The organism is Pseudomonas sp. NFX224 (genome assembly GCF_048565165.1).
Classification (GTDB): domain Bacteria; phylum Pseudomonadota; class Gammaproteobacteria; order Pseudomonadales; family Pseudomonadaceae; genus Aquipseudomonas.
In genome coordinates, this window is record NZ_CP183416.1 from 1204512 (window position 1) to 1262182 (window position 57671).

The 57671-nt window shown below is 56.2% G+C and carries 43 protein-coding genes and 1 pseudogene (1 of these 44 only partly in view); 14 read left to right on the top strand and 30 right to left on the bottom strand.

Annotation, left to right across the window (positions count from 1 at the left end):
- Positions 1–367 precede the first annotated feature (367 nt).
- The 4 genes and pseudogenes from tnpB (ACNYC6_RS05295) to ACNYC6_RS05310 form a co-directional block, all read left to right on the top strand.
- A complete protein-coding gene (tnpB, locus tag ACNYC6_RS05295) occupies positions 368–571 on the top strand; it encodes an IS66 family insertion sequence element accessory protein TnpB (RefSeq protein WP_419711399.1) in 204 nt (67 codons plus the stop codon).
- A complete protein-coding gene (gene tnpB, locus ACNYC6_RS05300) occupies positions 561–1001 on the top strand; it encodes an IS66 family insertion sequence element accessory protein TnpB (protein ID WP_419711400.1) in 441 nt (146 codons plus the stop codon). Before tnpB (ACNYC6_RS05295) ends, tnpB (ACNYC6_RS05300) begins: the two co-directional genes overlap by 11 nt.
- A gap of 18 nt (positions 1002–1019) precedes the next feature.
- Entirely contained in the window at positions 1020–2564 is a 1545-nt protein-coding gene (gene tnpC / locus ACNYC6_RS05305; RefSeq protein ID WP_419711401.1) for an IS66 family transposase, read from the top strand.
- Positions 2565–2701: 137 nt separating this feature from the next.
- Positions 2702–3118: pseudogene (locus ACNYC6_RS05310) on the top strand (integrase core domain-containing protein); the annotation flags it as partial.
- A 165-nt stretch (positions 3119–3283) separates the two neighbouring features.
- Here the strand turns inward: ACNYC6_RS05310 and ACNYC6_RS05315 are convergent.
- From ACNYC6_RS05315 to mtnA, 19 genes are all read right to left on the bottom strand, one after another.
- The gene (locus ACNYC6_RS05315) at positions 3284–4354 is read right to left on the bottom strand and encodes a glycosyltransferase family 4 protein (RefSeq protein WP_419711402.1); all 1071 of its coding nucleotides are present in this window, start codon (positions 4352–4354) and stop codon (positions 3284–3286) included.
- 86 nt (positions 4355–4440) lie between these two features.
- Positions 4441–5376, bottom strand: coding sequence for a glycosyltransferase family 2 protein (locus ACNYC6_RS05320; protein ID WP_419712913.1), 936 nt, complete (start codon positions 5374–5376; stop codon positions 4441–4443).
- Entirely contained in the window at positions 5366–6538 is a 1173-nt protein-coding gene (locus ACNYC6_RS05325; protein ID WP_419711403.1) for a hypothetical protein, read from the bottom strand. Before ACNYC6_RS05325 ends, ACNYC6_RS05320 begins: the two co-directional genes overlap by 11 nt.
- 4 nt (positions 6539–6542) lie before the next feature.
- A complete protein-coding gene (locus ACNYC6_RS05330; protein ID WP_419711404.1) occupies positions 6543–7805 on the bottom strand; it encodes a flippase in 1263 nt (420 codons plus the stop codon).
- A 701-nt stretch (positions 7806–8506) separates the two neighbouring features.
- On the bottom strand, positions 8507–9562 hold the full coding sequence (locus tag ACNYC6_RS05335; RefSeq protein ID WP_419711405.1) for an LPS O-antigen chain length determinant protein WzzB: 1056 nt from the start codon (positions 9560–9562) through the stop codon (positions 8507–8509).
- A gap of 132 nt (positions 9563–9694) precedes the next feature.
- Entirely contained in the window at positions 9695–10585 is an 891-nt protein-coding gene (gene rfbA / locus ACNYC6_RS05340) for a glucose-1-phosphate thymidylyltransferase RfbA (protein ID WP_419711406.1), read from the bottom strand.
- A complete protein-coding gene (rfbD, locus tag ACNYC6_RS05345; RefSeq protein WP_419711407.1) occupies positions 10582–11475 on the bottom strand; it encodes a dTDP-4-dehydrorhamnose reductase in 894 nt (297 codons plus the stop codon). Before rfbD ends, rfbA begins: the two co-directional genes overlap by 4 nt.
- A complete protein-coding gene (rfbB, locus tag ACNYC6_RS05350; RefSeq protein WP_419711408.1) occupies positions 11472–12548 on the bottom strand; it encodes a dTDP-glucose 4,6-dehydratase in 1077 nt (358 codons plus the stop codon). The genes rfbD and rfbB overlap by 4 nt, the downstream gene beginning before the upstream one ends.
- A 225-nt stretch (positions 12549–12773) precedes the next feature.
- On the bottom strand, positions 12774–13013 hold the full coding sequence (locus ACNYC6_RS05355) for a lipopolysaccharide assembly protein LapA domain-containing protein (protein WP_419711409.1): 240 nt from the start codon (positions 13011–13013) through the stop codon (positions 12774–12776).
- A gap of 30 nt (positions 13014–13043) precedes the next feature.
- Positions 13044–13340 carry an integration host factor subunit beta gene (gene ihfB, locus ACNYC6_RS05360; RefSeq protein ID WP_003189779.1) on the bottom strand — a complete coding sequence of 99 codons (297 nt, stop codon included), beginning with the start codon at positions 13338–13340 and terminating at the stop codon, positions 13044–13046.
- Positions 13341–13491: 151 nt separating this feature from the next.
- Positions 13492–13770, bottom strand: a complete 279-nt coding sequence (locus tag ACNYC6_RS05365; protein WP_419711410.1) for a hypothetical protein — start codon at positions 13768–13770, stop codon at positions 13492–13494.
- A gap of 215 nt (positions 13771–13985) precedes the next feature.
- Positions 13986–15680, bottom strand: a complete 1695-nt coding sequence (rpsA, locus tag ACNYC6_RS05370; protein ID WP_419711411.1) for a 30S ribosomal protein S1 — start codon at positions 15678–15680, stop codon at positions 13986–13988.
- A 120-nt stretch (positions 15681–15800) separates the two neighbouring features.
- Positions 15801–16490 (bottom strand): (d)CMP kinase, encoded by a 690-nt coding sequence (gene cmk, locus ACNYC6_RS05375; protein ID WP_419711412.1) that lies wholly within the window; start codon positions 16488–16490, stop codon positions 15801–15803.
- Positions 16487–18694 carry a bifunctional prephenate dehydrogenase/3-phosphoshikimate 1-carboxyvinyltransferase gene (locus tag ACNYC6_RS05380; protein ID WP_419712914.1) on the bottom strand — a complete coding sequence of 736 codons (2208 nt, stop codon included), beginning with the start codon at positions 18692–18694 and terminating at the stop codon, positions 16487–16489. Before ACNYC6_RS05380 ends, cmk begins: the two co-directional genes overlap by 4 nt.
- 28 nt (positions 18695–18722) lie before the next feature.
- On the bottom strand, positions 18723–19835 hold the full coding sequence (hisC, locus tag ACNYC6_RS05385; protein ID WP_419711413.1) for a histidinol-phosphate transaminase: 1113 nt from the start codon (positions 19833–19835) through the stop codon (positions 18723–18725).
- Between the two features lie 13 nt (positions 19836–19848).
- The gene (gene pheA / locus ACNYC6_RS05390) at positions 19849–20943 is read right to left on the bottom strand and encodes a prephenate dehydratase (RefSeq protein WP_027620100.1); all 1095 of its coding nucleotides are present in this window, start codon (positions 20941–20943) and stop codon (positions 19849–19851) included.
- A complete protein-coding gene (serC, locus tag ACNYC6_RS05395) occupies positions 20943–22028 on the bottom strand; it encodes a 3-phosphoserine/phosphohydroxythreonine transaminase (protein WP_419711414.1) in 1086 nt (361 codons plus the stop codon). Before serC ends, pheA begins: the two co-directional genes overlap by 1 nt.
- 248 nt (positions 22029–22276) lie before the next feature.
- Complete coding sequence (gyrA, locus tag ACNYC6_RS05400; RefSeq protein ID WP_419711415.1) at positions 22277–24934, bottom strand: DNA gyrase subunit A; 2658 nt, start codon at positions 24932–24934, stop codon at positions 22277–22279.
- A gap of 412 nt (positions 24935–25346) precedes the next feature.
- Positions 25347–26423 carry an S-methyl-5-thioribose-1-phosphate isomerase gene (gene mtnA / locus ACNYC6_RS05405; protein ID WP_419711416.1) on the bottom strand — a complete coding sequence of 359 codons (1077 nt, stop codon included), beginning with the start codon at positions 26421–26423 and terminating at the stop codon, positions 25347–25349.
- A gap of 108 nt (positions 26424–26531) precedes the next feature.
- On the opposite strand from mtnA, the gene ACNYC6_RS05410 reads away from it, so the two are divergent.
- The 5 genes from ACNYC6_RS05410 (at position 26532) to ACNYC6_RS05430 (ending at position 31360) form a co-directional block, all read left to right on the top strand.
- Entirely contained in the window at positions 26532–27866 is a 1335-nt protein-coding gene (locus ACNYC6_RS05410) for a TRZ/ATZ family hydrolase (protein ID WP_419711417.1), read from the top strand.
- Between the two features lie 58 nt (positions 27867–27924).
- Positions 27925–28623: a bifunctional 2-polyprenyl-6-hydroxyphenol methylase/3-demethylubiquinol 3-O-methyltransferase UbiG gene (gene ubiG, locus ACNYC6_RS05415; protein WP_419711418.1), complete on the top strand. Its 699-nt coding sequence runs from the start codon at positions 27925–27927 to the stop codon at positions 28621–28623.
- 4 nt (positions 28624–28627) lie between these two features.
- Entirely contained in the window at positions 28628–29299 is a 672-nt protein-coding gene (gene mupP, locus ACNYC6_RS05420; RefSeq protein WP_217873267.1) for an N-acetylmuramic acid 6-phosphate phosphatase MupP, read from the top strand.
- Positions 29300–29331: 32 nt separating this feature from the next.
- Entirely contained in the window at positions 29332–30072 is a 741-nt protein-coding gene (locus ACNYC6_RS05425) for a YciK family oxidoreductase (RefSeq protein WP_419711419.1), read from the top strand.
- 361 nt (positions 30073–30433) lie between these two features.
- Positions 30434–31360, top strand: a complete 927-nt coding sequence (locus tag ACNYC6_RS05430) for a GGDEF domain-containing protein (protein WP_419711420.1) — start codon at positions 30434–30436, stop codon at positions 31358–31360.
- 73 nt (positions 31361–31433) lie between these two features.
- On the opposite strand, the gene ACNYC6_RS05435 is transcribed toward ACNYC6_RS05430, so the two are convergent.
- Together ACNYC6_RS05435 and ACNYC6_RS05440 are read right to left on the bottom strand one after the other, a co-directional pair.
- Positions 31434–32195 (bottom strand): TenA family transcriptional regulator, encoded by a 762-nt coding sequence (locus tag ACNYC6_RS05435; RefSeq protein ID WP_419711421.1) that lies wholly within the window; start codon positions 32193–32195, stop codon positions 31434–31436.
- 76 nt (positions 32196–32271) lie between these two features.
- Positions 32272–34728, bottom strand: a complete 2457-nt coding sequence (locus tag ACNYC6_RS05440) for an EAL domain-containing protein (RefSeq protein ID WP_419711422.1) — start codon at positions 34726–34728, stop codon at positions 32272–32274.
- 222 nt (positions 34729–34950) lie between these two features.
- On the opposite strand from ACNYC6_RS05440, the gene ACNYC6_RS05445 reads away from it, so the two are divergent.
- Positions 34951–39642 (top strand): deaminase domain-containing protein, encoded by a 4692-nt coding sequence (locus ACNYC6_RS05445; protein ID WP_419711423.1) that lies wholly within the window; start codon positions 34951–34953, stop codon positions 39640–39642.
- Between the two features lie 57 nt (positions 39643–39699).
- Here the strand turns inward: ACNYC6_RS05445 and ACNYC6_RS05450 are convergent, their stop codons facing one another.
- The 5 genes from ACNYC6_RS05450 to ACNYC6_RS05470 all read right to left on the bottom strand — a co-directional run bounded on the left by ACNYC6_RS05450 (position 39700) and on the right by ACNYC6_RS05470 (position 44032).
- Positions 39700–41517 carry an ABC transporter ATP-binding protein gene (locus ACNYC6_RS05450; protein ID WP_419711424.1) on the bottom strand — a complete coding sequence of 606 codons (1818 nt, stop codon included), beginning with the start codon at positions 41515–41517 and terminating at the stop codon, positions 39700–39702.
- Positions 41510–42112 (bottom strand): DsbA family protein, encoded by a 603-nt coding sequence (locus ACNYC6_RS05455; RefSeq protein WP_419712915.1) that lies wholly within the window; start codon positions 42110–42112, stop codon positions 41510–41512. Before ACNYC6_RS05455 ends, ACNYC6_RS05450 begins: the two co-directional genes overlap by 8 nt.
- Positions 42113–42148: 36 nt before the next feature.
- Positions 42149–43093, bottom strand: coding sequence for a rhodanese-related sulfurtransferase (locus ACNYC6_RS05460; RefSeq protein ID WP_419711425.1), 945 nt, complete (start codon positions 43091–43093; stop codon positions 42149–42151).
- Between the two features lie 102 nt (positions 43094–43195).
- Positions 43196–43495: a BolA family protein gene (locus tag ACNYC6_RS05465; protein ID WP_150704429.1), complete on the bottom strand. Its 300-nt coding sequence runs from the start codon at positions 43493–43495 to the stop codon at positions 43196–43198.
- A gap of 12 nt (positions 43496–43507) precedes the next feature.
- A complete protein-coding gene (locus ACNYC6_RS05470; protein WP_150704430.1) occupies positions 43508–44032 on the bottom strand; it encodes a DUF2059 domain-containing protein in 525 nt (174 codons plus the stop codon).
- Positions 44033–44224: 192 nt separating this feature from the next.
- Between ACNYC6_RS05470 and ACNYC6_RS05475 the strand changes: the two genes are divergently transcribed.
- A complete protein-coding gene (locus ACNYC6_RS05475) occupies positions 44225–45619 on the top strand; it encodes a class II fumarate hydratase (RefSeq protein WP_419711426.1) in 1395 nt (464 codons plus the stop codon).
- A 112-nt stretch (positions 45620–45731) separates the two neighbouring features.
- Here ACNYC6_RS05475 and ACNYC6_RS05480 read toward each other — a convergent pair whose 3' ends face one another.
- Entirely contained in the window at positions 45732–46691 is a 960-nt protein-coding gene (locus ACNYC6_RS05480) for a DMT family transporter (protein ID WP_419711427.1), read from the bottom strand.
- Positions 46692–46900: 209 nt separating this feature from the next.
- Between ACNYC6_RS05480 and ACNYC6_RS05485 the strand changes: the two genes are divergently transcribed.
- Entirely contained in the window at positions 46901–47095 is a 195-nt protein-coding gene (locus ACNYC6_RS05485) for a DUF6316 family protein (RefSeq protein WP_419711428.1), read from the top strand.
- A 109-nt stretch (positions 47096–47204) separates the two neighbouring features.
- On the opposite strand, the gene ACNYC6_RS05490 is transcribed toward ACNYC6_RS05485, so the two are convergent.
- Both ACNYC6_RS05490 and pap read right to left on the bottom strand, forming a co-directional pair.
- The gene (locus ACNYC6_RS05490; protein WP_419711429.1) at positions 47205–48389 is read right to left on the bottom strand and encodes a thiolase family protein; all 1185 of its coding nucleotides are present in this window, start codon (positions 48387–48389) and stop codon (positions 47205–47207) included.
- Between the two features lie 102 nt (positions 48390–48491).
- Complete coding sequence (gene pap, locus ACNYC6_RS05495) at positions 48492–50015, bottom strand: polyphosphate:AMP phosphotransferase (protein WP_419711430.1); 1524 nt, start codon at positions 50013–50015, stop codon at positions 48492–48494.
- A gap of 160 nt (positions 50016–50175) precedes the next feature.
- On the opposite strand from pap, the gene mnmC reads away from it, so the two are divergent.
- Positions 50176–52155, top strand: coding sequence for a bifunctional tRNA (5-methylaminomethyl-2-thiouridine)(34)-methyltransferase MnmD/FAD-dependent 5-carboxymethylaminomethyl-2-thiouridine(34) oxidoreductase MnmC (gene mnmC, locus ACNYC6_RS05500; RefSeq protein ID WP_419711431.1), 1980 nt, complete (start codon positions 50176–50178; stop codon positions 52153–52155).
- Positions 52156–52159: 4 nt separating this feature from the next.
- Here mnmC and ACNYC6_RS05505 read toward each other — a convergent pair whose 3' ends face one another.
- Positions 52160–57079, bottom strand: coding sequence for an NEL-type E3 ubiquitin ligase domain-containing protein (locus ACNYC6_RS05505; RefSeq protein ID WP_419711432.1), 4920 nt, complete (start codon positions 57077–57079; stop codon positions 52160–52162).
- A gap of 205 nt (positions 57080–57284) precedes the next feature.
- On the opposite strand from ACNYC6_RS05505, the gene ACNYC6_RS05510 reads away from it, so the two are divergent.
- On the top strand, positions 57285–57671 hold the start of the coding sequence (locus tag ACNYC6_RS05510; RefSeq protein WP_419711433.1) for an N-acetylglutaminylglutamine amidotransferase. It continues 1386 nt past the right edge of the window; 387 of the gene's 1773 nt are visible here — the first part of the coding sequence; it begins with the start codon at positions 57285–57287; its stop codon lies beyond the right edge, outside the window.

Below are 57671 nucleotides of genomic sequence, written 5' to 3' on the forward strand. Positions count from 1 at the left end.
CCAAGCCACTTCGTATCGCGACATAATATAGTGCTATTGCTGCCAAGGCCTACTCCTATCTCATATACCATTCACAGCTCAGTCCTCTTGGTCGGAGAGGTGAGTGTGCTAAGCACATCAGCCTGGCCTTTGTATCACAGATGGCAGTGTGTCGACTTGGAGCACTAGGGCTGCCCTCCTACTTTTAAAGGCCAGCAGTATGGGGAAGAACAGGCCAATGCCGCCCGACTCAAAGAAATCCAAGATCCCAACGTCACGAAACGTCATCGAACGGAAAAACTTCGTAAGCGCTCCATGAACCCCACATTCCAAGCGCTTATCTGATGCTCGATGCTGTGCTCCCGATTCTCTCAGGAGCCCGTTCGCCATGATGCGACCCGATGCCAAAGTCGAAAAAGTCTATCTCTACCCCAAACCCGTCGACTTCCGAAAATCCATTGACGGCCTGGCGGCGTTGGTCGAGTTTGATATCAAGGTCGCGGTCTTTGACCCAGTGCTTTTTGTTTTCCTCAACAAGCCACGCAACCGCGTGAAGATCTTGTACTGGGAACGCAACGTAAGTGCTCCATGAACACCACATTCAAAGCGCTAAGCTGATCCCCAATGCTGTGCTCCCGATCTCTTTCTGGAGCCAGCCCGGCCATGATGCGACCCGACGCCAAAGTCGAAAAGTCTATCTCTACCCCAAACCTGTCGACTTCCGAAAATCCATCGACGGCCTCGCCGCGTTGGTAGAACTGGACATAAAAGTGGCGGTATTCGATCCGGTGCTTTTCGTCTTTCTCAACAAGTCCCGCAATCGAGTGAAGATCTTGTATTGGGAGCGCAACGGCTTCTGTCTTTGGCTCAAGCGCCTGGAATCCGAGCGTTTCAAAACATCGCCCGATGCTACGGAAGAGGCGATTGTCCTCAGCGTCCAGGAACTTAACTGGCTGCTCGACGGTTTTGACCTATGGCGCAACCGTCCTCATCAGGTTTTGACGCCGCGCTATGTGGCGTGACCCGGTATAATCCGGGCCATGATTTCTCTGCCCGATGACCTTCCTGACGATCCTGTTTTACTCAAGCAATTGCTGCTTGAGGCACTCAATCGTCAGGAACAAACAACCCAGGCTTATCAGACTCACATCGTCGACCTTAAAGAACAGATCAAGCTGTTACGTGACCGTCTGTTTGGGCGCAAGTCCGAGCAAACCGCAGAGCCCAATACGCCGCAACTGGCCTTGTTCAACGAACCTGAAAGCGAGCCGATGCCTTCAGTCGATGACGTTGATGAGGAAGTCGTTGCACCGACAGCGCGGCGTGGCAAACGCAAGCCGTTGTCGGCTGACCTGCCACGTATCGAAGTCATCCACGAACTGCCCGAGCACGAGCTGACCTGTGCCTGCGGTTGCCGTAAACATGCCATCGGCGAAGAGACCAGCGAGCAACTGGACATCGTGCCGATGCAGATCCGCGTCATCAAACATGTCCGCAAGGTCTACGGTTGCCGGGGCTGCGAAGCTGCCCCGGTCACGGCTGACAAGCCCGCGCAACTGATCGAGAAAAGCATGGCCAGCCCAAGCGTGCTGGCCATGCTGCTGACCACCAAGTATGTCGACGGTTTACCGCTGCATCGGTTTGAGACGGTACTCAGCCGCCACGGTATCGATATCCCTCGGCAAACGCTGGCTCGCTGGGTGATCCAGTGCAGCGAGCATTTCCAGCCAATGCTGAACCTGATGCGTGACCGGTTGCTGGAAAGTCCGGTCATCCACTGCGATGAAACCCGTGTCCAGGTGTTGAAAGAACCGGATCGAGACCCGACCAGTCAATCATGGATGTGGGTGCAAGCCAGTGGTCCACCGCATCGAAAAGTTGTGCTGTTTGATTACACGTCCAGCCGTGCGCAGGACGTACCGTTGCGCTTGCTGGAAAGTTACCGTGGCTATGTCATGACGGACGATTACGCCGGCTATAACGCGTTGGCGTTGCAGCCAGGAGTGGAACGCCTGGCGTGCATGGCTCATGCACGACGCAAGTTCGTGGACGCGCAAAAAGTGCAGCCCAAGGGTAAAACCGGGCGGGCTGATATCGCGCTGGCGATGATCAACAAGCTGTATGGCATCGAGCGCGAGCTCAAGGATGTCAGCGATGAACAGCGGTTTACCGGTCGACAGGAGAAAAGCCTGCCGATCCTGGCGCAATTGAAAAGCTGGCTGGATAAAACCCAGTCGCAGGTGACGGCACAAAGTGCGTTGGGCAAGGCTGTGCATTATCTGGCAAATAACTGGAGCAGGCTGGAGCGCTATGTCGAAGCGGGTTACTTGCCCATCGACAACAATGCGGCCGAAAGAGCGATCAAGCCGTTTGTCATAGGGCGCAAGGCCTGGCTGTTCAGCGACACCGTCAACGGCGCCAGTGCCAGCGCGAAGATCTATAGCCTAGTCGAGACCGCCAAGGTCAACGGCCAGGAGCCTTATACGTGGCTGCGCCACGTACTTGAGCGGCTGCCGCATGCCTCGTCAGTAGCAGACTACGAAGCTCTGCTGCCGTGGAACTGCTCGCCAGAGATGCCACGGTAAACCGTTAACCCACTGTTGGGCAGGTGGGTTTTATGGATCGCCTACCATCATGGCGGCCTGGCTCCAGAAAGAAATCGGGAGCACAGCATCGGGGATCAGCTAAGTGCTTTGAATGTGGGCTTCATGGAGCGCTTACGATGAAATCGCTGACGCTGTTGAGCAAAATGCATGATCTGGGCATCACGCCGTCCCGTGGCCGACCGCGAGTGAGCAATGACAACCCGTACTCGGAATCACTGTTCCGGACGTTGAAGTACTGCCCGCAATGGCCGGCAGATGGTTTTGCCAGCCTGGACGCCGCCCGAGCCTGGGTAAGGGATTTTATGTGCTGGTATAACCACGAGCACCGGCACAGCCGAATCCGCTTCGTGACACCGGCCGAACGGCACCGTGGCCAGGATCATCAAATCCTGGCTCGGCGTCATGAGCTGTATGAGCAAGCCCGGGAGAAATGCCCGGAGCGCTGGTCTGGACAGACACGAAACTGGGAGCCGATCGGCACGGTGCTGCTGAACCCGGATCGGGAACAGCAGGTCGAGAAAAGAGCGGCATAGTTAGACGGTTGACGCGACAACTACCTTGAAAAACGCCGGCACCTACCTACTTCAAATGAATGAAGCTCGGCTCGCCCACCTGAAATCCGATCACACCAAAAACCTTGTTACTTAGCCTTGAGAGACCAAATATAAACCTATATATAGGTTTATATTACAGCTATTTTATCCGACTGTGTCGGTAAATATTTTATTCAGAGCCAATACCTGAACGTTAAGAGCGTATCTATTTTCCACAGCCACCCGTCCCGCCCGACCATAGTGCAATCGCTGATCAGCATTGCCTAATAGCTCCCGCAAAGACGACTCCCATTGTGATGAGCTATCGGCTAGCAGCCCACATTGACTTCCATCGACAATCTCAATATTCACACCCACCGGAGAAGCCACTACGGGAACACCGGAAGCCATGTATTGAATCAGTTTATAGCCACACTTGCCCTTCTCCCAAGGGCCATCAACCAACGGCATGATGCCTATATCCATTTGCCTTATGAAGTCGACCTCACTATCCTCTGACCAAGGTTGAACCTCTACGGGTATGCCAGATAGCTCATCAACAATCTCGGGGGTTGCACCGATCAGCATAACGCGAGCGCCAAATTCATCGCAGGCCTTGAGAAGTGCCTGTCGGATTCCGATTACATACTTTTGTGTCGAAGGTGAACCTATCCAACCAATAACGAGCGATTGACCACTAGCGTCCCGCTTGGCCAAATACCGGTTCTTGTCGACGACGGTGGGAACCACAACAACATCTTTGGCTCCCGCCGCGATTGCACGATTGGCAAGATAATTGTTTCCCGCAATCACGCATCGAGCGTTGCGCATTACGACATCGATTTTTCTGCCCAATATTTTGCGAATCAGCAAACTAGAGGAAAGATCATAATTGTGAAATATTGCATCATCATAATCCACAACATAGGGAAAAGCAAAAACCCTCAGAAGCCTCTCTACTGTCGCTGGGAAATAAGGAAACACTTCTTTTTCTATCCAAATAATATCGTATTTCCGAACAGTAAAAAGTGTAAAAAAACGCAGCAAATAGCAGTACGCAGTACGAAAAGCAGAACGCTTGCCTGAGCTGTATAAAAACTTAAGATAGGCGTCATCAAACAAGCACTGAACTACAACCTCTACTCCACCCTTTTCAAGAGCAGGTATATATTGAAGACAGCGAAGACGGCTACTTGCCCCAAGCCGAGAATACTTTGACAATAATAAAATTTTCATAGTTAACTGCATCTCACCTAAAAAAACCAAAGTCCAAACTGTATCATGCCCCGCCCCGTCGAGGTACTTACTGTAACAATTCAGAGTCAGTTCTCTTTCCGCCCCTTAAAAATCCATCCAGGTAGCCAACTAATCAGCAATCCATAGGCGACCCAGGTTTCCCTGACAGACGATAATGAACCTCGCAAGATTGAAATCGCAGTACGAGACAGTGGCTCGAGTAACAACGTGCTTAAAAGGACCGATGTCGCCCCCAAAAACCCAAAATATTTATACGAATAAATAATCTTGCTACGCTGTGAGTAAAATAGTCGTCGTGCCTTAATTTGATCAGAAGTCCCTCCACCTTTATGGAATGCTTGAATATAACTAAGGAACTCTATTCTCCAACCCTTAGCTTTAACTCTTCGCGATAGATCAAGGTCCTCCAAATACACGAAGAACCTTTCATCAAATCCCTGCAACTGGTCGAAAATCTCACGTCGAATAAGATAGAAAGCCCCTATCACATGGTCAACAGAGCGATCACTTGCATGATCCCACTCCCTCATAAAATGACCAAGCTTGGGAAAAAATTGATCGAGACCAACGGTGTGCGCAAGAAAACCTGCCACGGTTGGAAACCTGGTGCAGCTACGTGAAATTTCACCGAGTTCATCTTTCAGCTGTACCCCGCAGACACCAACATCCCGGTTGTCTGGGTGCTCCATATAGTCGAGTACTGATTGTAGCGATGCTGGAAAGACAGCCGCGTCCGGGTTCAGAAAAAGAACATACTCGGCACTTCCGTGCTTTGCACCCAAGTTGCAAGCCTTTCCAAACCCAAGATTTCGACCAGCTTTAATCAACTCAACTTCCGTCAGAGGTAGCAATAGTTTTTCCGAACCATCGGTTGAACCATTATCTACGACTACGATTTTCGCTAGATCGTTGTTATCATCCTGGACTATTGAAGTCACGCACTGCAAAACTTGGTCGCCAGAGTTCCAATTCACAATAACCACATCAATTTTATGACTCACTTTCAACACCCATGTCCTTTCTAGTGCAGCCAAAACCAACCAGCAGGGCTAAAAACACCCAGAAACCAGTAATATACTGCTGAGTAAAGTGCGGATCCTCAACCATCAACGCCATCATAATTATCAAGAATCCAAAGAACACATTTCGGTCACGACGAAATACCGTACGCCCTACGAAAAAAAAGAAGCACAACGAAACCAAAACCGCGGCATAAGACTGTTCGATCAATGAGGTCATCCAAAAGTTATGGGCAGAGAGTTCGAAGTAAAATAGTGATGAATAATAGCCAATTGGCTCAAAAGGGTGACTCGTCAGATAATCAATTTTCTCTACCAGTGTTTGCAATCGTCCATTTCCGGTCGCCAACAGTTCAACATCCGTTCTAGACGACAAAAATGTGTCAAATCCGGATAAATCCCAGCCAACAAATATGACCATGTAGGCGAAAAAAACACCAAGCACAACACCTAAAATAGCACCAACCACAACTAGCTGGCGCAGCCTAAAAACGACAAACAACAACAAAAACAACAACAATATATTTGATCGAGAAAATGTAAGACATATACCCGCTGAAACAAGACAGAACATCAGAAAATCAAACTTCGTTCGTTCTTCCAATATCGTATAAGACACAGCCGATAGAAGCAAAACCTGTGCAATTGTATTACTTGCCCCCCAAGGAAGAGACATAGCCCCCCCAACATACCGCTCCAGCACGACCTGTTGAATACCAACTACCAAAGAGTTCAAGAAGAAGTTGACAATAAAATACGCTGCCAAAACCGCGCCGGAACATATTAAAACCCTAGCAAGCGTCTGGACCGACAATCGCTGGCTTAGCACACTGCAAATCAACCCTAAATAAATGACAAAGCCAATCAAGTTAAAGACAGCCCTTACCGACGACTGAAACTGATTGAATGACAAAACTGTCATGACAATAATCAATAAAATATGGAGGAATGGAAAAAGAAAAAATCTCCAATCCATATCAACCCAATAACGAGAAATAACCGATATGAAGGCAAGTATTGAAGCGATAAAAAAAGGTGTTCCGAAACTCAGCACCCCCCCATCCTCAGGGGATGTGCTAAATCCCAACAAAATCATACCAAAGACGAAACACACGAGGTATTTTGGAAGCCTGATCTTCAACACACCTTCACCGCTTAAATTTAGTAAAGTAAAAGAGACCTAGCGCATCAAAAACAACTCGAAAGGTCCATGCCATTGCCGCACCCACAACACCAAAATGGGTAATTAACATATAGAGCATCCCCACAAAAGCCGGCAACTCAATCAGGTGTAAAATTGCAGTTTCTTTAGATCTGCCAGACGCATGCAAAAACGAATAATACATTGAACCTATAGCGTTAAAAAACACACCAATGCAAAGAACCCTTCCCACACAGGTAGATTCTTCCGAGACATATTTTCCAACCCAAAGATTCAAAATATAGGGCATCAATAGTGCAATGCACCCCATTACGCAGAACATGATGAGCGAAACCCTAACCACCCATCGATTAAAAGTGTGATGGGCTTTATTTATATCCTCTTGTAAAAAACCAGCAATTACCGGAAATGCTACCGTAGTAATTGCCCCAACTAGGATCAGCGCCTGCACCGTTATTTCATAAGGAATCACATAAGCGGTTACCGCTGCGGCAGATATCAGCGTCCCGACAAAAAAACGATCAGCCTGCACTAAGAATGGGCTTACAATACTACTTACCGTTACCCACCCTCCAAAATTCAGGAGTTTATTGGCTTGCATTCTAGTAAACTTACCTTTTTCACCATCGCCATTTGGCAGGCATTGGTAAGCAAACGCTCTGTACATAAACAACGCCGCCGCTCGAGAAACCACCAAAGTTGCGATCAACCAATACAACTGATTAGTGAACTGCGCAACCAGGAATGGAGCACCGAAATTTGCCGCGCCAAGAGCAACACGCAAGAAGCTAATATTTTTAAAATTAAGATAGGCCTCATTAACACCGCGATAAGTTGCACTGATTGCCTGCATCGGTATGGCCATTGCCAGTAGCAGCAAAGAAACAAGAACCTCCATCACACTAACGGTCTGTCTCGGTACGAAATTATACCCACCCAGACAGCTTCCCAATACGATCAGAACGAATCCAATAATACCGATAACCATTGTAATCCGGACTGCGGTACTAATAACATCAGGAATTTCATTTTCACTGTCCCTTCCTCTGAGGGACGCTAGTCTTTGCGTAACCGCACGACCAACCCCCAGATCGAGCGCTCCAGCGTAGCCAATCAATCCCCATGCAAGCGCCAGAAAACCAAATCGCTCAGTGCCTATTACCGAAATCAAGCTTGGAACAGTCAGCGCAGCTATAAGTAGAGGCAAACCGAGGCCTAGCAGATTCCAAATGATATTTTTATAGTGCACTACAACCTCGTGTGGATACATTACGCAACGAGCCCATAGATATTCTGACCATTATCAATTAAGCACCTATGGATAAGAACACATGAACAAAGGACACTCGGAAACTACTAAAATAGTGGATTTAATAGTTAGCAAATCTATTCAACATCAACCAGTGCATAAAATATCCTATGCATAGATTTATCAAGCTCAGCATAGATGTCAAACCCTAGATCATGCCCCAACATTATTTTGTCAAAAAAATGACATCTCCCTTGCGTAACGCACAACCTCACTGCTGGGTTGCCTAATTAATGAGACCTGCGGTATCCGCATGGTTCAATTGGAAACCCACCAACCACGAGATCGACTGCACAATTACCTAGCGCCAAACCCGCAGCGACTCCAATGGAATCACTTGACGACAAAGCAAATGGATGGAAAGAAGTTTGGGAGCTAAATGGAGCCTGTAGCAGTCCGCTCAGTGCTTTTTCACCCCAAAAACCTGGCTCTGTACGTCTGTCACCGCAACGATAGAGAGGCTGACCGATGCGCTCATCCAGCCCAATTATATATAGCAACATGTGCATTCGGGCTTTAAACACACCGATTGAACCTTGGAAAGCACAAAGATGTCGTGCTATTGTATTTAGGTTTGATGGGAGGCAATCGTGACACACAAAAATCACCTCCATCAACTCAAACAACTTATTCTCGAACTTCTAAACCGAGCGCAACTCACAACTGCGACGATACAAAGTTCTGAACAATGCTACGAATATGCCAATAATACCACCCAGCAGGATCGCCACAGCCAATATCAATGCTTTCTTCGGTTTGACTGGCTTCTCTGGCATCTCAATCGGACCATCTACGCGAAAAACCGCTACTTCATCCGGCTTGACGGACAGACTTTTATAAAAGGCATACTTTACTTGCAAAGAACGAAGATTTTTTATGAAAGGGTCGTCCAACTTCCGTTCTTCAAGATTTTTAATTTCAGCTTGGAGCGCCTTGCTACCACGCATATAAGTCAACTCCCCACTCATATTAGCTGATACTTCGCTCGACAAATTTCCGCTTATGATGGGAGGTTTTTCTAAACCAATAGCTTCAGCAATACTGAGCGCCTCACGCAACTGAGAAATAAGATCTTCGCGTACATGCTGACCACTTTCACGCAACGCACTAATCTGCTGAGCAAGATCTCGCGCTCGGACTTCGGCCTCTCTATTGACGTTATCGATCATCTCCCCCACTGCTATGATACGGGCCTTGTCTATATAGGCCTTTGTCCACTCTAACGCCTTGGACGGATCATTGCTTTGCATCGTTAATGAGAAACGATCCGCAGAGTCTTTGCCTGCAAGTGCAATAGTCAAGTCTTTGGAGAAGCGGTCATAGAGCACCTCCTGAGCACCGGAACGCTCAGTTTCGTTAAGGGACGGGAGATAGTACTCTTCAAAAAAATTCCGACGCAGAGACTCGGCTTGAAGATTACGCAAAAAAAACTCATATACGTATTTCACGCTGTAAGGCTCGAGCCCCGACTCTTTGGTACGACCATAGTTAAAGTCGGCGATATCTTTCGGAGTCGGCGGGATTACAAAAGCCTTAGCTTCATAGACAGGCTTACTGAGAAAAGCATAAGTCCCACCAATTAAAGCGAATAACGTAACGACACTTAAGATCAGCCATTTTTGCAGCCATAGTCCTTGAATGACTTCAATAAGGTCAATTTCGTCATTAGGCCTAGCCTCAGCACGGTTGTTGCGCATTTATCGCGGTTCCCTTCTTAGATTTCAATCACGATGTTGGTTGGGAGTGGTCCACTCATTAACTTACGAGTGAGGTTGGCCGTCACCCAGCTTCCCCGCCGGCGTTCAAACGCCGATTCGTTGAGACCATCTTTACTGGGAAGGCGAATCCAGCAGCTTTTCCAGGTACTGGCCGTAGCCAGTCTTCTTCAGCACTTTAGCTTGAGCACTCAATTGTTCAGCAGTAATCCAGCCTCTGTTGTAAGCAATCTCTTCAAGGCAAGCCACTTTCAGCCCCTGACGCTTTTCTATGGTATGCACAAAGTGACTGGCTTCAAGCAGCGAGTCATGAGTACCAGTATCAAGCCAGGCAAAGCCGCGACCGAGCATTTCGACATTGAGCGTCTTACGCTCGAGGTACGCGCGGTTCACATCGGTGATTTCCAACTCGCCACGCTCGGATGGCTTAATGCTCTTGGCGATCTCGACAACATCATTGTCGTAGAAGTAAAGGCCGGTCACTGCATAGTTGGATTTTGGCTTCAGCGGCTTCTCTTCAATACTCAGTGCACGACCGGTTTTATCGAACTCAACGACACCGAAACGCTCTGGATCGGAGACATGGTAGCCGAATACGGTAGCGCCTTGCTGTTGAATGCTGGCGGAATGCAAGTTATCCGAGAAGTGCTGACCATAGAAGATGTTGTCACCCAGAATCAGGCAGCAAGGGTCCTTGCCAATAAACTCTTCACCAATTATGAAGGCCTGTGCCAGGCCATCCGGGCTAGGCTGCTCGGAGTAAGTCAACTTGATGCCATACAAGCTACCGTCGCCCAGCAACTTGCGAAAGCATGGCAAGTCTTCCGGCGTGGAGATAATCAGGATTTCACGCATACCCGCGAGCATCAGCACCGACAAGGGATAAAAGATCATCGGTTTGTCGTAGATCGGCAGCATCTGCTTGGATACACCGAGGGTCAACGGGTGCAGTCGAGTGCCTGAGCCGCCAGCCAGGATGATGCCCTTACGGTTTATAGTGGTCATTTGTTTAGAACTTCCCTAAGCATTCGGGTTACGCCACTTTGCCAATCCGGCAAGTGTAGTGAAAAACTGTCACGCAGCTTCTGCGTATTCAAACGCGAATTCAAAGGCCTACGCGCGGGTGTTGGATAAGCGGTGGTTTCAATCGGATTGATTAATTTTACAGCGAGCTGCTCACCGCTGGATCGAGCGAAGTCGATCACATAGCTGGCATATCCATGCCAGGATACTTCGCCGCTAGCAACCAAGTGATATAAGCCCGCCAACTCCGGACGCAGCATGACTTGCTGTATAGCCAATGCCGTCACATCGGCGATCAGATCCGCCCCCGTGGGCGCCCCAATCTGGTCATTGATGACACTCAGGTTTTCTCGGTCCTTGGCCAAGCGAAGCATGGTTTTTGCGAAATTGTTGCCACGGGCGCCATAGACCCAACTGGTCCGAAAAATCAAATGCTTGCAACCCGACGCCGTAATCGCCTGTTCGCCAGCCAACTTGCTAGCGCCGTAGCGATTCACCGGAGCGACGGGATCATTCTCCAGCCATGGCATCGAACCTTGCCCACTGAAGACATAGTCGGTCGAGTAGTGAATCAACCAAGCACCTAGCGATACCGCTTCCTCAGCAATGAGCTGACTGGCTTGAACATTCACACGATCGGCCAGTTCAGTTTCGGACTCAGCCTTATCGACGCCGGTGTACGCCGCAGCGTTGACAACCACGTCTGGCTTTACCTCACGAATCGTCCTGCGTAAGGCATCGAGGTTCGACAAGTCGCCGCACAGATCATCGACTCCATTACGATCCAAGGCAATCAACTCGCCAAGTGCTGCTAAGGAGCGTTGCAGCTCCCAGCCCACCTGGCCGTTTTTTCCCAGTAGAAGGATTTTCATGCTTTATTCGAACGATCCGCGTAGTTCTGGTCAATCCACTGCTGGTAGCTACCACTCTTCACGTGCGCAACCCATTCAGTATTGCTGAGGTACCACTCGACAGTCTTGCGAATACCAGTTTCGAATGTCTCCTCCGGCGCCCAGCCCAGTTCGCGCTGTATTTTGCTGGCGTCGATAGCGTAACGCTGATCGTGGCCTGGGCGATCCTGAACATAGGTGATAAGGCCGGCATGTGGGCGATGAGCAGAATCTGGACGCAGCTCGTCAAGCAAAGCGCAAAGGGTATGCACCACTTCGATGTTCTGTTTTTCGTTATGGCCGCCGATGTTGTACGTCTCTCCAATAACGCCTTCGCTCACTACTTTGTACAGTGCGCGAGCGTGATCCTCGACGTACAGCCAGTCACGTACCTGACTGCCTTTACCGTAGACCGGCAGTGGCTTGCCTTCCAACGCATTAAGAATGATCAGCGGGATCAACTTCTCAGGGAAGTGGCACGGACCATAATTGTTCGAGCAGTTGGTGACCAAGGTCGGCAGACCGTAGGTACGGCTCCAGGCGCGTACTAAGTGATCCGAACTGGCCTTGGTGGCCGAGTATGGCGAGCTCGGCTGATACGGCGTGGTTTCGGTGAAGAGATCTTCCGGACCTTCGAGGTCTCCGTAAACTTCATCAGTCGAAATATGGTGGAAGCGGAAGTTTGCTTTACGCCTATCGTTCAGTGTTGTCCAATAGTGGCGTACGGCCTCCAACAGAGTGTAGGTACCGATGATGTTGGTCTGAATGAATTCAGACGGCCCAGAAATAGAGCGGTCGACGTGAGACTCTGCGGCCAAGTGCATGATCGCATCTGGTTGGTGCTCACGCAAGACACGGTCGACCTGGTCACGATCACAGATGTCGACGCGTTCGAACACATAACGCGAGCTGTGGCTAACTTCGGCCAACGACTCAAGGTTACCGGCATATGTCAGCTTATCGACGTTTACGACAGAGTCGGTGGTATTGGAGATGATGTGACGGATGACTGCCGAGCCGATAAACCCGGCGCCGCCGGTAACTAGAATTTTCACGCGAAACCATACCCTTGAGCTGCGGACAGTGGCACCAACGAGCACTGTCTAATCCATGAATGCAGAAGCCATCAATCCTGAGGCTTCCGTCAGAGTCAGTCTGAATCGATGTGGGTATAGGCCACTATCGAACAAGGGATGCATTTTACAGCTTAATGAATCTTTTACGAATGGATATAGACAGTCAGAGACGCTAATTCGACAGACGCCCTGCGCTTGTCGCTTTCAGACAAGACGCTTGCGTGCTGATCTGGACGAACGTCCCAGAACCAGGCTAAGTATCGGACCTATAAACATACCGACCAGCAATGCCAGCACCACGACCAGAGACACCGGAAGCTCGGGACCTGCCCAACCCAAAAACAACAACGAAACCGATTGCTGGTTCTCAAGCACAAACGCAAGAATCGCCAACACCAGCAAAAGAATAAAAACGCCAAGAAGTATGCGCTTGAGATTACGCATGAGCATCTCCCTGATAATGAGCAGCGAGGATCAAACCCCCTCCTCCTCTTCCTCATTCACCCGATCACGTAGCTCTTTTCCCGGCTTGAAATGCGGAACGAATTTACCGTCAAGGCTGACAGACTGACCGGTTTTAGGATTGCGACCTACGCGCGGCGCGCGGTAGTGCAAGGAGAAGCTGCCAAAACCACGGATCTCGATGCGATCACCGGTGGCCAGACATTGGGACATTTGCTCAAGCATGGTCTTGATGGCCAGCTCAACATCTTTTGATGAGAGCAGCCCTTGATGGGTGACAATTCGTTCGATCAACTCCGACTTCGTCATATTTTTCCCTTCTTTTTCAAGCAGCTAGGAAAGCGCTCCAAAGGTTTTAGCATGCCTGCATGAATTTGAACAGTCCGAGTTTTGACATCTTCCTATCCATCACACAGTGTCGGATTCAGTCACGCCGCCCCACCCTCCTTGATTCGCGGCCTCACCTGCAAATTACTAGCATGGTGCGTGTCAGGTAGCCGGCAGGATTGAAGCCAAAGGGGAACTCATCCTCTTCTTTTGCATCATCCGACCTGGCAACGACTTTATAGCCCGCCCCCTTACACTCCTTCGCTGCGCGCTTGTGGCACTTTTCCCAACCTGAGCCGAGCCCGGAACAATCGACTTCAATACCGCTGACCCCACGTACCACATGGGTCTTGGCATTCGTGGTACAACCCGCCAGTGTCAGTAATGCTATTGCGACAATGAGCTTGTTCATTCACTTCCTTATGCCAGGCACGATGCCCGAGCGTCGTTCGCTTCAGACTAAGACTAGCCGCAAATAAACGATTGATCTTGTTAAAGAAAGAGACATCCCAGGAAGGGCATATGTTTCACACCATTACAGAAGCCCCAACACAGCCCCCTGAAGTACAAATTCACAGACACAAAAAAGGGCGACCGAAGTCGCCCTTTTTTACAGAAAGCCAGAACTTAGTTCTGTTTTTCCGCTTGTGCAGCACGCAGCAGGTCACCCAGAGTGGTGGCTACTGGAGCGTCACCAGCTACTGGCTTGTCGCGCAGGCTCTGGATAGCTTCTTTCTCGTCTTCAACGTCTTTCGACTTGATCGAGAGCTGGATTACGCGGCTCTTGCGATCAACGCTGATGATCTTGGCTTCTACTTCTTCGCCTTCTTTCAGAACGTTACGAGCGTCTTCAACGCGGTCACGGCTGATTTCGGAGGCTTTCAGAGTCGCTTCGATATCGTCGGCCAGAACGATGATGGCGCCTTTGGCGTCAACTTCTTTCACAGTGCCCTTAACGATGGCGCCTTTGTCGTTAACCGAGACGTACTCGGAGAACGGATCGCTTTCCAGTTGCTTGATGCCCAGGGAGATGCGCTCGCGCTCTGGGTCAACCGACAGGATAACGGTGTCCAGCTCGTCGCCCTTCTTGAAACGGCGTACGGCTTCTTCGCCCACTTCGTTCCAGGAGATGTCGGACAGGTGAACCAGACCGTCGATGCCGCCGTCCAGACCAATGAAGATACCGAAATCGGTGATCGACTTGATGGTGCCGGAGATTTTATCGCCCTTGTTGAACTGGCCAGAGAAATCTTCCCATGGGTTAGATTTGCACTGCTTGATGCCCAGGGAGATACGACGACGCTCTTCGTCGATGTCCAGAACCATAACTTCCACTTCGTCGCCGACTTGTACGACTTTCGAAGGGTGGATGTTCTTGTTGGTCCAGTCCATTTCGGAAACGTGTACCAGACCTTCAACGCCTTCTTCCAGCTCAGCGAAGCAGCCGTAGTCGGTCAGGTTGGTTACACGCGCGGTAACGCGAGTGCTTTCTGGGTAACGGGCTTTGATAGCAACCCATGGATCTTCGCCCAGTTGCTTCAGGCCCAGGGAAACACGATTGCGCTCGCGATCGTACTTCAGAACCTTGACATCGATCTCGTCGCCAACGTTGACGATTTCGGAAGGATGCTTGATACGCTTCCAAGCCATGTCGGTAATGTGCAGCAGGCCATCGACGCCACCCAGATCGACGAATGCGCCGTAATCGGTGAGGTTCTTGACGATACCTTTGACTTGTTGGCCTTCCTGCAAGGATTCCAGCAGAGCTTCGCGCTCGGCGGAGTTCTCGGCTTCCAGGACGCTACGACGGGAAACGACAACGTTGTTGCGCTTCTGGTCCAGCTTGATGACCTTGAATTCCAGCTCTTTGCCTTCCAGGTGCGTGGTGTCGCGCACTGGACGGACGTCAACCAGAGAACCTGGCAGGAACGCACGGATGCCGTTAACGTCGACAGTGAAGCCGCCTTTAACCTTACCGTTGATAACGCCCTTGACCACTTCTTCGGCTGCGAAGGCTGCTTCCAGAACAATCCAGCATTCAGCGCGCTTGGCTTTTTCACGGGACAGCTTGGTTTCACCAAAGCCGTCTTCAACCGAGTCCAGAGCAACGTGAACTTCGTCACCGACGTTGATAGTCAGGTCGCCAGCGTCGTTGTAGAACTGCTCAAGCGGGATGAGTGCTTCAGACTTCAGACCAGCGTGAACGGTTACCCAGCGAGCTTGGTAATCGATATCAACGATAACACCGGTGATGATGGAGCCTGCCTGAAGGTTCAGGGTTTTTAGGCTTTCTTCAAAGAGTTCCGCAAAGCTTTCGCTCATTTTAATTCCTGTTGATAAGGGCGAAGACTACGCCCATCTCCACATCCCAGACGATGTGGGTCAGTTTCATTTAAAAGAAGCCACCGCAGGACTATGACTGGTCCCCTGCGGCCTTCTTGGTCACCCGGCGATATCGCGAATGGCGATCTCGCTCATGATGCGTTGCAGCACCTGATCGATGGACAATTCCGTGGAATCCAGCTGTATGGCGTCAGCCGCCGGTTTGAGCGGGGCTACCGCTCGCTGGGTGTCACGCTCATCGCGTGCACGTATCTCATCTAGCAGACTCGACAGACTAACACCATCGACTTTGCCCTTCAACTGCAAGTATCGACGGCGCGCACGCTCCTCGGCACTGGCGGTGAGGAAAATCTTCAGCGGTGCGGCCGGAAAAACCACCGTGCCCATGTCCCGACCGTCCGCCACCAGACCCGGCGCTTCCTGGAATGCGCGCTGGCGTTGCAGCAGCGCCTCGCGTACCGCGGGCAATGCAGCCACCTGGGAGGCACCGGAGCCGACGCTTTCGGTACGGATCACATCACTGACTTCATCGCCTTCAAGAATGATCCGCTGCAGCTGACCGTCGGTCGCCGCAATGAATTGCACATCCAGATGAGCGGCAAGTTTTTTCAGCAACTCTTCATTGGTCAGGTCGACGCCATGGTTATGCGCAGCAAACGCCAACAGACGGTACAGCGCACCGGAATCCAGCAGATTCCAGCCAAGACGCTTGGCCAGAATCCCGGCTACCGTGCCTTTTCCGGAGCCGCTAGGCCCATCGATAGTGATGACCGGTGCAATGTTGTTCACGACTGAGCCTCTTGGGCAACGCGGATACCGACCTGAGCACACAGCGCGAGGAAGTTCGGGAACGACGTCGCGACGTTGGCGCAATCATGGATGCGGATCGGCGCAGTGGCGCGCAACGAAGCAACGCTAAAAGCCATGGCGATCCTGTGGTCACCGTGACCGTGCACTTCGCCGCCGCCGATCGAGCCGCCATCGATAATGATGCCGTCCGGGGTCGGTTCACATTTGACGCCCAGCGCCAGCAGACCATCGGCCATGACCTGAATTCGGTCCGATTCCTTGACTCGCAACTCTTCGGCACCGGTCAGAACGGTGCGCCCCTCGGCGCAGGCAGCGGCGACGAACAGCACCGGGAATTCATCGATAGCCAGCGGCACTAACGCTTCCGGAATCTGGATACCTTTGAGTTTAGCTGCACGTACGCGCAGGTCCGCTACCGGCTCGCCGCCCACTTCACGCTGGTTTTCCAGGGTGATGTCGGCGCCCATCAGACGCAGGATGTCGATGACGCCGGTACGGGTCGGGTTGATACCGACGTGCTCAAGCACCAGCTCCGAACCTTCGGCGATCGAAGCGGCCACCAGGAAGAACGCGGAAGACGAGATATCGCCCGGCACTTCAATGTGGGTAGCCGTCAGCTTGATGCCGGATTCGACCGAAGCGGTCGCGCCATTGACCGTTACCGGGTAGCCGAAGCCGCGCAGCATGCGCTCGGTATGGTCGCGAGTCGGTGCAGGCTCGGTCACCGTGGTTTTGCCTTCGGCGTACAGACCGGCCAACAGCAGGCAGGATTTAACCTGGGCGCTGGCCATCGGCATGGTGTAGGTCAGGCCTTTGAGCTTGTTGCCACCACGGATCACCATCGGCGGACGGCCTTCAGCGGCGGTTTCGATCACGGCGCCCATTTCACGCAGCGGATTGGCCACGCGATTCATCGGGCGCTTGGACAGCGAAGCATCGCCGGTCAGGGTGCTGTCGAAGTGCTGTGCGGCCAACAGGCCGGACAACAGACGCATCGAAGTACCCGAGTTACCCAGGTAGATCGGGCCCGGCGCAGGCTTCAGGCCATGCAGGCCGACGCCGTGAATGGTCACGCGACCGTGGTGCGGACCTTCAATGACCACGCCCATGTCACGGAACGCCTGCAAGGTCGCCAGGGCGTCTTCGCCCTCGAGGAAGCCTTCGACTTCGGTGACGCCTTCAGCCAGGGAGCCGAGCATGATCGAACGGTGGGAAATCGATTTGTCACCTGGTACGCGAATCCGACCGGACAGGCGGCCACCAGGTTGAGCCAGGAAAATCAGATCGTTGGAATTCATAGCGTCCACATAGGCCCGACGGGCCAGGATTTTACTGAAATGCTCGCGAGCAACCCGGGCGCGAGTGAAAACGCCCAACAATTGGTGCCCATCCCCTGCATCGACCGCGTCGCGCAAGGCGTCGAGGTCGCTGCGAAATGTATCGAGTGTGCGCAGGACAGCTTCGCGGTTGGCGAGGAAGATGTCGTGCCACATGACCGGGTCGCTTCCGGCGATTCTTGTGAAATCGCGGAAACCGCCCGCAGCGTAACGGAAGATCTCAAGGTTTTCATTGCGCTTGGCCAACGAATCGACCAAACCGAACGCCAGCAAGTGCGGCAAATGGCTGGTTGCCGCCAATACTTCGTCGTGACGCTCGACTTGCATGTGTTCGACATCGGCGCCCAATGCGCGCCACAGACGATCAACGATCGCCAAGGCCTGCGGGTCGGTCTGCTCCAGCGGAGTCAGGATCACTTTATGACGACGGAACAGCTCGGCATTGGAGGCTTCCACCCCGCTCTGCTCGGAACCGGCAATCGGATGCCCCGGCACGAAACGCGACGGCATGCCGCCAAACGCTTCAGTGGCTGCGCGCACGACGTTACCCTTGGCGCTGCCGACGTCGGTCAGAACCGCCTGCCCCAGGTCCATGCCCGCCAAACGGCCAAGCATTTTCTCCATGGCGAGGATCGGTATGGCGAGCTGGATCACGTCAGCGCCCTGGCATGCAGCCGCCAGGTCTTCTTCGCAGCGATCCACCACACCCAATTCAACCGCCAGTTTGCGCGATTGCGGATCGAGATCGACCCCGACCACTTCGCGGCACAAGCCACTCTCGCGCAAACCCTTGGCAAACGAACCACCGATCAATCCCAGACCGACCACCACCAGGCGCCCGATCATAGGTTCAGCAGATTGCAGTGCAGTGACATCAACCACGAGCCAGAACCTTGGTCAGCGCCTCGAGGAAGCGGCTGTTTTCCGCGGGCAACCCGATGGTGATGCGCAAGTGGTTCGGCATGCCGTAGTTGGCCACCGGACGCACGATCACGCCTTCGCGCAGCAAGCCCTGGAAGATCGGAGCCGCTTCACGCCCCAGATCAACGCAGATGAAATTGCCCTTGGATGGAATCCAGCCCAACCCCAACTCACGGAAACCCGCTTCCAGTTGCTGCATGCCGGATTCGTTCAAGCGACGGCTTTCAGCCAGGTACGCGTCATCCTTCAACGCGGCGCAAGCAGCGGCCAGGGCCAGGCTGTTGACGTTGAACGGCTGACGTACGCGGTTCAGCACATCGGCAACCACGGCGGTGGACAAGCCGTAGCCGACGCGCAGCGATGCCAGGCCGTAGGCCTTGGAGAACGTACGGGAAACCAGCAGGTTCGGATAAGCCGCGAGGAAATCCAGACCATCCGGCAAGTCGCTGCCTTCGGCGTATTCGATGTAGGCCTCGTCCAGCACGACCAGCACGTGCTCCGGAACATCCTGCAGGAACTCGTCCAGCGCCTCGGCGCCGAACCAGGTGCCGGTCGGGTTGTTCGGGTTGGCAATGAACACCACACGGGTATTGGCATCGATCGCAGCCAGCATTGCAGGCAGGTCATGCCCCCAATCCTTGGCCGGAACCACTTTGGCCTGCGCGCCGACGGCCTGGGTTGCGATTGGATAAACCGCAAAGGCGTGCTCGCTGAACACAGCATTCAGGCCCGGCGCCAGATAAGCACGCGCCACGAGCTCAAGAATATCGTTGGAGCCGTTGCCCAACGTCACTTGGTTCAGTTCGACGCGGCATTGCTCGGCCAACAGGGTCTTGAGTGCAAAACCGTTGCCGTCCGGGTAACGGGTCAGCTCGGCCAGCGCGTCACGGATGGCTGTCAGCGCTTTCGGACTGGCACCCAGCGGGTTTTCGTTGCTTGCCAGTTTGACGATGCTGGCCGGATCCAGATCCAGCTCGCGAGCCAGTTCGTCCACGGGTTTGCCCGGAACGTAAGGCGAAAGTTGTTGCACGCCCGGCTGTGCCAGAGCGAGGAAATTGCCACTCATTTGCTACCGCCCCTTAGAGAACTGCTTTCGGGTAGGAACCCAGCACTTTGAGTGCCACTGCTTCCTGACTGATCTTTTCCAGCACACCTTTTACCAGCGGATCACGGTGGTGGCCGACAAAGTCGATGAAGAACACGTAGGTCCATTTGCCGCTGCGCGACGGACGGGTCTCGATGCGCGTCAGGTCGATGCCGTTGTCGTGGAACGGCACCAGCAACTCGTGCAGCGCGCCCGGCTTGTTGCTCATGGAGACGATGATCGAGGTCTTGTCGTCGCCGGTCGGCGGCACTTCCTGATTACCGATCATGAGGAAGCGCGTGGAGTTGTCCGGACGGTCCTCGATTTTTTCCGCCAGACGCGTCAGCCCGTACAGGCCGGCCGCCATGTCGCCGGCAATCGCCGCCGAGTTCCACTCACCCTTGACCCGCTTGGCCGCTTCGGCGTTGCTGGACACCGCCACGCGCTCGACATTCGGGTAATGCGCGTCCAGCCACTTGCGGCACTGGGCCAGCGACTGGGCATGGGAGTAAATGCGGCTGATGCTGTCGGTCTTGGTGTTTTCACCGACCAACAGGTGGTGGTGAATCCGCAACTCGACTTCGCCACAGATCACCATGTCGTGTTCGAGGAAGCTGTCCAGGGTGTGGTTGACCGCGCCTTCGGTGGAGTTCTCCACCGGGACCACGCCGAAGTTCACCGCACCGGCCGCCACTTCACGGAACACTTCGTCGATCGCCGCCATCGGCTTGCTGATCACGGCGTGGCCGAAGTGCTTCATTGCTGCAGCCTGGGTGAAGGTGCCTTCAGGGCCGAGGTAGGCGACTTTCAGCGGCTGCTCGAGCGCCAGGCACGAGGACATGATTTCGCGGAACAACCGCGCCATTTCTTCGTTGCCCAACGGCCCCTGGTTGCGCTCCATAACACGCTTGAGCACCTGAGCTTCGCGCTCAGGACGATAGAACACCGGCACTTCGCCTTCGGCCAGCGAGGCCATCTTTACCCGCGCGACTTCCTGGGCGCAGCGCGCACGCTCACTGATCAGCTCCAGCACCTTGGTGTCCAGAGCGTCAATGCGAACGCGCAGTGCCTTGAGTTCTTGCTCAGACATTAGCCGTGTTCCTTCTCGAACTCTGCCATGTACGAAATCAGCGCATTGATCGCATTGATGTCGACGGCGTTATAGATAGAGGCGCGCATGCCGCCCACGGAGCGGTGACCTTTCAGGTTCAGCAGGCCACGCTCGTCGGCACCGGCCAGGAACGGCTTGTCCAGACGGTCGTCCGCCAGACGGAACGGCACGTTCATCCACGAACGATCCGACTTGTTGATCGGGTTGCTGTAGAGGCCGCTGGCGTCGATGAAGTCATACAGCGTGCGCTGTTTCACTTCGTTGAGCTTGCCGATGGCCTCGACACCGCCCTGCTCTTTCAGCCATTCGAACACCAGGCCGGACAGGTACCAGGCCAGGGTCGGCGGAGTGTTGTACATCGAGCCGTTATCGGCCGCGACCTTGTAGTCGAGCATGGTCGGGCACAGGGAACGGGCGCGACCCAGCAGGTCTTCGCGCACAATGTTGACCACGATGCCGCTCGGGCCGATGTTTTTCTGCGCGCCGGCGTAGATCATGCCGAAGCGCGAGACATCCACCGGACGCGAGAGAATGTCGGAGGACATGTCGGCCACCAGCGGAACATCGCCGGTTTCGGGAATCCACTGGAATTCCAGACCACCAATGGTTTCGTTCGGCGCGTAGTGAACGTAGGCCGCGTCCTTGGACAGCTTCCACTCGTTCTGGCCGGGAATGGCGAAGTAGTCGTAAGGCTTGGCGGTAGCCGCAACGTTGACGTTGCCGTAACGCGAAGCTTCTTCGATGGCTTTCTGCGACCAGATACCGGTGTCGATATAGTCGGCAGTGCCGTTTTCCGGCAACAGGTTCAGAGGAATCTGAGCAAATTGCTGACTGGCGCCGCCTTGCAGAAACAGCACTTTATAGTTCGAAGGGATATTCAGCAGATCACGCAGATCCTGCTCGGCCTTGGTGGCGATGGACACGAACTCATCACTGCGATGACTCATTTCCATGACCGACAGCCCCTTGCCGTGCCAATCAAGGAGTTCACCCTGGGCGCGCTTCAGGACAGCTTCGGGAAGGGCCGCAGGACCGGCACAGAAGTTATAGGCTCTCTTGCTCACATCCAATCTCGCTCTGATTTGGTGGTATCACGCAATAAATCGCATTATCAGCCGACACCGGGTCCCTGCTGAAACCAGGCTTGTGGGAACCAGCCTGCTGGCGATTGCCTCACCGCAATACATCGGGCGAACTGCGGCGCCTGCATCGCCAGCAGGCTGGCTCCCACAAGGGATCTCCAGAGGTGTCGATAATTCTTTCAGGACAAACAACAAGGGGGCGAATTTTCATCCGCCCCCTGCTTACCCGATTATTCCTGTGGTTCTTCGTCAGCGGCGGCGTCGAGCTGCTGGTCTTCGGTAACGTCGTCGATCACGACCTCACCCTCGAACACTGCACCCTCTTCACCTTCTTCCAGTTCTTCGCCTTCGATTTCCGACGGCTCCTGAACCCGCTCAAGGCCGACCAGGGTTTCATCCTTGGCCAGTTTGATCAGGGTCACGCCCTGGGTATTACGACCGAGACTGGAGACTTCGTCGACACGGGTACGCACCAGCGTGCCCTGGTCGGAAATCAGCATGATTTCCTCGCCGTCGAGTACCTGCACCGCGCCGACCAGACGGCCATTACGCTCGTTGCTGACCATGGCGATAACGCCTTGGCCGCCACGCTTGTACTCAGGGAACTCGGTAATCGCGGTGCGCTTGCCGTAGCCACGCTCCGAAGCGGTGAGGATCTCGCTGCCTTCTTCCGGGATCAGCATGGAAATCAGCTTCTGCCCTTCCGGTAGACGCATGCCGCGCACACCGCGAGCGGTACGGCCCATGGCGCGAACGTCGGACTCCTTGAAACGAGTCACTTTGCCGCCGTCGGAGAACAGCATGACCTCACGCTCGCCATCGGTGATGGCCGCGCTGATCAATACATCGCCTTCATCCAGCTCCAGCGCGATCAGGCCGACGCTGCGTTGACGGCTGAAGGATTCCAGCGGGGTCTTCTTCACGGTGCCGTTGGCGGTCGCCATGAAGATGAAGTGACCTTCGGTGTATTCCTCGACCGGCAGCATGGTGGTGATGTATTCACCGTCATCCAGCGGCAACAGGTTGACCAGCGGACGACCACGGGCAGCGCGGGACGCTTCAGGGATTTCGTAGGTTTTCAGCCAGTACACCTTACCCTTGCTGGAGAACAGCAGCAGCGTGGTGTGGCTGTTGGCAACCAGCAGGTGAGCGATGTAGTCCTCATCCTTGACGCCGGTCGCCGACTTGCCTTTACCGCCACGACGCTGTGCCTGGTACGCAGCCAATGGCTGGGTCTTGGCGTAGCCACCGTGGGAAATGGTCACGACGCGCTCTTCTTCCGGGATCATGTCACCCAGGGTCAGGTCGAGGCGGGCATCGAGGATCTCGGTGCGACGCACGTCGCCGTACTCGGCGCGGATCACTTCCAGCTCTTCGCGGATCACTTCCATCAGGCGTGTGGCGCTGTTGAGGATGCGGATCAGCTCGCCGATCTGGTTGAGGATCTCTTGATACTCGGCCAGCAGCTTTTCGTGCTCCAGACCGGTCAGGCGGTGCAGGCGCAGCTCCAGAATGGCTTGCGCCTGTTCTGGCGACAGGAAGTACTTGCCTTCACGCAGGCCGTATTGCGGATCGAGGTTCTCCGGACGGCACGAATCGGCACCGGCACGCTCAACCATCGCCACCACCGCCGAGGATTCCCAAGGCGTGCTGACCAGCGCTTCCTTGGCTTCCGATGGCGTTGGCGAGGCCTTGATCAGGGCGATGACCGGGTCGATGTTCGACAGGGCAACCGCTTGACCTTCAAGGATGTGACCACGCTCGCGCGCCTTGCGCAGTTCGAACACGGTACGGCGGGTAACGACTTCGCGACGGTGACGAACGAAAGCTTCCAGCAGGTCCTTGAGGTTCAGGATCCGCGGACGGCCGTCGATCAGCGCAACGATGTTGATACCGAACACCGCTTGCAACTGGGTCTGGGCGTAGAGGTTGTTGAGGATCACCTCAGGCACTTCGCCACGACGCAGCTCGATCACAACGCGCATACCGTCCTTGTCGGACTCGTCGCGCAGCTCGGTGATGCCTTCAAGCTTCTTCTCTTTAACCAGCTCGGCGATCTTCTCGATCAGACGCGCCTTGTTCAGCTGGTAAGGGAGTTCGGTGATGACGATCTGCTGACGACCACCGACCTTGTCGATGTCTTCGATCATCGAGCGGGCGCGCATGTAAATGCGGCCGCGACCGGTGCGGTAGGCTTCGATGATGCCGGCACGACCGTTGATGATCGCGGCGGTCGGGAAGTCCGGACCGGGGATGTATTGCATCAGCTCGTCGACAGTCAGCTCGGGGTTGTCGATGAGCGCCAGGCAACCGTCGATGACTTCACCGAGGTTGTGCGGCGGAATGTTGGTCGCCATGCCCACGGCGATACCGCTGGAGCCGTTGACCAACAGGTTGGGAATACGGGTCGGCATGACCGCCGGGATCATTTCGGTGCCGTCGTAGTTCGGCACCCAGTCCACGGTTTCCTTGTGCAGGTCAGCCAGCAGCTCGTGTGCCAGCTTGGTCATGCGCACTTCGGTGTATCGCATGGCCGCGGCGTTGTCGCCGTCCACCGAACCGAAGTTGCCCTGACCATCTACCAGCAGGTAGCGCAGGGAGAATGGCTGCGCCATCCGAACGATGGTGTCGTACACCGCGGTATCACCGTGCGGGTGATACTTACCGATCACGTCACCGACAACACGGGCAGATTTCTTGTACGGCTTGTTGAAGTCGTTGCCCAGCTCGCTCATCGCGAACAGCACACGCCGGTGCACGGGCTTCAAGCCATCGCGCGCATCCGGCAGTGCCCGCCCGACAATTACGCTCATTGCGTAGTCGAGGTAGGACTGCTTCAGCTCGTCTTCGATATTGACCGGGAGGATTTCTTTGGCCAGTTCGCCCATGAGAAGCCTGATTCCTTTTTCTGGTGAAACTTCGTCACATCCATATGGGACCAACGAAGCTCGCCGATACAGGCTGAGTGCCATGCACCGACTTACGACAAATCAACGAGTTATGCCATGGATCTGCGCAGTGAAGGTCACCCCGCGGGGCAACCTTGGAAACCGCCGGATGTTATCACAAGAGCCGCCACGCACCTATCCCCCAGATGCGCATGGAGAGTAGTTAGTTGACCGGTGACAGGCTTGAAGGGGACGAGAGAGGCTTAGAGCTGCTGCGAATGTAGAATTCGGGGCCGGATTACGGATGTTTATTGACTTTCAGACCCTGATCGCCAGCAGGCTGGCTCCCACATTGATCTGTGTCGATCACCAATCCCGCTGGCGATGGCGCCCTTTCGAACGCCACCGCTAATTAATGCAGACGCTTACGGCACATCAACTGCGCCATTTTCGCCGTATCCGGGCGTTCAACGATGCCTTTTTCGGTGACGATGGCATCGATCAGGTCCGCAGGGGTCACGTCGAACACAGGGTTAAAGGCATCGACATCCGCCCCGACCCGCTTGCCGCCAACCTCCAGCAATTCGCGACCGTCACGCTCTTCGATCGGGATGTCGTCGCCACTGGCCAGGTGCATGTCGATGGTCGAGCTCGGCGCCACTACCATGAAGCGCACACCGTGATGCATGGCATTGACCGCCAGTTGATAGGTGCCGATCTTGTTCGCGACGTCGCCGTTGGCGGTGATTCGGTCAGCGCCGACGATGACCCAGGTGATGCCCTTGGTTTTCATGATGTGGGCGGCAGCGGAGTCGGCATTGAGGGTCACCGGAATGCCTTCGTTGGCCAATTCCCAGGCGGTCAGCCGCGAACCTTGCAGCCATGGGCGGGTTTCATCGGCGTAAACGCGTTCGACCATGCCTTCGATGAACGCGCCGCGAATCACCCCCAGCGCCGTGCCGAAGCCACCGGTGGCCAGCGCGCCGGTGTTGCAGTGAGTCAGGATCGCTTGGGCATTGCCCTGATGCTTGCGGATCAGGTCTACACCCAGTTGCGCCATAGTCAGGTTGGCTTCGCGATCACTTTCATGAATGGCGATCGCCTCGGCCTCCAGTGCTACCAGCGGATCGACATTGTCTTTCAGGCGATCGAGCCGATCATGCATCCGGCCCAGCGCCCAGAACAGGTTGACCGCCGTGGGACGGGAATCGGCCAGCAGCGCGAAATCCTCTTCCAGCGCCGCGTACCAGTCGCCACCTTCGGCAATCCGGGCACGGGCCGCCAGCACGATGCCATAAGCGGCACAGATGCCAATGGCCGGCGCGCCCCGCACCACCATCGAGCGAATGGCTTCGGCCACGCCAGCCGCGCTGGTGTAGGCGACCCAGGTTTCTTCGAACGGCAAAATACGCTGATCCAGCAGATAGAGGGCATCATCACGCCAATCGATGGCCTTCACCTTCTCCGCAGCCAACAGTCGATCGCGCATCCCACACCCCGCACTCATGAACAAAAGCCGCCGATTATAGCGATCCCCCCGCGAAGACGCTCGGGTATACTTCGCCATCCTTTACAAAAGCACTGGAACCGTCCCTCGATGCCGAACACTGCCGCTGCGCTCGACCTGTTATTGCTGCCGACCTGGCTGGTACCCGTCGAACCCGCCGGCGTTGTCCTCAAGGATCATGGTCTGGGCATCCGCGACGGGCGCATCGTCTTTATCGGCCCACGCGCTGCCGCACTGAAGCTTAACGCAAGCGAAGTCCGCGAATTGCCGGACATGTTGCTCAGCCCTGGCCTGATCAATGCTCACGGGCACGCGGCGATGACCCTGTTCCGTGGCCTGGCGGATGATCTGCCCTTGATGACCTGGCTGGAAAACCATATCTGGCCTGCCGAGGCCAAATGGGTCGACGAGGATTTCGTGCGCGACGGCACGGACCTGGCCATCGCCGAACAGCTCAAAGGTGGCATCACCTGTTTCTCTGACATGTACTTCTTCCCGAAGGTTGCCAGCGAGCGCGTACACAACAGCGGCATTCGCGCACAAATCGCGATCCCGATCCTTGATTTTCCAATCCCCGGCGCCAGTACGGCGGACGAAGCCATTCGTCAGGGCATCGAATTGTTTGGCGATCTCAAGCACCACGACCGCATCAAAATCACCTTCGGTCCCCATGCACCCTACACCGTGGGCGATGAAAACCTGGAAAAAATCCGCGTGATCGCCGAAGAACTCGATGCGTCGATCCATATGCACGTGCATGAAACCGCCTTCGAAGTGCAGCAAGCGGTCGAACAGCGCGGCGAACGCCCGCTGGCCCGCCTTGCGCGCCTGGGCATGCTGGGGCCGCGTTTTCAGGCGGTTCACATGACTCAGATCAGCGAAGAAGACCTGGCGTTGCTGGTAGAAAGCAACACCCATGTGATTCATTGCCCGGAGTCGAACCTTAAGCTCGCCAGCGGTTTCTGCCCGGTGGAGCGTTTGTGGCAGGCCGGGGTCAATGTCGCCGTGGGCACCGATGGCGCGGCCAGCAACAATGATCTGGACCTGCTGGGAGAAACCCGCACCGCTGCGTTGCTGGCCAAGGCCGTCGCCGGGTCCGCTACGGCACTGGACGCCCATCGCGCCCTGCGCATGGCGACCCTCAATGGCGCCCGCGCCCTGGGGATCGAAACCCAGACCGGCTCGCTGGAAGTCGGCAAAGCCGCCGACATCGTCGCGTTCGATCTCTCTGGCCTGGCCCAGCAACCGGTCTACGACCCGGTGTCGCAGCTTATATACGCCACCGGTCGCGATTGCGTGAAACATGTTTGGGTCGCCGGCAAGCATCTGCTCGACGACCGTCGCCTGACGCGCCTGGATGAACAGCAACTGGTCGCGACGGCCAAGGCCTGGGGCCAGCGCATCAGCGGCCGTACCGAATCGTAAGCCCCCCCGGACTCAAACCGGGGCAACAGAATTTTTCAAGTTTTAGAGGACTTAAACCATGAGCAACGTCGACTACGCCGAAATCGCCAAATTCGAAGCCTTGGCCCATCGCTGGTGGGACCGCGAAAGCGAATTCAAACCGCTGCACGATATCAACCCGCTGCGGGTCAACTGGATTGACGAGCGCGTCAACCTGGCCGGCAAGAAGGTCCTCGACGTCGGTTGCGGCGGCGGTATTCTCAGCGAAGCCATGGCCCAGCGCGGCGCGACCGTCATGGGTATCGACATGGGCGAAGCGCCGCTGGCGGTCGCTCAGTTGCATCAGCTGGAATCCGGCGTGAGCGTCGAGTACCGCCAGATCACCGCCGAAGCCTTGGCCGAAGAAATGCCGGAACAGTTCGACGTGGTCACCTGCCTTGAGATGCTCGAACACGTGCCGGACCCATCCTCGGTGATCCACGCCTGCTTCCGCATGGTCAAGCCTGGCGGTCAGGTATTCTTCTCCACCATCAACCGCAATCCGAAGGCGTACCTGTTCGCCATTGTCGGCGCCGAATACATCATGAAGTTGCTGCCGCGCGGCACCCACGACTTCAAGAAATTCATCCGCCCTTCCGAGCTCGGTGCCTGGAGCCGCATGGCCGGCCTGACCGTCAAGGACATCATCGGCCTGACCTACAACCCGCTGACCAAGCACTACAAACTGGCCTCCGACGTGGACGTCAACTACATGATCCAGACCCTGCGCGAGGAGTAAGCCGATGCGTATCAGAGCAGTTCTTTTCGACATGGATGGCACCCTGCTCGACACCGCGCCGGACTTCATCGCGATCTGTCAGGCGATGCGCGCCGACCGCGGCTTGCCGCCGATCAACGATAAACACATCCGCGACGAGATCTCCGGCGGCGCCAAGGCGATGGTCGCAGTGACCTTCTCCATGGACCCGGAATCACCCGGGTTCGAGGAACTGCGCCTGGAGTTTCTCGAGCGCTACCTCGTCGGTTGCGCGGTGCACAGCAAACTGTTCGACGGCATGGGCGAACTGCTGGCGGACATTGAGAAGGCCAACCTGATCTGGGGTGTGGTCACCAACAAGCCGCTGCGTTTCGCGGAGCCGATCATGCAGCAACTCGGATTGGCAGAGCGCTCGGCATTGCTGATTTGCCCGGACCACGTGAAAAACAGCAAGCCTGATCCAGAGCCGCTGATCCTTGCCTGCAAGATGCTCGACCTGGACCCGGCCAGCGTGTTGTTCGTGGGGGATGACCTGCGCGACATCGAGTCGGGCCGCGATGCTGGCACCAAGACCGCCGCCGTGACTTTCGGCTACATCCACCCGGATGATAATCCGCGGCATTGGGGTGCGGATGTGGTGGTTGATCATCCGCTGGAGTTGCGCAAGGTGCTGGATAGCGCCCTTTGCAGCTGCTGATCTTTTCAGCTTGTTAATGGATTGAGGTTTTTATGTTTGATTACTCCGCCCGCCCCGACTTGCTCAAGGATCGGGTCATTCTGATCACCGGCGCCGGTCGTGGCATCGGTGCCGCCGCTGCAAAAACCTATGCAGCCCACGGCGCAACCGTGCTGCTGCTGGGCAAGACTGAAGCCAACCTGACCCAGGTTTACGACGAGATCGAAGCCGCCGGCCACCCGCAACCGGCGGTGATCCCGTTCAATCTGGAAACCGCCCTGCCTCATCAATACGATGAGCTGGCGGCGATGATCGAAACCGAGTTCGGCCACCTCGACGGTTTGCTGCACAACGCGTCGATCATTGGTCCACGCACTCCGATCGAACAGCTGTCCGGCGAAAACTTCATGCGCGTCATGCAAGTCAACGTCAACGCGATGTTCATGCTCACCAGCACGCTGCTGCCCCTGCTCAAACTGTCGCAGGACGCCTCGGTGGTGTTTACCTCCAGCAGCGTCGGACGCAAAGGCCGCGCGTACTGGGGCGCTTACGGCGTTTCCAAGTTTGCCACCGAAGGCTTGATGCAAACCCTGGCGGACGAAGTCGACACCGTGGCGCCGGTGCGCTCCAACAGCATCAACCCGGGCGCCACCCGCACCAGCATGCGCGCCCAGGCGTATCCGGGCGAAAACCCGCTGAACAACCCGACGCCCGAGGAGATCATGCCGGTCTATCTATACCTGATGGGTCCGGACAGCACGGGTATCAACGGCCAGGCTTTTAACGCCCAGTAATGCCGTACGTCGCTTTTGTGCCGCGCCGACTTTCCGTCGCGGCATGTCGGCAAAGGTGCATTTCAGTCAATTCCATGTCGCAATACTCACCACCCCTTAGGACCCCACACCCAACCATTTGATTTATAACTACTTTATTTAAAACAAACGGAATGGCACGACTTTCGCTCTGCATTTGCTCAAACACGCCATGTGAAAGCGAACGGGGCGAGCCTGGATTCAGCAGGTTCCTAAACTTCTACAAAGCAGATTAAACTTGTACGAAATGTCCTACGGGACTGACGGACCAGTATGACGCGCAGCCCAAAGCCGCTCTCACCCAGCTTGTAAGACAGTCTTACTGCTCAAGGGCGCACGCCATATGAAATCACCTTCCCAGACCAACGCAATTGACTTCGATAGCGCCAAATTGCAACGCCTGGGCTTTGGTCAGCAGCAACCCTCTCTGGAACGGCCCATCAGCCTGGCGAAACTGCGCCAGCAATTGAGCATGCAGCTGCAAACCAGTCTTGAGCCACAACGTATTCTCGGTGTGTTTTTCCGCGAGATTCAGCGCCTCGTCCCCCTTGATGCCTTGAGCTATGAGCACAAGAGCAGCGATCTGCGCCTGGAATTCGGCCAACGTGGCCATCACTCGATCAGTTACAGCCTCAGCCATGAAGGTGAGCACCTGGGTGAATTGGTGTTTCGCCGTAACCAGCGTTTCAGCGAGCAGGAACAAGGCAACCTTGAGTCACTGCTGGCGGCGCTGCTTTACCCGATGCGCAATACATTGCTGTACCGCGCCGCCACTCAAAGTGCGTTGCGCGATCCATTGACCGACACTGGCAACCGCATCGCGATGGATCAGACGCTGCAGCGGGAAATCGAGCTGTCACGGCGTCACCTGCAACCGTTGTCGCTGCTGATGCTGGACATTGACCATTTCAAGCTGATCAACGACACCCATGGTCATAGCACCGGCGATGACGTGCTCAAGGCGGTGGCTGCTTCGATCAAAAGTCAGCTGCGCAATGTCGACATGGTGTTTCGTTTTGGCGGTGAAGAGTTTTTGATCTTGCTGTCGAACACCAGTCGCGAGGCTGCGGCCATGGTCGGTGAGCGCCTGCGGATTGCTGCGCAGACCGAGGAATACCTCGCCGATGGGCGTTCGATCGGGCTGACGGTCAGTCTCGGTTGCTCGACCCTGCTGCCTGGCGAGTCTGCCGAGAGCCTGTTGCGACGGGCTGATAATGCGCTGTACGTCGCCAAGCGCGAGGGGCGCAACCGGCTGGCGATGGCGGGCTGAGCTTGCTGAGCAGCACGAAACAAAGTGGGAGCGAGCACGCTCGCTCCCACCGTTTTATTGCGTGTTGGGTGAATCAGCTCTCAGCCAGTTCCAGCCTTTCACGAACTACCGGTATTTTCTCCGCATGCTCAAGCTGCATGCAGCGCTCCAGGAACAGATACATGTAGTCGTAGCTCTTGCACACCGCCTGACGCAATTCCACTTGCAGGGCTTTGCTCGGGTTCATGCCGGCCAGCGTGCAGATGATTTCCAGCGCTTCCCAAGGATGGGCATCGTCGTACTGGGCATGCATCTTCAGCCACTTCATCGCACGCTTGCGCTCTTCCTCGGGGAACGAGGCAGCGTAAACGCCATTGGAACAGACCACTGCCGACCACTCGCCGGTCGCCCCTTCAATGGCGTAGTTGGTGGCGGCAATGGCGACGATCAGCGAGTCCGCCGAACTGGTGTGCCAGCACCAATGACTCAAGGCGTGAAGTTCCGGGGCAACCTGCTGCGCCTGCAGATCTTCCAGGCTGACACCGTGCGCGCGGCTCCAGTTCACCCAATAATCGGCGTGGTTCAATTCGACACGAATGTTACGCATCAGCCAGCGACGCGCCATATCTTCGCCGGGGTGCCGGGCAAAACGGGTCTTGGTGAGGTTTTGTGCCATGTACAACGCGAACTGTTCGACCACCGGCCAGCCACCTATAAGGTACTGACGCATGGTCTTTGCACTGAGTTTGTTGTCTCGCATGCGCTGATACAGTTCGTGTTCGACAACCCGGCGCTTACTCTCGCTGCAATCCTGAATCAGGCGCTGTGCCCAGGCAGGGTAACTTGCAGCTTCCATGAGTGGTCCGGTTCTGTTGAATGTGTCGATCACTGTCGAGCTCCTTTTGATTGTGATTATTAGATCAGCGAGCGTTTCAACGGAACGTGCCAGGCGCCTTGAACAACAAAGGCTGAGGCCTGGCAGGACGACTTTGGAGGCTATCGCAGGTAAACAGTTGCGGGCGCTCGATGAGATACCCTTGAGCATAATCCACCCCGATCTCCAGCAATGCCTGCTCGATCTGAGGCGTTTCGACAAACTCGGCAATCGTACGCTTACCCATGACATGACCGATGTGATTGATCACCTCGACCATGGCGCGATTAATCGGGTCGTCCAGCATATCCTTAACGAAACTCCCGTCGATCTTCAGGAAGTCTACAGGCAAATGTTTCAGGTACGCGAATGAGGACATACCGGCGCAAAAATCATCCAGCGAAAACAGGCAGCCTAAGCCTTTGAGTTCATTAATGAATCTGATTGCGCTGCCCAAATTGGAAATTGCGCTGGTTTCGGTGATTTCAAAACAAATCATTTCAGCCGGAATCGAATAAGTAACGAACTGTTCACGCAGGAAGTCCAGAAACGCCTCATCTCCGATGGTCGTGCCTGACAGATTGATCGCACACATGGCCAGCGGCCCGTGACGTTTCTCAGCGCGGCATTGAGCAATGATCTTGAACACGTTCTGCACGACCCAGCGGTCGATGGAACTCATCAAGCCATAACGTTCGGCAGCCGGAATAAAGCTGTCGGGCAGAATCATCCGCCCGGACTCATCATGCAGGCGCAACAGGATTTCGATGTGCCCACCGCCCAAATCGATGCCCAGTGGCGCGATTTCCTGCGCGTACAGGCAGAACCTGTCCTCCTCCAGCGCCATGTGCAGGCGCTGCACCCAAGCCATTTCGCCGAACCGCAGGGACAGTTCCGAATCGTCGGGATGATAGACCTGAACCCGATTGCGACCCTTTTCCTTGGCCATATAGCACGCCATGTCGGCAGCACGAAGCGAGGCTTCGAGGGTGGTCGGGTTCTGCGAAACATGGACCAGACCGATACTCACGGTGGTCACGAATGGCCGGCCTTTCCATACGAAGTGCAGGTTCTGCACGGTCAGGCGCAGGCTCTCGGCAATTTTCTCCGCCGCCTCCGGCCCACAGTTTTCCAACAGGATGCCGAACTCGTCGCCGCCCAGTCGGGCCAGAGTGTCGCGTTCGCGCAGACCCGATTGCAGCAACGCGCAGATATGCCGCAGCAACTCGTCACCCGCGGCGTGACCGCAGGTGTCGTTGACCAGTTTGAACTGGTCCAGATCGAGAAACATCAGGGCATGCCGGCCCGACTGCCGTGTCAGACTGTGCAGCGCCTGCTCCAGGCGGTATTCGAATTCGCGGCGATTGGCGAGGCCGGTCAAGGCGTCATGGGTGGCCTGCCAAGACAGGTTGGCAATGTACTGCCGCTCCTGGGTCATGTCGTGCAACACCAGCACAGTACCGCTGACCTTGCCGGCGTTGCTGATGGGTGCGCCGACCAGCGTCACCGACACCGTGCTGCCATCCAGGCGCTGAATCAGTTTTGAATGTTCGCTACCACCGCTGAGTTGCCCGCTCAGAATGTGCTCGATCAAGGTAAAACCATCGGCCTGGGCGTTTTCGTCCAGCAGATTGAACAACGCGGCGAGAGGCAGTCCCGTTGCCTGCTCGGCTTTCCAGTGCGTCAACGCCTCGGCGGCCGGATTCATGTAGGCGATGGCGCCGTCCACGTCCGTAGTAATGACGCCGTCACCGATCGATTGCAGCGTGATCTGTGCCCGGTCTTTTTCCAGTTGCAGGGCATTGGCAAATTCATGACGCTGCTTGAGCAACTTGTGGGTACGCATCAGCGCCAGCGCGATCAAGCCAAGCGCAGTGGCGAAGTTGGTCAGCAACAACAGACGAAGAATAACCCGCGACCCCTCCCCCAACGCATCACTGAACGCTTTGGCCGCCGGAGTGACCTCATCATTGATCGCGAAAATCTGCTCTTTCCAGCGCACGATATCCGCTCGGGAAACCGGGCTGGCGGTGATGTGCTGGTGCATGTCCCGCGCAACGTCATCGAGCTTGACGAGGTACGCGTCACCCACCGTCCACAGGTCGATGGCTTTTTCCAGGTAACTGAAGTGGCGGAAATTGAGGTACAGCCAGATCAGACTGGAGACGTCGTCCGGGTGGTTACCGCCCTTGAGAATGCCCAGCCGCGCCGCTTCGATGTCAGGCGATAGCTGATCCAGCGCCACGCGCAATTCATGCCCGCCCTGCGGCACGGAAACGGCTTGCTGGTACTTGCGAAAAATCGCTTCGTCGCCGCTGTCGGCATAGAGATTGAGATAATAGATGGCATCTTTCTGCCCCTTGGACCACAGGCTTTCGCCGGCAACATAGCCACGAACCGCCGACAGTACATAAAGGCTAACGCCGCCCAACAAGGCTTGAAACAGCACAACGGCAATAAATGGCCAGACGATGCCCAACAACCGTGGCGTTCCGAGAGTCCGCGTTTGATTCATGAGGTCCCTTGCATTAGCACTGCTTGCTCGTCATCCGGACGAAATCGCTACCGCTAGACTAGGGTGCCTTCCAAGTCCCGGCAAGTAATGAACAAAAAACAGATTTCGCCTCCTCGCTATATCTATATACCGCACGGACTCTCTGTCAGGACGTTGTAATCGGTGGTGCTCCCCCTGTGGCATCACAGGGAACCGACGAAACAAGACAAGAGAAACCACATCATGCAAACACCCCCTTCAAATGGTGCTTCAAACGCCCCAGACAATTCGCCCCCGACCACAGTTCAGGCCCATCAGGGCCAACTCCAGGATCTTGAACTGTTGCTATCAGTGTTGCGTGAAGAGACGGGTTCGCTGCCTCATTTTTCTCAAAGCCTGTTCAGACCACGATCTTTTTCTCCCTTGAATCAAGCAAACGAAACCGGACAGGAAGCGTTGCAGCAGTTGCTTGTGGATCCTGACTACCGTGCACTCTGCAAACATAACAATGTTTCCCCGCACTATCTGATCGTCACCTTGAAGGAACGGGCCTTTGTTTATGAGACTTCAGATCGCGAAGGTGCAAACAAGACCGAACTGCCCCTGACAGGAAACGAAAACTGGCAAGCACTTCGAACCCGGATCGAAAAGGCTGCCACCCTGCTGGGCGGACAAATTCGCTATGACCGCCTTATCTCGGCCCCCAGGTTTGCCACGTTTTACGGGTTGCACCCCTGGGATCCGTCCAATATCGATAAACATGAGGCAGCCATTGACGCGCTTGAAGAAAAGATCTCAAGTTTCCAATTGGGGCTCGAAGACGACTTCAACCTGCTGGATCTCAAACCAGCCCTTACAGAAAAAACTCGAACGGTCCCTGCCAACCTGACACCCGAAGCCCAGGATGAATTGCAGGGGCAATTCATTACAGGTGCAATCAAAGGCGTCATCCAGTCATTTCTACCAGAAGGGATTACATCTCCGCTTACCTATCTGTCCACCAACACTCTTGCGTCAGTCACTCCGGAAAAGGTGGGTGCCAAACCAACAGTTTTCCTACAAAAAATACTGCAAAGTCCGGAGGCCGAAAAACTGGCAATCGCCTTACTGAAAGTGATGGATTGGTACGGCGGAAACATTGGCGAAGAAACATCGCCTCACATACGCACCAAAGTGTTAGCCCAAGCGTTGCAAGTCTGGTTCAAATCGCGCTTTATTGAACACCCCGAAACGATCGCCAGCTATGACTTTAAATCAAAACTCAACTGGGGGAAAAGTTACAATGACATATGGACAGAATTCAAAAACCATTTAATCAAATCAAAGCGGGCCGCCTCAGAAAAAAAAGCCATTATTATGGCAAGGTTGTTTCTCCGCGAGTTTCCAACCGAATTCCGTATCAGCGACATCCCGAAAGAGCTATCTTATAGAAATTCAGTTGTTTGGGTAAACTTCGTGAGCGGCGTAAACCTCGTAAACGTTACTGACCCCAACGCGCTTTACAGAAAGACGTTCCAACAACTGGTCGACTTGCCTTTGAAAACAAGCAAGGAAACGAAAAAAGAGCAACTGCTCGCTGTAACCCTCGCAAGACTATTGCCGACGGTCGAGTGGGCGGTAACCCAAAGAATAATTCCTCAAAAACAATACGAAGAATATTCACAGGCTGAAGTAGACTTAGCCTCATCAGAACTGGATGCACACATCAATGCCTTGAGCGACTCGCACATTACACTCAGCAAAGCGGCACCCGACCGCTTGCTCATTGCAAAAACAGTCATTGACCATGATTTTCCTAAAATAATTTATAACGACTCCGTAGTCGATTCCTTTTGGAACGACCATGAACTGACGGAGCCCGTTCGATACATTAACTGGATAACAGGACGTTCGATTGTCGACGTCGTGGCCGACGATAATTTTGACGACAAAAAAACATGGCTTATCATCAAAAAAGACAGTAAAACCACTCTTTTCTCACTTTGGTTAGACGAAAACAGAAAACTAAACACTGCGAACACGTCGTCCAGCAAAGTACACAACACCATCCGCAACGCCAAAGAACTCTTTGAACAACAGTTCAAAGAGCACTTAACCTCACTGACTGACGCTTATAAAACACTGATAAAAAGCTTGTTGGCATCCCTTACGTTCGCTGACCGGCAGGCGCTGGAATTGGGAACGCTCAAGATTTACACCCTCAGAAAGGAAACGCAAACAGTAGAAGCCAGGAACGAAACGCCAGAGAATATATTACCTTTCCGAGCCCGTAATGGTCTGCTGTTACTGACCACATACAAAAGTGTTACGAGCACATTTGAACTGTTGCCGAGAGCCGGAGTTTTACGTCGCATCAATAATCTGGATATAACGTTGTTCGGCGGTTTACTCAAGTCCGAGACCTGGCACATAGGCATGAGTCCTGTCCCCGTCGAAGTCTTGCGCCATAAGACACTAGACTTCGACTGGACAGCTCATGCGACAGGCAGTAAACCACTGAGTCCAGTGCATTGTGAGGCCATTATCGAACAATTGGGCGACGCATTCATGCCCCCCGTCGACGTTATGGAGAATGCCGACGATGTAGCACTGACGATTAACTCAAAACGCAGCGAGGAAATCAGCCACTTCATCGCTACCAAACTGCTGTTCGTTGATCCAAAAGCGCTTCATAAGGCTGCTTACGGTGAAACACAGTTTGATCGCGCCAGGACCACTGAGGAACGCGTCGAAAATCTTGCCAAGTATCTCGTACCCTTCTTGCACCCTATCGAAGACATAATCTCTGACGATGTAGCGCGTAAAGTGGATGGCGCATTCGGCCTGTGGATGGACCTGGTTTCATTTGGCACGCCCATCGGCAAACTGCTCTCCGGCTCTATGAAACTGTGGCGCAATGCAGGCCGCCTGACGGTATCCGTCAGGCTCACAGCATTTGCGGATCTGACTAAAGAAGTGTCGATCTTGACCCTGCAAGCATTGAATCCGGGTGATGGAGTAGGCTCGCTGCTCAAGGCGGCGGCATCCCGGGGAATAAAGCTGGGTAGATCCGGCATTTTCAGAATCAAATCCATGGCGGGAAAGGCCGGCCAATACGATTTTTCTCAGAGCCTGCCACAAATTAGCGATACGGGCCGATGGAGGCCATTGTCGACCGGCGATCGACTGGCTTCAGTCAAAGGCCTGGAAGATGTGCCAGTACGCAATACCGGTTCCACTCTATCGCCAGCTTTCCATGCAGTCGATCCCGTGACAGGCAAACCTTTCGGGCCGCGTTTGTCCGCGCTGGATGTATCAATGGGCCCTTCGACCTATCAGAGCGTAGGTATTGCGGGCAACGAAGAGCTGTATTTAATTGCCGAAACAGCGCATGTGCGAAAGACATTAGATGTAGATGGCAGAACCACTGTGTTTATCGACAACCTGCCATATCGAAATCATGATAATGCTTTGAGGCGTGTCGACAGCCTCGATGCAAGCACGAGTTTAAAGACTGTGCCTTGTCGTTCTCGCAGGGCTCCCGGAGAGATCTGCAAAACCAAGTATGTCATTACCGACAATCCAGCTGAGCGTCCCGTCCCGGGCACTTTTCAGGAAGGGAATAGTTGGGCTCCATGGTTCGGGGATGGCAAATTCACACCCTCTCAACCAACATCAGACCAAGCGCATAAACTACTCGCGTATGAAGGAAAAATTTACGAACTCAAGGACGGCAAACTCATTACTTACAAAGGGAGACCTCAATGGATCGGCCTTCAGCAAAAAACGCCCGTGCCCAAAGAAACCATCAACGCCAGCCTCGAATTTCAGCAGGGAATTTATGGCGGCTTGAAAGTAACCGGCAGTGCTGAAAACATTAACGATGTGCATGAAGTCGGGGCTCTCGTGATTTATAGCAAGGATGAAAGCCATCGGTATGTTTTCGCCAAGCTGCACCTGGATGATTACTACATGGTCAAGCTTTCAGCCAGCGAGAGCATCCAGGGACCGTTGAACCTTAACAAGGTGAATAAACAACAATTTCTGAAGGACTCGGTCGAAAAAGAGCTGTTACGCATCTACACCGGCTCCTTGAATGCTAACAACACGATACGCATTCACGGACAACACAAGGTTCATGAGGCACTCGATAAACTCGATGAGTTCGCGGTAATCATCGGGGCGCCGGCGGACCCTCTCAAGGAATTGAATCATGTAAAGGTGACAGCCTATTCGGCATCATCGCTGCTCTTTGACGGGCCAACGAGGGCAACGGTCAGTACACTTCCAGAGGGGGCAAGTTTATGGGTCAAAAGTACTATGACCCCTCCGCAACTACAGGAGCACGTTGCAAAAAAATTCGACGATCTTTTTTTAAGGGCCGCCAGTGAGACACCCAACAGCACAAAGATTGACAACGCGATGGTGGATCTACAAAAACTGCTTCCAACCTATCATCAGCAAAAGTTGCGTAATATCGCTTTTGCCGAAGTCAAAACTGCTGCGGGAAACATTGAAATTTACGTCAGTGTTTCTGGAGTTGGAGACAACACCAGACACCTCCCTCTGTTCAACTCCAACCCCAATAATCCAGTAGTTATGCACAACGGTTCGGTCTATTTCAACATCGACAAAATGAGAGGTTCAATAGCGCCTGACTCGTTAACATTATCGAGGGACGGGGCGTTGCTATCGATCCCTCACCCGATTTCCGATCCGGCCCGAGCCGACGTTATCCAATGGGCAACATCCGCAGACAGCGAGAGTAAATTGATCGCTTACATCAGCAATAAATACCCAAATGCCGGTGAGATAAACTCGATCAACGTTGTCACTACCCTGCCGCCATGCGACTCGTGCTCAGTTATTCTGAAAGGGTTCGGTTATGACCATGGAGTCGACGCGCTCAACGTGGTGTGGGGCAAACGCCCCAACGTACGCGCAACGCAGTCCTGACAATTTCAGCGGAAAGTTCAGTAGCATTGGCCACTCTTCGAGCAATCCAAACGAGGTTCAATGCTGCTGCAAATGCCCATAAAGTTTGGCGTACAAGCCACCCTCGGCGATCAGTTGCTGGTGGTCGCCGTCTTCGGCAATTTGCCCACCGTCGAACACCAGCACTCGGTCGGCCTGCTTCACGGCTGACAAGCGGTGAGCAATGATCAGTGTCGTGCGGTTGCTGAGGAACCGTGCCAATGCCTGATGCAGGTTGTATTCGGTGGCGGCGTCCAGCGCGGAGGTGGCCTCGTCGAGGATGACCACTTTCGGTTCCGCCAACACCATGCGCGCAATCGCCAGGCGTTGCCGCTGACCACCGGACAAGCGCACGCCGGAGCGGCCGACGATACTGTCCAGGCCACTGGGTAACTCACGGATCGTGGCGTGCAGCTGGGCGATTTCCAGCGCCTGCCAACAGGCTTCGTCGCTGCGTTCGCGGCCCATGGTCAGGTTGGCCCGAACGGTGTCGTTGAACAGCGCCGGATGTTGCAGGACCACGGCGACATTTTCCCGCACGGTTTCCAGGCCGATCTCTTGCTGGGTCGAGCCGCCGAAGCGAATGGTTCCGGCCAGCGGCGTATACAAGCCCAACAGCAATTGCACCAGCGTACTCTTGCCGCCTCCGCTGGCGCCGACGATGGCGACCTTCTCACCGGGGGCGATGGACAGGTTCATCTGGTTCAACACCAGCTCATCGCCGTATCCGAAACTCAAGCCCTGAACCTCGATGCCCACGGTCTCACGCCCGGTGAACGGGTCGACGCCATTGGGGTATTGCGGCTCGTCCGCGCGGGACAACAATTCATTGATTCGCGACAGCGCCCCGCCGGCGGCGTAATAGGCGTATTGCAGGTTCAGCAGTTGCTCCACCGGGCCGATCATGAACCACAAGTAACTGAACACCGCGAGCATCTGGCCGATGGACAGGTCGGAAAACAGCACGGTCAGCATGGCGGCGGCACGGAAAATATCGATGCCGAACTGGAACAGCAAACCGCTGGCCCGGTTCGACGCGTCGGTTTTCCACTGCGAGTTCACTGCATAGTCACGAACATCCCGGGCCCGACGCCCCAAGCGACCGAGGAAAAACCCCTGACGGTTGCCGGCGCGCACTTCCTGGATCGCATCCAGGGTTTCAGTCAGTGCCTGGGTAAAGCGCGAAGTGCTGTCGTTCTCGAGTTTCTTCAGGTGTTTGACCCGCTTGCCCAACTGCACCGTGGCGTAGATCACCAACGGGTTGAACAGCAGTATCAGCAGCGCCAATTGCCAGTGCATCCACATGAGGATCCCGGCGGTGCCGACCAGTGTCAGCATGGCCACGAGGAAACGGCTGAGGGTCTCGCCGACGAATTTGTCCAGTGTGTCGAGGTCGGTAACCAAATGGGTGGTCACCGTGCCGCTGCCCAGGCTTTCGTATTCACCCAGCGAAATGCGCTTGAGCCGTTCGATCAGGCGGATACGAATGCGATAGACGATGTCCTTGGCCAACGCGGCGAACAACTTCGCCTGTACCACGTTGAACAGCAACGCCGCGCAACGCAGGACCAGGGTCACCACCAGCATCAGGCCGATGTAGCCCGCCGCTTTTTGCCAGACCTCAGGGAGTGCGAGGTTCATGATCTTCAGCGCGGCGTCACCGTGGCCTAGCAGCACTTCGTCTACCAGCAACGGCAACAGCAGCGGGATCGGCACACTGCACAGGGTCGCCAGCACGGCCACGCCATTGGCGATCCACAGGGATTTCTTGTGCTGCAGGGCCAGACGACGAATTTCCGCCCAGCTCAGCCGATCGACACGTACCGCGGTTGGGGCATCGTCGGGCAGGTCATGCACAGGCAGCGCGCTCCAGCCAACGGCCGAGCAGCGGAGACAGCACGTTGAGCGGCTGATAGCCATTGGTCAGCAACGCCAATTGACCATTGCGCTCAGCCAGCAAGGTAGGGAAACCGGCAATGCCCAGGTCCTGGACCCAGGTGAAATCGGCAGCCGTCGCGGCGTGCATGTCGGCACGGTCGAACGCGGCGGCGAATTCGATACGCGGCAGACCGGCCTGCTCGGCCAGTTCCACCAGCACGCCGGCGCGGGTGACATCGCGACTTTCGGCGTAAAACGCGTGTTGTATCAGCCCGAGGAGTTTCCACGCACAATCCGGCGCCAGATGACGCGCGGTCACCAGTGCGCGGCAAGCCGGTTCTGTGTCGTAGACGAAACCGTCGGGCAACGCGCCTTCACGCTTGAACGGCTGGCCAGTGGCTTCGGTGACGGCCTGCCAGTGTTCAAGAATGTAGCGTCGAGTGGTCGGTTCCAGCGCCGCGCCACTGCCGGTGCGCAGACCGCCCACCACCAGATGCACGTCCACACCTGCGGCCGCTGCTTGCTCTACCAATGCGTTTGCAACCGGAGCGAAGCCCCAGCACCAGGAACACATCGGGTCCATCACATAGAGCAGGCGTGCAGACATGGTTCAGGCCTCGGTAGATGATGCTTGCTTGTAGTTGTAGCCGATCGGGTGAGGCATGTTGCGGGCCTTGGCCAGTTCGATCTGCTTTTGCCGATCGATGGCGCTGCGACGGGTTTTCTCGCTCAGCGTGTCCCAGCAATGCGGGCAACTGATACCGGCCACGTAGTGCTCGGAGGTGCGATCTTCAACGCTGACCGGCGTGCGGCAGGCATGACATTGATCGTAGTCGCCTTCGCTCAGGTCATGGCGAACGGTCACGCGGTTATCGAACACAAAGCAGTCGCCCTGCCATTTGGTTTCTTCCTGCGGCACCTCTTCGAGGTACTTCAGGATGCCGCCCTTGAGGTGGTAGACCTCACCGTAACCTTCGCTGAGCATGTAGCTCGATGCCTTCTCGCAGCGGATGCCGCCGGTGCAGAACATCGCGACCTTCTTGTGCACGGCCGGATTGAAGTTGGCTTTGATGTAGTCGGGAAATTCGCGAAAACTGGTGGTTTTCGGGTCGATGGCGCCTTCGAAGGTGCCGATTGAGACTTCGTAATCGTTACGGGTATCGATCAACAGCACTTCCGGATCGCTGATCAGCGCATTCCAGTCCTGCGGATCAACGTAGGTGCCGACTTTTTTGTTCGGGTCCACGCCTTCGACGCCGAGGGTGACGATTTCTTTCTTGAGTTTGACTTTGGTGCGGTAGAACGGCTGTTCGTCGCAGTACGACTCTTTATGGTCGATGTCGTCCATGCGCGGGTCGTTCTTGAGCCAGGTCATCAGCCCGTCAATGCCTTCGCGGCTGCCGGACACGGTGCCGTTGATGCCTTCTTCGGCGATCAGCAGCGTGCCTTTGATGCCGTTGTCGACCATCGCTTGCAGCAGTGGCTCGCGCAGGGCGATGTAATCTTCCAGGGTGACGAACTTATACAGTGCCGCCACGACAATCTGTTGTGTCATGGGTATATCTCCAGGTGGCTACCCTCGTAAGGGGTGAACCGGATGCGAAAAAAAACGCGCCGGGTGAGCGGCGCGTTGCGGATTCTAGCAAAAAACGGGGGTTTAGTGCTTGCTGCCGCCAGCACAGGTTGGCGAGGCCGGAGCCGCGTCGATCTGTGCCCACTCCTCAGGCGTGTAGGTATGCAGCGCCAACGCATGGAACTCGCCCATCAGCTCGCCGAGCGTGCCGTAGACTTTCTGGTGGCGCTTGACCCGGTTCAGGCCTTCGAACTGCTCGCTGACCACCACAGCCTTGAAGTGGGTCTGCAACCCGCGACTGTGCATGTGGCTTTCATCCAGCACCTGCAGATGCTGGGGCTGAAGCAGGCCCAGCGTCGATTCGATGCGTTGTTGCATGGTCATACCGAACTCCGCTTAAGGCTTTTTCTTGGCTGGCGCTGCGGCGCCTTTCGGCTCCAGCTCAGCGGTCATGTCAGCCAGCAGTTTGTTGACCACAGGCACCGCGCTTTCCAGCTTGGCCTGGGTCATCTGGGCCGATTGCTGGGTCAGCTGCGGCATTTTTTCCAGGACTTTCTTGCCCAGCGGCGACTGGTAGAACGCAACCAGGTCCTTGAGCTCGGATTCAGTGAAGTTGGTGGTGTAGAGCTTGACCATGTCCGGTTTCAGCTTGTTCCAGCCGATGGCCTGGTCCAGCGCGGCGTTGGCCTTGGCCTGGTAGGTTTCCAGTACGGCTTTTTTCGATTCCGGGGCTTTGGTTTGCTGGAAGCGCTGGGCGAACATCTGCTGAACCTGCATGTACACCGGAGTGCCCAATTTGTCAGCATGCGCCAGGGTCAGGAAAGCCTCGGCACTGGCGTTGTGGCTGGCGGTATCGGCAAAAACCTGGCCGCTGGCACAAACCAATGCAACCGCGGTACAGATGGCACGAAGACGAGTCATCGAGTTTCCTTTTCTAGCAGACGAGGTAAAACCCCAAGGACGTCCATTCTGCGCCTAAAAAAGTGTGTCGCTCAACCCCAACCCTTGTCGCACCTGATTTAGAGGGCTTCAATGGTCAGAATCGAGACTGATGGAACCCCGGCCGGTGATCACGGCCTAAACTGCGCAAACAGACCTACAGGAGTGTGACCGATGAGCCGTATCGAAACCGACAGCCTGGGCCAGGTTGAAGTCCCGGATGACGCCTACTGGGGCGCTCAGACGCAACGCTCGCTGGTCAACTTTGCCATTGGCAACGAACGCATGCCGCTGGCGGTGCTGCATGGCCTGGCGCTGATCAAGAAAGCCGCGGCACGGGTCAACGACCGCAACGGCGATCTGCCGGCCGATATCGCCCGGTTGATCGAACAGGCGGCGGATGAAGTGCTCGACGGCCAACACGACGATCAATTTCCGCTGGTGGTCTGGCAGACTGGCAGCGGCACCCAGAGCAACATGAACGTCAACGAAGTGATTGCCGGCCGCGCCAACGAACTGGCCGGCAACCCGCGCGGTGGCAAGTCGCCGGTGCACCCCAACGATCACGTCAACCGCTCACAGAGTTCCAATGACTGCTTCCCCACCGCCATGCACATCGCCGCTGTCCAGGCGGTGCAGCAGCACTTGCTGCCGGCGATCAGCGAGTTGTCGGGCGGTCTGGCCGAGCTGTCGGCGCGCCACATGAAACTGGTCAAGACCGGCCGCACACACATGATGGACGCCACGCCGATCACCTTCGGCCAGGAGATTTCGGCATTCATCGCGCAACTCGATTACGCCGAGCGGGCAATCCGCAGCGCCCTGCTGGCAGTGTGTGAGCTGGCACAGGGCGGTACGGCGGTCGGCACGGGGTTGAATTCGCCCCATGGTTTCGGTGAAGCGATCGCCGCCGAACTGGCCGCGCTTTCCGGCCTGCCGTTCATCACTGCACCGAACAAGTTCGCCGCCCTGGCCGGGCATGAGCCGCTGACCACGCTGTCCGGCGCGCTGAAAACCCTTGCCGTGACGCTCATGAAAATCGCCAACGACTTGCGCCTGCTGGGTTCCGGGCCGCGTGCCGGTTTCGCCGAAGTGAAACTGCCGGCCAACGAACCCGGCAGTTCGATCATGCCCGGCAAGGTCAACCCGACCCAGTGCGAGGCGCTGTCGATGCTGGCCTGCCAAGTGTTGGGCAATGACGTCGCCATCGGTTTCGCCGCCAGCCAAGGGCATTTGCAACTGAACGTGTTCAAACCGGTAATCATCCACAACCTGCTGCAATCGATCCGACTGCTGGCCGATGGTTGCAGCAACTTCCAGCAGCATTGCATCGCAGGGCTGGAGCCGGACGCCGGGAAAATGGCTGAGCACCTGGAGCAAGGCTTGATGCTGGTGACGGCGTTGAACCCGCACATTGGTTATGACAAATCGGCGGAGATTGCCAAGAAGGCCTACGCCGAAGGGCAGACCTTGCGCGAGGCAGCCCTTCAGTTGGGGTATCTGACTGATGAAGAGTTTGATGCGTGGGTGCGGCCGGAGAATATGCTGGAGGCTGGGGCCAAGGGCTGAGATTTGTAGCGTCTGCCATGCCGCCATCGCGAGCAGGCTCGCGCCCACATTTGACCGCGTACACCGTTCAATGTGGGAGTGAGCCTGCTCGCGATAGCAGCAATGAAGATTTTCAGCCGATCGCCATTCTGGCCTTCCGCGCCTTCAGTCCGGCAATCAACGAAGGCCCCAACGCCACCAGCGCCGACCCCAGCACGACCAATATCGCCCCGCCATACCCCAGGCCATTAATGGTCTCGGCATGCACATACTCGGGCCACCACAAGGCCGCCAGTGCCACGGCGCCAAACGTCACCAACGGTGTGATCGCCAAGGTCGCACTGACTCGCGACGCTTCCCAATGCGCCAGCGCCTCGGCAAACGCACCGTAAGCAATCAGGGTGTTCATGCAGCACGCCAGCAGCAGCCAGCCTTGCAACGGGTTCAATTGCAGCGCTTCCAGCGGATGCACCCACGGCGTCAGCAACAACCCGCAGAACAGGTAGATCACCATCATCACCTGCAACGAGTTCCAGACCGTCAGCAGTTGCTTCTGGCCCAAGGCATAGAACGTCCAGACCGTGGACGCCAACAACACCAGCAACACACCGGCGGTGTAATCGCTCAATGACGTCAGCAACTCAGCCAGGCGCTGATTGAAAAACAGGGCGAAACCGATCAGCAGCACCAGCAAACCAATGCCCTGCCCCAGGCTGAAACGCTCCTTGAACACAAATACGCTGGCGATCAACAGCATGATCGGCCCCATCTGCACCACCAGTTGCGCGGTGCCGGGGCTGAGCAAGTTCAGCCCCATCAAATAAAGCACGTAGTTGCCCACCAGACCGAGCACCGCCATCAGCACCAGCCAGCCACCCCGCGGGCCGAGTACTTTGCGGCTGGGCAGGCGCTTGGTTGCCGCCAGATAAATGAACAGACAGCTACCGGACACCATCAGGCGAAACCAGGTCACCGTCACCGGGTCCATCACTGTCAGCACCTGTTTGAGTTTAATCGGCAAGATTCCCCACAGCAGCGCGGTCAGCAAGGCCAGGAAAAGTCCGTAAACCCAGCGACCCGATGAAATGTGCATGCAAACCCCGAAAACCCGATGACTGGAGCCGCCATTCTAGGCGCACCAGCGTGAAGCACACAGGGACAGTTGGCGTCTGGCCGCGAATGAAACTGTGCAGGTCGCAACGTGAAATTGGCGTAGTGCCGTCGATCGGGTCGCCAGGCGCGGTAAGTGCTTGTTGCCTAATCTGATTGGATCCATCAACAACAATTCCTCAGGAGCCCCCCATGTATGGCATGCGCGCCCAGGACAACGCACCCGCTCTGCATTTTCGCAGTGACCGGTTATGTCGGGTGAACGGGGAGTTGTATTTCAGCACCCGGGAAAACACGCTGGAGGGACCGTTTGCGAATGCCGAGGCGGCTGTGCGGGAGGTTCAGGCTTATATTGAACGGATGCAGGGTTTGGCGGTGAACCGGTAAAACGACGGCGCCTTCATTGCTAGCAGCTAGCTCCCACACTGGATCTGTGTCGCTCATCAGATCCCTGTGGGAACTAGCTATTGAACAGTCATTACAAAATCCGAGGCCGTTACCGCACCGCCTCAAACAACCCGGTCGCTCCCATCCCGCCTCCCACACACATGGTCACGATGCCATAGCGCAGATTGCGCCGCTGCAACTCGCGCACGATGTGCCCGACCTGCCGCGAACCGGTCATTCCGAACGGGTGGCCGATGGAGATCGAGCCGCCGTTGACGTTGTATTTATCGTTGTCGATTTCCAGTCGATTGCGTGCGTACAGGCACTGCGAGGCGAATGCCTCGTTGAGTTCCCACAGATCGATGTCGCTGATCTGCAAACCTTTGGCCTTGAGCAGTTTCGGCACCGAGAACACCGGACCGATGCCCATTTCATCCGGTTCGCAGCCCGCCACGGTGAAACCACGGAAGAACGCCTTGGGCTTCAAACCCAGCGCCAGGGCTTTTTCCAGACTCATCACCAACGTCATGGAAGCGCCGTCAGACAACTGCGACGAATTACCCGCCGTGACCGAACCATCCTCAGCGAACACCGGGTTCAGGCCGGCCAGGCTTTGCAGCGTGGTGTCCGGGCGGTTGCAGTCATCGCGATCGACGATGCCGTCGAGAATCTGCACCTGGCCGGTCGCCTTGTCCTCTACGCGGTACTTCACCGCCATCGGCACGATTTCATCATCGAACAAACCGGCGGCCTGTGCCTGAGCGGTGCGCTGCTGGCTTTGCAGGGCGTACAGGTCCTGCTCTTCGCGGCTGACGTTGTAACGGCGAGCGACGATTTCGGCGGTCTGGCCCATCGGGAAGTAGATGCCCGGCACCTGCTCTTTGAGCAGCGGGTTGATCAGGTTGTCGGTGTTGACGCTTTTCATGGTCAGGCTGATCGACTCGACGCCACCGGCGACGATGATGTCGCTACAACCCGAAGCGATCTGGTTGGCGGCAATGGCGATCGCCTGCAAACCCGACGAGCAGAATCGGTTGAGGGTCATGCCGGCGGTGCCGATGCCCAGACGCGACAACACCGCGACGTTGCGACCGATGTTGTAGCCCTGGGCGCCTTCATTGGAGCCGGCGCCGACGATGCAATCCTCGACACTGGCCGGGTCGATGCCGGTACGCGCCAACAGAGCGTTGACGCAGTGCGCCGCCATGTCGTCCGGACGGGTCTGATTGAACTTGCCGCGAAAGGATTTGGCCAGGCCGGTCCGCACGCTGTCGACGATCACCACTTCACGCATGGCATACCTCATTGTTGTTGTCGGTTGAGAGTGATCCGAGCATAAGCCCACCCAATTACCGACCGCGACAATCATTCACCCCGCGTATGCGCAACCATCGCATCAGTCTTTGCCTTTACTTTCCTTCTTCTCATGCTTGTCCGACTTTTCGAACGCTTCTTCCAACGCCCGGTTGATGGTGCGCAAGACCTTCACCCGCGCCCAGCGCTTGTCGTTGGCTTCGATCAGGGTCCACGGTGAGATTTCAGTGCTGGTGCGGTCGACCATATCGCCGACGGCGGCACGATAATCGTCCCACTTTTCGCGATTGCGCCAATCGTCTTCGGTGATCTTGAAACGCTTGAAGGGAATTTCTTCACGCTCCTGGAAGCGTTCCAGTTGCGTCTGTTTGTCGATGGCCAGCCAGAACTTGACCACGACTACTCCGGCATCGCTGACCTGCTCTTCGAAGTCATTGATTTCACTGTAGGCACGCAGCCAGTCCGCCGGGCTGCAAAAACCTTCGATGCGCTCCACCAGCACGCGGCCATACCAGGAGCGGTCGAACACGGTGAATTTGCCCCGCGCCGGCAAGTGCCGCCAGAAGCGCCACAAGTACGGCTGCGCCCGTTCTTCTTCAGTGGGCGCCGCAATCGGCACGATGCTGTATTGACGCGGGTCGAGCGCCGCCGCCACCCGCCGGATCGCACCGCCCTTGCCCGCCGCGTCATTGCCCTCGAACACCGCCACCAGTGCGTGCCGGCGCATGCGTTTGTCGCGCATCAGCCCGGAAAGCCGTGCCTGCTCAGTGACCAATTGTTCCTCATAATCGCCTTTGCCCAGCTTTAGGGTCAGGTCCAGGCTGTCGAGCAGGTTCACTTGATCGACGCTGGGAAACACGGGCGCGGCGCTGACTTTCTCCGGATGGATCTTCGGCCGCTTCAAGGCACCGTTCAGACTGTCGAGCAAGATCTTGCCCACCACCAGGCTGCGATAGCGCGCGTCCATCCCGGCGATCACATGCCACGGCGCATAGTCACGACTGGTGCGACGCAAGACCCGTTCACCGAACTTCACGAACCTGTCGTAGGTTTGCGACTGCTGCCAGTCCAGCGGGCTGATCCGCCAGCTGTGCAAGGGGTCGTCAGCCAAGGCCTTGAGGCGCGCCTTCATCTGTTTCTTGGACAGGTGGAACCAGAATTTGACGATCAACGCGCCTTCATCGCAGAGCATTTTTTCCAGACGCTCGGCAGCGTTGATCGCTTGATCGAGACGCGGGTCCTTGAACTCGCCGTGCACCCGGCCTTGCAACATCTGGCTGTACCAGTTACCGAAGAAAACCCCCATGCGGCCCTTGGCCGGCAGCATTCGCCAATAACGCCAAGCCGGAGGCCGCGCCAGCTCTTCATCGGTTTGCTGATCGAACGTGCGGACCTCGATCAAGCGTGGGTCCATCCATTCGTTGAGCAATTTGACCGTCTCGCCCTTCCCGGCGCCTTCGATGCCGTTGATCAAAATGATCACCGGAAACCGGCGTTGCTGCTGCAGCTCGAATTGCGCCTCAAGCAAGGCTTCGCGAAGCGCAGGCACTTCGGCGTCGTAGGTTTCTTTGTCGATGGCGTGATCGATTTCGGCGGACTCGAACATGGACGGCTCCCTTCCAGATGTAAGCAAGACTAGCGGATGGACCTCTCCTGCGTCGGAGAAATCCCATTTTCATGTCCGGGCCTGCGACAGACCTTGCCATGGATCAAGCACCCCGCCCGCGATCGGCTAGAATGGCCGTCTTGCCGTTACCGAGCCTGCCATGAAACCTGTATTGCCCCACGCCCTGCTCGATTGGGACGACCAAGGTCGTCCGTATTCGCGCGTGTTCGACGATGTGTATTTCTCCGACAAGTCGGGGCTGGACGAAACCCGCTACGTGTTCATCGAACAGAACCGTTTGGCGGAGCGTTTTGCCGCGTTGCCGCACGGGGGGCGACTGGTCATCGGCGAGACCGGTTTTGGTACGGGACTGAATTTCCTGTGTGCCTGGCAGGTGTTCGAACAACATGCGGCGGCCGGTGCGCGGATGCATTTTGTCAGTGTCGAAAAGTACCCGTTGAGCCCCGCCGACCTGCAACGCGCCCTGGCGCTGTGGCCGGAACTCAAGGTGTTTGCCGATCAACTGCTGGAGCAATACGTCGCGATCCATCAAGGTTTCCAGCGCCTGACGCTGGCCAACGGTCGAGTGACACTGACCCTGATGATCGGTGATGCGCTGGAGCAACTGCCGCAACTGGATGCGCAAATCGACGCCTGGTTTCTTGACGGTTTTGCTCCGGCGAAAAACCCTGACATGTGGACCGCCGAACTGTTCGTCGAACTGGCACGGCTGGCCGCCCCCGGCTCAACCATCAGCACCTTCACCAGCACTGGCTGGGTGCGCCGACTGCTGAATGCCGCAGGCTTCAAAATGAAACGCACCCCGGGCATCGGCCATAAATGGGAAATCCTGCGCGGTGAGTTCCTCGGTTGGCCGCAGGAGGTTCTCGCGCCCACAGCCGCCAAACCGTGGTTCGCCCGCCCGGCACCGCTGACCGGCGAACGCCAGGCGCTGGTGATCGGCGCCGGGCTTGCCGGTTGTGCCAGCGCTGCCAGCCTGGCGGCGCGGGGCTGGCAAGTGACTTTGCTGGAGCGCCACGCCGACGTTGCCCAGGAAGCCTCCGGCAATCCTCAAGGCGTGCTTTACCTGAAGTTATCGGCCCACGGCACCGCACTGTCGCAAATGATCGTCAGCGGATTCGGCTACACCCGACGTCAGCTCGAACATTTGCAACGCGGCACCGATTGGGACGATTGCGGCGTGCTGCAACTGGCGTTCAACACCAAGGAAGCCGAACGTCAGCGGCAATTGGCTGAGGCCTTTCCCGAAGATCTGCTGCAACTGCTGGATCAGCCCCACGCGCAAGAACTAGCGGGCATTGGCCTGGCCCACGGTGGTTTGTACTATCCCGAGGGCGGCTGGGTCCATCCACCAGCGTTGTGCCAATGGCAGGCGGCGCATCAGGACATTCAACTGCTGACGCACCACGATGCAGTGCAATTGCGCAAAGTCGAGGACCAGTGGCAAGCCTGGGACGGCGAGCGCCTGCTCGCCAGCGCACCGGTGGTCGTACTGGCCGGTGCCGCCGAAATCCAGCGCTTTCCCGAAAGCGCTGGGCTACCGCTCAAACGCATTCGCGGGCAAATCACCCGCCTGATGCAAACCCCGCAAAGCCAGGCATTGAGCACGGTGGTCTGCGCCGAAGGCTACGTCGCCCCCGCGCGGCTCGGCGAACATACCCTGGGCGCGAGTTTCGATTTCAAAAGCGACGACCTGACCCCGACCACGGCCGAACACTTAGGCAACCTGGCCATGCTCGAAGAGATTTCCCACGATCTGGTCACCCGTTTGCAAGCCGATACGCTTGCCCCGGAAAGCCTTCAGGGTCGCGCCGCATTCCGCTGCACCAGCCCCGATTATTTACCCATCGTCGGGCCATTGGCCGATGGCCAGGCGTTCAATAACGCCTATGCAGTACTGGGCAAAGACGCCCGACAGGTGCCGGACATCGATTGCCCGTGGCTCGACGGGTTGTATGTCAACAGCGGCCACGGCTCGCGGGGATTGATCACCGCGCCGCTGTCCGGTGAATTACTGGCAGCCTGGCTGGAGAACGAGCCACTGCCGCTGCCACGCACAGTGGCCGAAGCGTGTCACCCCAACCGTTTTGCCCTGCGGCGCTTGATCCGGGGCAGTTGACCGATCAACGCTCAACAATGACGCAGCCATCTCGGTCGAGCAGCTGTATGACATCCCCGGTCAGCGCCTCCAGCAGCCACTGTTCCGCCGCGACTTGTTCGTCCTTGATGGCATCGAGTTGCGTGCGGAAATCGGCGTCTGTGAGTGTGTCTTTCTGATCAAAAACAGTTTGCAGGCGCTCCTGAAAGCTCTCCATTTTTGAAGAGAAGTCACTTGCGAAGTCTCTTTTGAGGTGGTCGATCCAGAACGGTCGACCAGCCAGGAACCTGACCAGTTCGGGTGAGAGTTCGGCGGACTGCACCTGTTTTTTCGCCGATGCCAGATCTTGTGCCGACACGCCGCTGAGGGACGCATAGCGCATATGTCGCGGCTGACCGGGCAACTCAAGCTCATTGATCAGCCCGGTGCGGTAAGCGAGGCCGACCTCCAGAGGGTCGACGCTCGGATTTCTGAAGACGTGCGCCTGGGTAATCCGGTCCAACTGGTCGAGACGAAACAACCCTTTACCCAACTTCAACAGAGAGGCGGCTGCGATCGTTGGGGTACTCAAGGGTCCCGTGATCCTCTCGATCTCCACGGCCACTTCCAGATGACTGAAATTGAGCGCCGCCGAGTCAGTGCAGTTGATTGGGTTGGCCGCCAGGTCAAACACCTGCTCACGCAGCGCGGTGTTGCCTGCGGCGGCGTCCAGCACCGCCCAGACACGCAGGGTCATGTCTTCGCGCACATACTGGCTGTCAGCCGTATTCCCCAGCTCGGCCAACAATCGGAATAGCCCATCGGAACCGGGGTCATCCTTGAATGCCGCCCAGGTCGCTCCGCGCGTCGTGTAGGTCACACTCACCTCTTCCGGCAACCAGAGTGCCTTGGCGCTCTGTTCATCCAGACGCGCAAGATCATCCTCCAGGAACCCCATGCCGATACCGATGCGATCACGATAGGCCTTAAGCTTGACGCGGCTTTGCGTGGCCAGCGGATTCGTGCGCAGGTTGAGCGTTTCACTGAAACGCCTGGGAACCGTGAACAGCCAATCCGGGAGTGTCGCGATATCGTTATCACGCAGATCGACGCGTTCCAGATTGGGCAGTTTCGCCAGCCCTTTCGGCAGCTCGGTGGCCCGGGTGTCGCGCAGCATCAACAAGCGCAGGTCAAACATATTGCTGACGTCTGGAGGCGTGCGCAGAGGATTTTGGCTCAGGTTCAACGTCTCCAGCGTGCGCATGGCGGCCAGTTTCTTCAGGGTCTGCTCGGTCATGAACAGCTTGTTGTCGGCAAGGCTCAAATACTTGAGGTCCTTCATCGAAGCGATCACTTCAGGCAGCAGTGTCAGTCGATTGTTGTCCATCGCCAGAGACTGCAGCCGCTGGAAGTGTTTGATGAAGTACGCCAGATCATTGCCTTGGTCCATGTTTTTAAGCGATAGCAGCTCTATATGACCGAAGTCGACATCCGATGGCAGCGTTGGCAGTTTGCCAACCCGCATGCCATCGAGCGTCAAGCCAGGCACACTGCTCGCCCGCTGTTCGTCTCGCACTACCCCCATTTGCCTCCAGGCGTTTTCAAGCGCATCGGCCACTTGGCGGCGACTCTGCCGATACTCCTCCGGGTCTCCAGGCAGCAGGCGCAATTCGGTGTCGTCCTTGCGCCAGCGCTTGAGCGCATCGCGCAATTTTTGAAGCTGTTTCTGACGCCCCTGAATCGCCTTGGCGCGGCTCAAATGGTCAGTTCCCAAACCGTCAAGCAGCGAACTTATTTGCACGTCGGTTTTGAGCGGATACAGTTTTCTGGCCTTGGACATCAGGCCTGATGCATGGGAAGAAGGTGCTGGCGGGCTAGCTTGTACACAGGACAGCGGGGTTGCCGGTTCACTGAGGATTTCGCCCTCCAGCAAACGAGCGCTGCGGGCACGATCCTCGGCGGCACGAGTGGCCAGTCGGCGGCGCAAGTTTGTGGCTTGTACCGGCTTGGCGCCCAATTCCATGGCGCTGAGCCGGGCTTCGGGCAACGCCTTCACCACGGCCTGATAGAAGGCATCCGGCCCTTCAATGACGCTGCCGAGTAGCGTGGAGTCGCGGTCGAAAATCCGGTAGCCCTGCGTTGACTGGACAATCGTTTGCTTCAGTACGCTGTCTTGTTTGCCGATACGCTGAAGCATTGGGCCGCTCAAGCTTCCCTCTCGCCATTCCAGCACAAGCTCGCTGTCCCAACCCGGCAATTGATCGAGCAGGGAGAACGCCAGATTCCGCGTGTCGGCTTCGGCGAGCTCAGGCAAGTGGAAACCACTGATGGCCCTGTCCAGCCTTACAGCGGCAGACGCTTCACGAGCCCGTTGCGCCAGCCCCATGGGCACACGCCGGTTGCTGCGCAGGCGCAAACGTTCGATGCTGCTGGCTCCATCGATCAGCTCCCAGCCAATCGTGCAGGGCAATGGCGCGAAGGCCTCCCTAAGCAACTGCAGGTCACTGTCCCTGCTGCTGTCATGTTCCTCATACAAGCGCTTGAACAACGGCAATCGTTCATTGTGCATTGAGGCGGCAAGTTTTTTGGCCAAGGCGTCGGTTTGTGTCTGGCTACTGACCTTGCCTCCGAGCAGAGTCGCCATTTCGTCCGGGTAAAGCCCGGCAACGATTCGCTCCAGCAACCGGCCCTGCGTCAGCTCCTCCCGAGTGACATCAACCGCGGGGTCTTGATCGGCAATGAATGCATTTTTCGGGTAGTACTCAGTGAACCACTCGCCCTCGACCACCCGAATGTAACGCCCCGACGGCCAGCCACTCATCGATGGCAAGGCGCTCATCTGCTCCCTGGCATGGATAGCAGACCGCGGGTCGCCAGAGGTCAACGCGGCAATACAGTCACGAAGCCTTTGCTCGAGACGAAAACGCTCGATCGAGTCCTGCAGACGTGCAGGCAGCGGCAGGTTTTCTTCCCCCCAATGCTGCAACTCACTGAGCGAAGTCCCCGTCACCTGGCGTATTGTTTCCAAACGGCTGTCAACGACCGTGGCCAATCGTGGATCGAGGCGCTTCAGTGCATAAGCCCCCTCGGTCCATTGCTGTGCAGACTCGCCAGCGTGGCGCCAGCCGCCCTTCCCGTTGTGTACCAGTGCCGGCGAATAAGCATTTTGCCGCGTCGGATGCCGGATCTTCCAAGTCTCGTCGGCGGCATCGAAATCGACGGCGTAAAAGCGATTGTCGATCCGCACATACTTCTGCTCATTGAATGGGTAGAGCCCTTCGGCATCGACCAACAGGCTTGCGTCACTCGCAAGTGATTGCTCGTAAGGCTTGAAATCGGGCTTCCACAAGCGTGCCGCGCCACCCGGTTTTTCAATCGAAACAAAAGGCGCGAAAAAATCCGGATTTGTGCGGGTCACTTTGCTGGCAAGCGAGCTCACCACTTTCACCCCGGCGGCGAAGGCAGCCATTTGCGCGACGCTTTCGACAACATTCAGCAAATGGGAAAGCGCTTCGGTACGTTCTCCGTGCGCCCATTCCTCTACGCCTTCATACACTTCGCCGACAATTTCGACGACGGCCACCGCCAACATCAATTGGCCGATCACAGGCACGAAAAACGAGGCTGCGTTCAACAGCAGAAGACCTCCTTCGAACAACATCTTGATGGTTTTTTCTCGTTGCAGGTCGTCGACGATTGCCGTCGGCACCGCCAGAATTTGCGCATCCGCCTGGATTTTGTGGACAAAGGCACTGAACAAAAAATCGCCGAGACAGGTATCAGCCGGCGCGGCACTGAGTGTGCCCAACTGTCTGCTCTTGTCGAACCCGGCGAAAAAGTCGGTCTTGGCGTTGCCGCCAAGGTAAAGCTCGGCAAAGCGTTTGCGGTAACGTTGGCTTTGCAGGTGAAGCGTCAGATAGGTCTTGAAATCATCGAGCGAGGCATATTCATAGAAGGGTCGACGCGGCTCATTCGGCATATACACAATGCATCTGGCCGAGGGGTCGATATCAATGGAGACCTTGGTGAACACCAACACACCGCAGATACACGCGTCATGAATTTCCAGGCTTTGCCAGATCACGGGGCCACCATTCATCAGGGTGCCCTTCGATTGTGCCGCCGGGACATCCTGTTCAATGGCACTGAGGAGCATTGTGTAGGCGCTGTGGCTGATGTGCGTTTTCAGGTGGGCCACGTGTGCGGCAACTTGCATGTCCAGCAATTTCAACTGGCGTATGTCGGCGGCTGATGCACCAACATCCCCCATGGCGCGGGCCGGCAGCGCCAGAATCTCGTTCACGTGATGCTGATAGCGTTCGCCAAGGTCGAGATCACGACAGAGTGTGGCGAACTTTGCGGGTGTCATGTCAGGGCCTGTTTGCGGCACTGCGTTGATCTTGATGACCGAGTCGCCGGGCATCCCGTCGGCCTGTGTTTCCCTGGACGTAAAGTTCTCCATGGCGGCGTGCAGCAAACTGCGAGACGCGGTCTTTTTGCCATTCTGCCAACCGATCGGAGCCAATCCAGTCGATGAAGCCAGCGATGTGGTGATGTCCAAAGTGTCTCGCTCGACATCCACCTCAACGGCCCACTTTTCGTTGAGAAAACTGCTCAGTTCCTCCTTGCAGAATTCGTCCATCGGCTTAAGCCTGGCAAGTACTTCCAGGACTCGGATGTAGGAACGCCGGGACTGCTCAATGGCTGAACCGAAGGCCTGGGCCACATTCAGGTCCGTGCTGGCCAGCCACGGGGGAATAGCGTTTTGCAAGGCCTGAGCCTTGTCCAGATCACCGGTGTGTTCCAGCAATACCTCGAGTCGTTGCGCCGATGTCAATGTCACTGCAGGGGGCGTCGTTATAGCGGTAGATAGCATGGGCAATATCCTTATTGCGTTCAGATGCTTTGAGCCTAAGGGGGAAAAACAACAAATAAAAACGCAAAGTTCGAGTCGGTCTGGCCGCATTCCCAACCAGTTTTCCTATGCATCACAGCAATATTTACCGCCCGTTCGATCATCACTCATGGCATGTCCACCATTCGTCCGGCATCAACCGCTTATAACTTATCGGTCTAAAACTCCCACTACCGAGACAGGTCAGTTTCTGAGTACCGGCAATTTTGCACGGTATCGATTGACCCTCCCCAACGGAAAAACCGGTAAGGAATTTATGTGCGGATTAGCTGGCGAGTTACGTTTTGACAATCAACCTGCCGACCTCGCGGCGGTTGAACGAATCACCCATCACCTGGCCCCTCGCGGCCCCGACGCCTGGGGTTTTCACAGCCAGGGGCCGATTGCCCTGGGCCACAGACGCCTGAAAATCATGGACCTGTCGGACGGTTCGGCGCAGCCGATGATCGACAACCAACTGGGCTTGTCCCTGGCCTTCAACGGCGCCATCTACAACTACCCGGAACTGCGTGCCGAACTGGAAGCGCTCGGTTATGCCTTTTATTCCGGCGGCGACACCGAAGTGCTGCTCAAAGGCTTTCACGCCTGGGGTGAAGCGCTGCTGCCGAAACTCAACGGCATGTTTGCATTCGCCATTTGGGAA

Bases quoted from the DNA above. Each gene is read 5' to 3' on its own strand.
- ACNYC6_RS05465 (WP_150704429.1), bottom strand. From the start codon at position 43,495: ATGACCATGCAACAACGCATCGAATCGACGCTGGGCCTGCTTCAGCCC.
- ACNYC6_RS05425 (WP_419711419.1), top strand. From the start codon at position 29,332: ATGTTTGATTACTCCGCCCGCCCCGACTTGCTCAAGGATCGGGTCATT.
- ACNYC6_RS05445 (WP_419711423.1), top strand. From the start codon at position 34,951: ATGCAAACACCCCCTTCAAATGGTGCTTCAAACGCCCCAGACAATTCG.
- rpsA (WP_419711411.1), bottom strand. From the start codon at position 15,680: ATGAGCGAAAGCTTTGCGGAACTCTTTGAAGAAAGCCTAAAAACCCTG.
- ACNYC6_RS05380 (WP_419712914.1), bottom strand. From the start codon at position 18,694: ATGATCGGGCGCCTGGTGGTGGTCGGTCTGGGATTGATCGGTGGTTCG.
- ihfB (WP_003189779.1), bottom strand. From the start codon at position 13,340: ATGACGAAGTCGGAGTTGATCGAACGAATTGTCACCCATCAAGGGCTG.
- ACNYC6_RS05485 (WP_419711428.1), top strand. From the start codon at position 46,901: ATGTATGGCATGCGCGCCCAGGACAACGCACCCGCTCTGCATTTTCGC.
- gyrA (WP_419711415.1), bottom strand. From the start codon at position 24,934: ATGGGCGAACTGGCCAAAGAAATCCTCCCGGTCAATATCGAAGACGAG.
- rfbA (WP_419711406.1), bottom strand. From the start codon at position 10,585: ATGACCACTATAAACCGTAAGGGCATCATCCTGGCTGGCGGCTCAGGC.
- ACNYC6_RS05410 (WP_419711417.1), top strand. From the start codon at position 26,532: ATGCCGAACACTGCCGCTGCGCTCGACCTGTTATTGCTGCCGACCTGG.
- ACNYC6_RS05435 (WP_419711421.1), bottom strand. From the start codon at position 32,195: ATGGAAGCTGCAAGTTACCCTGCCTGGGCACAGCGCCTGATTCAGGAT.
- tnpB (WP_419711399.1), top strand. From the start codon at position 368: ATGATGCGACCCGATGCCAAAGTCGAAAAAGTCTATCTCTACCCCAAA.
- ACNYC6_RS05505 (WP_419711432.1), bottom strand. From the start codon at position 57,079: ATGCGGCCAGACCGACTCGAACTTTGCGTTTTTATTTGTTGTTTTTCC.
- rfbD (WP_419711407.1), bottom strand. From the start codon at position 11,475: ATGAAAATCCTTCTACTGGGAAAAAACGGCCAGGTGGGCTGGGAGCTG.
- ACNYC6_RS05490 (WP_419711429.1), bottom strand. From the start codon at position 48,389: ATGCGTGAAGTGGTGATCGTCGACAGCGTGCGGACCGGCCTGGCCAAA.
- ACNYC6_RS05365 (WP_419711410.1), bottom strand. From the start codon at position 13,770: ATGAACAAGCTCATTGTCGCAATAGCATTACTGACACTGGCGGGTTGT.
- ACNYC6_RS05470 (WP_150704430.1), bottom strand. From the start codon at position 44,032: ATGACTCGTCTTCGTGCCATCTGTACCGCGGTTGCATTGGTTTGTGCC.
- ACNYC6_RS05315 (WP_419711402.1), bottom strand. From the start codon at position 4,354: ATGAAAATTTTATTATTGTCAAAGTATTCTCGGCTTGGGGCAAGTAGC.
- mtnA (WP_419711416.1), bottom strand. From the start codon at position 26,423: ATGCGCGATCGACTGTTGGCTGCGGAGAAGGTGAAGGCCATCGATTGG.
- ACNYC6_RS05355 (WP_419711409.1), bottom strand. From the start codon at position 13,013: ATGCGTAATCTCAAGCGCATACTTCTTGGCGTTTTTATTCTTTTGCTG.
- ACNYC6_RS05430 (WP_419711420.1), top strand. From the start codon at position 30,434: ATGAAATCACCTTCCCAGACCAACGCAATTGACTTCGATAGCGCCAAA.
- ACNYC6_RS05335 (WP_419711405.1), bottom strand. From the start codon at position 9,562: ATGCGCAACAACCGTGCTGAGGCTAGGCCTAATGACGAAATTGACCTT.
- mupP (WP_217873267.1), top strand. From the start codon at position 28,628: ATGCGTATCAGAGCAGTTCTTTTCGACATGGATGGCACCCTGCTCGAC.
- ACNYC6_RS05455 (WP_419712915.1), bottom strand. From the start codon at position 42,112: ATGTGTTCCTGGTGCTGGGGCTTCGCTCCGGTTGCAAACGCATTGGTA.
- ubiG (WP_419711418.1), top strand. From the start codon at position 27,925: ATGAGCAACGTCGACTACGCCGAAATCGCCAAATTCGAAGCCTTGGCC.
- mnmC (WP_419711431.1), top strand. From the start codon at position 50,176: ATGAAACCTGTATTGCCCCACGCCCTGCTCGATTGGGACGACCAAGGT.
- ACNYC6_RS05460 (WP_419711425.1), bottom strand. From the start codon at position 43,093: ATGACACAACAGATTGTCGTGGCGGCACTGTATAAGTTCGTCACCCTG.
- pap (WP_419711430.1), bottom strand. From the start codon at position 50,015: ATGTTCGAGTCCGCCGAAATCGATCACGCCATCGACAAAGAAACCTAC.
- ACNYC6_RS05475 (WP_419711426.1), top strand. From the start codon at position 44,225: ATGAGCCGTATCGAAACCGACAGCCTGGGCCAGGTTGAAGTCCCGGAT.
- ACNYC6_RS05480 (WP_419711427.1), bottom strand. From the start codon at position 46,691: ATGCACATTTCATCGGGTCGCTGGGTTTACGGACTTTTCCTGGCCTTG.
- ACNYC6_RS05440 (WP_419711422.1), bottom strand. From the start codon at position 34,728: ATGAATCAAACGCGGACTCTCGGAACGCCACGGTTGTTGGGCATCGTC.
- pheA (WP_027620100.1), bottom strand. From the start codon at position 20,943: ATGTCTGAGCAAGAACTCAAGGCACTGCGCGTTCGCATTGACGCTCTG.
- tnpC (WP_419711401.1), top strand. From the start codon at position 1,020: ATGATTTCTCTGCCCGATGACCTTCCTGACGATCCTGTTTTACTCAAG.
- hisC (WP_419711413.1), bottom strand. From the start codon at position 19,835: ATGAGTGGCAATTTCCTCGCTCTGGCACAGCCGGGCGTGCAACAACTT.